Annotated in this window: 49 protein-coding genes, 1 tRNA gene, 1 pseudogene and 1 riboswitch (1 of these 52 cut by a window edge); of the genes and pseudogenes, 26 read left to right on the top strand and 25 right to left on the bottom strand. The window is 62.8% G+C overall.

Annotated elements, in window-relative coordinates:
- Window positions 1–304, bottom strand: partial view of a transporter substrate-binding domain-containing protein gene (locus AC1D0N_RS04355; RefSeq protein WP_477241896.1) — the beginning only. Its footprint begins 539 nt before the window's first position; only the first 304 of its 843 coding nucleotides appear in the window; the start codon lies at window positions 302–304; its stop codon lies off the left edge, out of view.
- 277 nt (window positions 305–581) lie between these two features.
- On the opposite strand from AC1D0N_RS04355, the gene AC1D0N_RS04360 reads away from it, so the two are divergent.
- The 3 genes from AC1D0N_RS04360 (at window position 582) to AC1D0N_RS04370 (ending at window position 2,831) form a co-directional block, all read left to right on the top strand.
- Complete coding sequence (locus AC1D0N_RS04360; protein ID WP_477241729.1) at window positions 582–1,313, top strand: helix-turn-helix transcriptional regulator; 732 nt, start codon at window positions 582–584, stop codon at window positions 1,311–1,313.
- A 97-nt stretch (window positions 1,314–1,410) separates the two neighbouring features.
- Window positions 1,411–2,049, top strand: a complete 639-nt coding sequence (locus AC1D0N_RS04365) for an acyl-homoserine-lactone synthase (RefSeq protein WP_477241731.1) — start codon at window positions 1,411–1,413, stop codon at window positions 2,047–2,049.
- 32 nt (window positions 2,050–2,081) lie between these two features.
- Entirely contained in the window at window positions 2,082–2,831 is a 750-nt protein-coding gene (locus AC1D0N_RS04370; protein WP_477241733.1) for an enoyl-CoA hydratase-related protein, read from the top strand.
- Between the two features lie 142 nt (window positions 2,832–2,973).
- On the opposite strand, the gene ppk2 is transcribed toward AC1D0N_RS04370, so the two are convergent.
- Window positions 2,974–3,876 carry a polyphosphate kinase 2 gene (gene ppk2, locus AC1D0N_RS04375; protein ID WP_477241735.1) on the bottom strand — a complete coding sequence of 301 codons (903 nt, stop codon included), beginning with the start codon at window positions 3,874–3,876 and terminating at the stop codon, window positions 2,974–2,976.
- Window positions 3,877–3,987: 111 nt separating this feature from the next.
- Between ppk2 and AC1D0N_RS04380 the strand changes: the two genes are divergently transcribed.
- From AC1D0N_RS04380 to AC1D0N_RS04390, 3 genes are all read left to right on the top strand, one after another.
- The gene (locus tag AC1D0N_RS04380; RefSeq protein ID WP_477241737.1) at window positions 3,988–5,253 is read left to right on the top strand and encodes an ATP-binding protein; all 1,266 of its coding nucleotides are present in this window, start codon (window positions 3,988–3,990) and stop codon (window positions 5,251–5,253) included.
- A 113-nt stretch (window positions 5,254–5,366) separates the two neighbouring features.
- Window positions 5,367–6,092 (top strand): phosphate signaling complex protein PhoU, encoded by a 726-nt coding sequence (gene phoU / locus AC1D0N_RS04385; protein WP_477241739.1) that lies wholly within the window; start codon window positions 5,367–5,369, stop codon window positions 6,090–6,092.
- Window positions 6,093–6,188: 96 nt separating this feature from the next.
- Complete coding sequence (locus AC1D0N_RS04390) at window positions 6,189–7,196, top strand: magnesium and cobalt transport protein CorA (RefSeq protein ID WP_477241742.1); 1,008 nt, start codon at window positions 6,189–6,191, stop codon at window positions 7,194–7,196.
- Window positions 7,197–7,406: 210 nt separating this feature from the next.
- Here AC1D0N_RS04390 and AC1D0N_RS04395 read toward each other — a convergent pair whose 3' ends face one another.
- A complete protein-coding gene (locus tag AC1D0N_RS04395) occupies window positions 7,407–7,925 on the bottom strand; it encodes a GcrA family cell cycle regulator (protein ID WP_477241744.1) in 519 nt (172 codons plus the stop codon).
- 358 nt (window positions 7,926–8,283) lie between these two features.
- Here AC1D0N_RS04395 and AC1D0N_RS04400 point away from each other — a divergent pair, with 358 nt between their 5' ends.
- The 3 genes from AC1D0N_RS04400 (at window position 8,284) to AC1D0N_RS04410 (ending at window position 11,539) form a co-directional block, all read left to right on the top strand.
- On the top strand, window positions 8,284–9,483 hold the full coding sequence (locus AC1D0N_RS04400) for an acetylornithine transaminase (protein ID WP_477241746.1): 1,200 nt from the start codon (window positions 8,284–8,286) through the stop codon (window positions 9,481–9,483).
- Between the two features lie 17 nt (window positions 9,484–9,500).
- Window positions 9,501–10,412, top strand: a complete 912-nt coding sequence (gene argF, locus AC1D0N_RS04405) for an ornithine carbamoyltransferase (RefSeq protein WP_477241748.1) — start codon at window positions 9,501–9,503, stop codon at window positions 10,410–10,412.
- Between the two features lie 95 nt (window positions 10,413–10,507).
- Entirely contained in the window at window positions 10,508–11,539 is a 1,032-nt protein-coding gene (locus tag AC1D0N_RS04410) for an Hsp33 family molecular chaperone (protein WP_477241750.1), read from the top strand.
- A gap of 192 nt (window positions 11,540–11,731) precedes the next feature.
- Here AC1D0N_RS04410 and apaG read toward each other — a convergent pair whose 3' ends face one another.
- Window positions 11,732–12,124 carry a Co2+/Mg2+ efflux protein ApaG gene (gene apaG / locus AC1D0N_RS04415; protein ID WP_477241752.1) on the bottom strand — a complete coding sequence of 131 codons (393 nt, stop codon included), beginning with the start codon at window positions 12,122–12,124 and terminating at the stop codon, window positions 11,732–11,734.
- Window positions 12,125–12,333: 209 nt separating this feature from the next.
- On the opposite strand from apaG, the gene AC1D0N_RS04420 reads away from it, so the two are divergent.
- Complete coding sequence (locus tag AC1D0N_RS04420; protein ID WP_477241754.1) at window positions 12,334–13,488, top strand: ceramide glucosyltransferase; 1,155 nt, start codon at window positions 12,334–12,336, stop codon at window positions 13,486–13,488.
- A 30-nt stretch (window positions 13,489–13,518) separates the two neighbouring features.
- Here AC1D0N_RS04420 and AC1D0N_RS04425 read toward each other — a convergent pair whose 3' ends face one another.
- Window positions 13,519–14,709 carry an O-succinylhomoserine sulfhydrylase gene (locus AC1D0N_RS04425; RefSeq protein WP_477241756.1) on the bottom strand — a complete coding sequence of 397 codons (1,191 nt, stop codon included), beginning with the start codon at window positions 14,707–14,709 and terminating at the stop codon, window positions 13,519–13,521.
- Between the two features lie 57 nt (window positions 14,710–14,766).
- Window positions 14,767–14,844, bottom strand: a riboswitch (SAM riboswitch).
- A gap of 143 nt (window positions 14,845–14,987) precedes the next feature.
- On the opposite strand from AC1D0N_RS04425, the gene AC1D0N_RS04430 reads away from it, so the two are divergent.
- Window positions 14,988–16,082: a 2'-deoxycytidine 5'-triphosphate deaminase gene (locus AC1D0N_RS04430; protein ID WP_477241758.1), complete on the top strand. Its 1,095-nt coding sequence runs from the start codon at window positions 14,988–14,990 to the stop codon at window positions 16,080–16,082.
- 92 nt (window positions 16,083–16,174) lie between these two features.
- Entirely contained in the window at window positions 16,175–16,948 is a 774-nt protein-coding gene (locus tag AC1D0N_RS04435) for an ABC transporter substrate-binding protein (protein WP_477241760.1), read from the top strand.
- A gap of 172 nt (window positions 16,949–17,120) precedes the next feature.
- Here AC1D0N_RS04435 and araD1 read toward each other — a convergent pair whose 3' ends face one another.
- The 4 genes from araD1 to chvE all read right to left on the bottom strand — a co-directional run bounded on the left by araD1 (window position 17,121) and on the right by chvE (window position 22,326).
- Complete coding sequence (araD1, locus tag AC1D0N_RS04440) at window positions 17,121–18,113, bottom strand: AraD1 family protein (RefSeq protein ID WP_477241762.1); 993 nt, start codon at window positions 18,111–18,113, stop codon at window positions 17,121–17,123.
- A 198-nt stretch (window positions 18,114–18,311) separates the two neighbouring features.
- Window positions 18,312–19,604 (bottom strand): multiple monosaccharide ABC transporter permease, encoded by a 1,293-nt coding sequence (mmsB, locus tag AC1D0N_RS04445; RefSeq protein WP_477241764.1) that lies wholly within the window; start codon window positions 19,602–19,604, stop codon window positions 18,312–18,314.
- A complete protein-coding gene (gene mmsA / locus AC1D0N_RS04450) occupies window positions 19,601–21,133 on the bottom strand; it encodes a multiple monosaccharide ABC transporter ATP-binding protein (protein WP_477241766.1) in 1,533 nt (510 codons plus the stop codon). The genes mmsB and mmsA overlap by 4 nt, the downstream gene beginning before the upstream one ends.
- A gap of 122 nt (window positions 21,134–21,255) precedes the next feature.
- Window positions 21,256–22,326, bottom strand: coding sequence for a multiple monosaccharide ABC transporter substrate-binding protein (gene chvE / locus AC1D0N_RS04455; RefSeq protein ID WP_477241768.1), 1,071 nt, complete (start codon window positions 22,324–22,326; stop codon window positions 21,256–21,258).
- Between the two features lie 315 nt (window positions 22,327–22,641).
- Here chvE and AC1D0N_RS04460 point away from each other — a divergent pair, with 315 nt between their 5' ends.
- A complete protein-coding gene (locus tag AC1D0N_RS04460) occupies window positions 22,642–23,631 on the top strand; it encodes a LysR family transcriptional regulator (protein WP_477241770.1) in 990 nt (329 codons plus the stop codon).
- An 86-nt stretch (window positions 23,632–23,717) separates the two neighbouring features.
- On the opposite strand, the gene AC1D0N_RS04465 is transcribed toward AC1D0N_RS04460, so the two are convergent.
- A complete protein-coding gene (locus AC1D0N_RS04465; RefSeq protein WP_477241772.1) occupies window positions 23,718–24,008 on the bottom strand; it encodes a hypothetical protein in 291 nt (96 codons plus the stop codon).
- Between the two features lie 417 nt (window positions 24,009–24,425).
- Between AC1D0N_RS04465 and AC1D0N_RS04470 the strand changes: the two genes are divergently transcribed.
- Window positions 24,426–24,878 carry a hypothetical protein gene (locus AC1D0N_RS04470; protein WP_477241774.1) on the top strand — a complete coding sequence of 151 codons (453 nt, stop codon included), beginning with the start codon at window positions 24,426–24,428 and terminating at the stop codon, window positions 24,876–24,878.
- A gap of 100 nt (window positions 24,879–24,978) precedes the next feature.
- Here the strand turns inward: AC1D0N_RS04470 and AC1D0N_RS04475 are convergent.
- Together AC1D0N_RS04475 and AC1D0N_RS04480 are read right to left on the bottom strand one after the other, a co-directional pair.
- A tRNA-Gly gene (locus AC1D0N_RS04475) sits at window positions 24,979–25,052 on the bottom strand.
- 102 nt (window positions 25,053–25,154) lie between these two features.
- On the bottom strand, window positions 25,155–26,039 hold the full coding sequence (locus tag AC1D0N_RS04480) for a PDZ domain-containing protein (protein WP_477241776.1): 885 nt from the start codon (window positions 26,037–26,039) through the stop codon (window positions 25,155–25,157).
- A gap of 297 nt (window positions 26,040–26,336) precedes the next feature.
- Here AC1D0N_RS04480 and AC1D0N_RS04485 point away from each other — a divergent pair, with 297 nt between their 5' ends.
- Together AC1D0N_RS04485 and AC1D0N_RS04490 are read left to right on the top strand one after the other, a co-directional pair.
- Entirely contained in the window at window positions 26,337–27,353 is a 1,017-nt protein-coding gene (locus AC1D0N_RS04485) for a hypothetical protein (protein WP_477241778.1), read from the top strand.
- Between the two features lie 169 nt (window positions 27,354–27,522).
- The gene (locus AC1D0N_RS04490; RefSeq protein ID WP_477241780.1) at window positions 27,523–27,786 is read left to right on the top strand and encodes a DUF6460 domain-containing protein; all 264 of its coding nucleotides are present in this window, start codon (window positions 27,523–27,525) and stop codon (window positions 27,784–27,786) included.
- 4 nt (window positions 27,787–27,790) lie between these two features.
- Here the strand turns inward: AC1D0N_RS04490 and AC1D0N_RS04495 are convergent, their stop codons facing one another.
- Complete coding sequence (locus AC1D0N_RS04495) at window positions 27,791–28,693, bottom strand: histone deacetylase family protein (RefSeq protein WP_477241782.1); 903 nt, start codon at window positions 28,691–28,693, stop codon at window positions 27,791–27,793.
- A 131-nt stretch (window positions 28,694–28,824) separates the two neighbouring features.
- Here AC1D0N_RS04495 and AC1D0N_RS04500 point away from each other — a divergent pair, with 131 nt between their 5' ends.
- Window positions 28,825–30,162 (top strand): MATE family efflux transporter, encoded by a 1,338-nt coding sequence (locus tag AC1D0N_RS04500; protein ID WP_477241784.1) that lies wholly within the window; start codon window positions 28,825–28,827, stop codon window positions 30,160–30,162.
- Here AC1D0N_RS04500 and AC1D0N_RS04505 read toward each other — a convergent pair.
- Both AC1D0N_RS04505 and AC1D0N_RS04510 read right to left on the bottom strand, forming a co-directional pair.
- On the bottom strand, window positions 30,159–31,235 hold the full coding sequence (locus tag AC1D0N_RS04505) for a quinone-dependent dihydroorotate dehydrogenase (RefSeq protein ID WP_477241786.1): 1,077 nt from the start codon (window positions 31,233–31,235) through the stop codon (window positions 30,159–30,161). The two genes, AC1D0N_RS04500 and AC1D0N_RS04505, sit on opposite strands and share 4 nt — an antisense overlap.
- Window positions 31,232–31,582 carry a DUF952 domain-containing protein gene (locus AC1D0N_RS04510; RefSeq protein WP_477241788.1) on the bottom strand — a complete coding sequence of 117 codons (351 nt, stop codon included), beginning with the start codon at window positions 31,580–31,582 and terminating at the stop codon, window positions 31,232–31,234. Before AC1D0N_RS04510 ends, AC1D0N_RS04505 begins: the two co-directional genes overlap by 4 nt.
- 110 nt (window positions 31,583–31,692) lie before the next feature.
- Here AC1D0N_RS04510 and AC1D0N_RS04515 point away from each other — a divergent pair, with 110 nt between their 5' ends.
- Both AC1D0N_RS04515 and AC1D0N_RS04520 read left to right on the top strand, forming a co-directional pair.
- Window positions 31,693–32,127 carry a hypothetical protein gene (locus AC1D0N_RS04515; RefSeq protein ID WP_477241790.1) on the top strand — a complete coding sequence of 145 codons (435 nt, stop codon included), beginning with the start codon at window positions 31,693–31,695 and terminating at the stop codon, window positions 32,125–32,127.
- A gap of 150 nt (window positions 32,128–32,277) precedes the next feature.
- Complete coding sequence (locus AC1D0N_RS04520; RefSeq protein WP_477241792.1) at window positions 32,278–32,937, top strand: response regulator transcription factor; 660 nt, start codon at window positions 32,278–32,280, stop codon at window positions 32,935–32,937.
- A gap of 20 nt (window positions 32,938–32,957) precedes the next feature.
- Here AC1D0N_RS04520 and AC1D0N_RS04525 read toward each other — a convergent pair whose 3' ends face one another.
- Window positions 32,958–36,467 carry a PAS domain-containing hybrid sensor histidine kinase/response regulator gene (locus tag AC1D0N_RS04525; protein WP_477241794.1) on the bottom strand — a complete coding sequence of 1,170 codons (3,510 nt, stop codon included), beginning with the start codon at window positions 36,465–36,467 and terminating at the stop codon, window positions 32,958–32,960.
- Between the two features lie 250 nt (window positions 36,468–36,717).
- On the opposite strand from AC1D0N_RS04525, the gene mscL reads away from it, so the two are divergent.
- Both mscL and AC1D0N_RS04535 read left to right on the top strand, forming a co-directional pair.
- Complete coding sequence (gene mscL / locus AC1D0N_RS04530) at window positions 36,718–37,140, top strand: large conductance mechanosensitive channel protein MscL (protein ID WP_477241796.1); 423 nt, start codon at window positions 36,718–36,720, stop codon at window positions 37,138–37,140.
- Between the two features lie 110 nt (window positions 37,141–37,250).
- Complete coding sequence (locus AC1D0N_RS04535; protein WP_477241798.1) at window positions 37,251–38,417, top strand: pyridoxal phosphate-dependent aminotransferase; 1,167 nt, start codon at window positions 37,251–37,253, stop codon at window positions 38,415–38,417.
- Window positions 38,418–38,428: 11 nt separating this feature from the next.
- Here the strand turns inward: AC1D0N_RS04535 and hemA are convergent, their stop codons facing one another.
- A complete protein-coding gene (gene hemA / locus AC1D0N_RS04540; protein WP_477241800.1) occupies window positions 38,429–39,706 on the bottom strand; it encodes a 5-aminolevulinate synthase in 1,278 nt (425 codons plus the stop codon).
- Between the two features lie 279 nt (window positions 39,707–39,985).
- Here hemA and galE point away from each other — a divergent pair, with 279 nt between their 5' ends.
- The 3 genes from galE to AC1D0N_RS04555 all read left to right on the top strand — a co-directional run bounded on the left by galE (window position 39,986) and on the right by AC1D0N_RS04555 (window position 44,539).
- Window positions 39,986–40,981: a UDP-glucose 4-epimerase GalE gene (galE, locus tag AC1D0N_RS04545; protein WP_477241802.1), complete on the top strand. Its 996-nt coding sequence runs from the start codon at window positions 39,986–39,988 to the stop codon at window positions 40,979–40,981.
- Window positions 40,982–41,089: 108 nt separating this feature from the next.
- Entirely contained in the window at window positions 41,090–42,340 is a 1,251-nt protein-coding gene (locus AC1D0N_RS04550) for a D-amino acid dehydrogenase (RefSeq protein WP_477241804.1), read from the top strand.
- 372 nt (window positions 42,341–42,712) lie between these two features.
- Window positions 42,713–44,539 (top strand): alanine racemase, encoded by a 1,827-nt coding sequence (locus AC1D0N_RS04555; RefSeq protein ID WP_477241806.1) that lies wholly within the window; start codon window positions 42,713–42,715, stop codon window positions 44,537–44,539.
- Here AC1D0N_RS04555 and AC1D0N_RS04560 read toward each other — a convergent pair whose 3' ends face one another.
- From AC1D0N_RS04560 to AC1D0N_RS04590, 7 genes are all read right to left on the bottom strand, one after another.
- A complete protein-coding gene (locus tag AC1D0N_RS04560) occupies window positions 44,540–45,910 on the bottom strand; it encodes an FGGY-family carbohydrate kinase (RefSeq protein ID WP_477241808.1) in 1,371 nt (456 codons plus the stop codon).
- The gene (rhaM, locus tag AC1D0N_RS04565) at window positions 45,907–46,224 is read right to left on the bottom strand and encodes an L-rhamnose mutarotase (protein WP_477241810.1); all 318 of its coding nucleotides are present in this window, start codon (window positions 46,222–46,224) and stop codon (window positions 45,907–45,909) included. Before rhaM ends, AC1D0N_RS04560 begins: the two co-directional genes overlap by 4 nt.
- Window positions 46,224–47,225, bottom strand: a complete 1,002-nt coding sequence (locus tag AC1D0N_RS04570; protein WP_477241812.1) for an ABC transporter permease — start codon at window positions 47,223–47,225, stop codon at window positions 46,224–46,226. Before AC1D0N_RS04570 ends, rhaM begins: the two co-directional genes overlap by 1 nt.
- On the bottom strand, window positions 47,222–48,199 hold the full coding sequence (locus tag AC1D0N_RS04575; protein ID WP_477241814.1) for an ABC transporter permease: 978 nt from the start codon (window positions 48,197–48,199) through the stop codon (window positions 47,222–47,224). The genes AC1D0N_RS04570 and AC1D0N_RS04575 overlap by 4 nt, the downstream gene beginning before the upstream one ends.
- Window positions 48,196–49,737 (bottom strand): sugar ABC transporter ATP-binding protein, encoded by a 1,542-nt coding sequence (locus AC1D0N_RS04580; protein ID WP_477241816.1) that lies wholly within the window; start codon window positions 49,735–49,737, stop codon window positions 48,196–48,198. The genes AC1D0N_RS04575 and AC1D0N_RS04580 overlap by 4 nt, the downstream gene beginning before the upstream one ends.
- A gap of 84 nt (window positions 49,738–49,821) precedes the next feature.
- A complete protein-coding gene (gene rhaS, locus AC1D0N_RS04585) occupies window positions 49,822–50,817 on the bottom strand; it encodes a rhamnose ABC transporter substrate-binding protein (RefSeq protein WP_477241818.1) in 996 nt (331 codons plus the stop codon).
- Between the two features lie 55 nt (window positions 50,818–50,872).
- A complete protein-coding gene (locus AC1D0N_RS04590) occupies window positions 50,873–51,676 on the bottom strand; it encodes a DeoR/GlpR family DNA-binding transcription regulator (RefSeq protein WP_477241820.1) in 804 nt (267 codons plus the stop codon).
- Window positions 51,677–51,863: 187 nt separating this feature from the next.
- Here AC1D0N_RS04590 and AC1D0N_RS04595 point away from each other — a divergent pair, with 187 nt between their 5' ends.
- Both AC1D0N_RS04595 and rhaI read left to right on the top strand, forming a co-directional pair.
- Complete coding sequence (locus AC1D0N_RS04595) at window positions 51,864–53,966, top strand: bifunctional rhamnulose-1-phosphate aldolase/short-chain dehydrogenase (RefSeq protein ID WP_477241822.1); 2,103 nt, start codon at window positions 51,864–51,866, stop codon at window positions 53,964–53,966.
- A 150-nt stretch (window positions 53,967–54,116) separates the two neighbouring features.
- Window positions 54,117–55,409, top strand: coding sequence for an L-rhamnose catabolism isomerase (gene rhaI / locus AC1D0N_RS04600; RefSeq protein WP_477241824.1), 1,293 nt, complete (start codon window positions 54,117–54,119; stop codon window positions 55,407–55,409).
- A 30-nt stretch (window positions 55,410–55,439) separates the two neighbouring features.
- Here rhaI and AC1D0N_RS04605 read toward each other — a convergent pair.
- Window positions 55,440–55,677, bottom strand: a pseudogene (locus tag AC1D0N_RS04605) (ISAs1 family transposase); the annotation flags it as partial.

Below are 55,677 nucleotides of genomic sequence, written 5' to 3' on the forward strand. Positions count from 1 at the left end.
CCTCAAGCTCGGCCCACGGCAGTGCCTGGATCTGACATTTATCCGCGATGTCGAGTTCGGCGCAGATGGCTCGCGCCAGGTCGATATGGAAGCCGGACAGCCGGCCGGCGCCGTCGAGAAAGTTGAAGGGCGGAAAATCGGTGGTTGTAAGGAATCGCAGCCGCGGCAGCGCGGAAAGGTCAGGCTTCGGCAGCCGCTCCTTGGCGTCCCAAAGCACCGGCACCTGCGGCTCTGCGGCGCGCGCGATGCCGGCAAGCGATTGCGCCCCGATAAATATAAATATTGATGCCAGGGCGACGGATATCGACGGAAATGTCACGATAAAACTCCACCCGGTTCTGCCTCTTTCTTGGCTTTTGGTACGAAAACGGCGCAGGCACAACGCTTTTTGATTTAAATACGCCGATTTAGGGTTATGCTTTAGTGTATTTGCAAGTAGTTGCATGGCGTCGACTGGAGGGGGCAGTTGTTGGCACCACAAAAGGGGATGCAGCTTTGCAATCCGGGGTTGATGGCGAAGTGCCGTTTGGGCACGTACCATTGGTCCTAATATCGGGAGGCAACATGGGGTTGATGTTGCGATGGGCCATTTCGATCGCACACTGGAATACATAGATCAGCTGCAGCACGCCAACACGGCGGCCGCGGTCTGCGAAACGCTGCTTGGCGTGACCACGAACTACGGCCTCACGGCGTTGATGGCCGGTACGGTTCCGCAGCCAGGTACGCCGCGTGGCCAGCAAAAGGACCATGTGCTGCTCTGCGACTGGCCTGTAGAATGGCTGGAGCGCTATGTGTCGCGCAACTATGTCGATCATGATCCCGTCGTCAGCCACATGAAACAGCTTCAGGCGCCGTTCCAGTGGCGGGAAGCGGCTCAGGGCATTCGCATCGACAAGAGCAGCGGCGAGGTTATGGGCGACGCCAGCGAATTCAAGCTGCGCGACGGTTTGGCCTTCCCTTTGATCACCCTCGACGGCCAGATCGTCATGGTATCGCTCGGCGGCGAGGCCGTCGAATTGTCGGGCGCCGAGTTCGGCCTGGTGTCGCTGGTCTCGACCTATGCCATCGGCCGCGCCATGCAGCTCCACACCATGGCGGGCAAGACTATCGATCACATCGAGTTGACGCCGCGCGAGCGCGAATGCCTGCAATGGGCAGCCGTCGGCAAGTCCGAATGGGAGATTTCACAAATCCTCGGCATCTCGGAACACACCTCCGAGAAACACCTTCTTAACGCTAAAGGCAAACTCGGCGCCGTCAACCGGGTGCAAGCGGTCGCGGAGGCGATAAGGCGGGGCTACATTAGTTAGGTCGGCCGCGCCGACCTAGAAGATCCTGCCTACGTGATCACGTAATTTTCTTGCGAAAGCACGGCCGTATTTTCCTCTTGAACCCAGGAGAAGACGGATGCTTTTTGCCCTTACCACCCAGGAATTGATGGAACGTCCCGACCTTTGGGAGGCGGTTCATCGTCTACGCTACCAGGTCTTCGTCGAGGAAATGGGATGGACCGATCTGAAGCGCCCGGACGGGCTCGAGGTCGACCAGTTCGACCACGACGAAGCGGTGCATCAGATCGTCATCCGCAATGGCGAGCTCGCCGGTTATCAAAGGATGCTGCCGACGACGCGGGCGCACCTGCTGACCGAGGTGCTGACGGATCTTTTTGAAGGAACGCCGCCTTCCGGGCCCAATGTCTACGAGCTGACCCGCTATGCGGTAGCGCCCGGTTTTCGCGATGGCCGGCGCGGCGTATCGACGGTCGGCACCGAGCTGATCGCCGGCTTCGTCGAGTGGGGGCTGAAGCGCAACGTCAATCAGGTGATCATCGAATTCGAGCCGATGTGGGTCCTACGGGCTTTGCAGCTGCATTTCCTGGCAACGCCGCTTGGCTACCAGCGCACCTATGGCAACCAGCAGGTCGTCGCCACCCTGCTCACCTTCAATCAGCACACGCTTGATGTGGTGCGTTCGCGTCGCAATCATTTCGCGCCGGTGCTGGCCAGGGGCTATCCCGACAGGCTCGGCTTGAGGCAGGCGTCGTGACAGTTGATAGTACCGTGAGAGTGGAGAGTGTAATGAGTATCCATCCCCAAACCGAGTTCCGCAACCATACGCTGATCGTCACGGTGTCTTCGGATGACGGCCGCCCGGTGCTGGACAGGCGGGCCTATGAAAGCCTGGCCAGGACCTTCCACGAGGCTGCAGTCGACGACGAGGTGCGCGTCGTGGTGCTGCGCGGCCTGGCTGGCTGCTTCTGCCTTGGCGGCGACTTCTCCGAATTCCTCGATGCCACCAAGCATCAGCTGCTGATCGCCGCCGTAACCGACATGTTCCGCACGCTGGCGACGTTTCCCAAACCGATCCTTGCCTGTGTCGATGGCGATGCCGTCGGTGTCGGCTGCACCATCCTGTTCCACTGCGACATGGTGATCGCGTCGGGCAAGAGCACGTTCCGGGTGCCGTTTGTCGATTTCGGCCTGGTGCCAGACGCGGCGACCAGCATCCTGGCGCCGCAAAAGCTTGGCTACGCCGGCGCTTTCCGGTTTTTTTGCCTGGGCGACACGCTGGGCGTCGACGATGCCAAGGCGCTCGGTCTCGTCGCCGAGATCGTGGTGGATGGCAGCGTCGAGGACGCAGCCCTTGCCAGGGCAAGGCAGCTTGCCAAGAAGCCGGTCGCCGCTCTGTTGCAGACGCGTGGCCTGCTGAGGGGTGACACAGCCGCGCTCTGCGACCGCATCGACCAGGAGATTTCGCTGTTCCAGCAGGCGCTGCAGGACGACACCACGCTGCGGCGGCTGCAGCGGATCGCCCGGCTGGTGGCATAGCCGTCCCGGCGACGGCACGGTTCAATCCAGCACAGAAGCAGCCCTGTCCCGATAGTATCGGGACGGGCCAGACCTAGAGCATGATCCCGAAAAGTGGAATCCGATTTTCGGAAAAGATCATGCTCCAACAAAGAGATAGAGCCTATTTTTTCAGGAACGACGTTCCTTCGCCGACGATCTTCTTGTCTTCCTTGCCGATGACATCGAGATCGCGGCCGTCATAAGGCAGTGACAACAGGATGCGGCGCATGACGGCCAGCCGCGCGCGCCGTTTGTCGTTGGCCCGCACGATGATCCAGGGCGCGAATTCCTTGTGCGTGCGTTCGACCATGAGATCGCGCGCATTGGTGTAGTCGTCCCATTTGGTGATGCCGGCAACGTCGATCGGCGAGAACTTCCAGTTCTTCAAGGGGCTCCAGCGGCGGTCGTGAAACCGTTCGAGCTGGGTTTCCCGTCCGATGTTCAGCCAGAATTTGAAGAAATGGATGCCCTCGTTGGAGATCATCCGCTCAAAATGCGGCGTCTCGTCGAGGAATGTCTCGTGCTGCTCCGGTGTGCAGAAGCCCATCACCGGCTCGACGCCGCCGCGATTGTACCAGGAGCGGTCGAAGGTGACGAACTCGCCCGCCGTCGGGAAATGGTCGACATAGCGCTGGTAATACCACTGTCCGACTTCGGTCGGCGTCGGCTTGGTCAGCGCCACATTGCGCGCGGTTCGAGGGTTCATGTACTGGCGCAGCACGAAGATGGTGCCGCCCTTGCCGGCGGCATCGCGTCCCTCGAATAGCGCCACCACCCGCTTGCCGGTCGATTGCAGCCAGGCCTGCGCCTTGACCAGCTCGATCTGCAGGAGCTCAAGCGTCTTGTCATACTCCTCGCTTTTCATCTTCTTGTCGTAGGGGAAGCCGCCGGCGGTCAGCTTGTGATCCTCGACCCAGTCCGGAAGCTCCGGATTCTCGATATCGAACTCGCGCTCCTTGCCGTCGATCGTGATCTTCAGCGGACCCGCTGCGGGTGCAGCGGCCGTTTCCTTGGTATTTTTCATCGAGACGAACCTTTTCAGCTTCCGGACTCATGCTATGGGGAGCCTCTAGGCCGGTCCAGCGGAAGTTTCCAGCCGGCCGACTGAGTGCAAGGGCACGGGGCGCAGGCGCGAATGGCCGACTTGGGCGCAGAGCAGAAAGGCACGGCGCAAGCCGTCGCTATCAGGCTGTGGAACAGCCGCTGGCTGCTTGCCGCAGGGATCGTCGCGGTCCTGGCCGTCTACGGTTTCGCCGGCATGTCCGGCTATGTCGTCCTGCTGGCATGTGCCGTGCTGCTTGCCGCTGCGATGCTGCCAACCGAGGCCTCGCGCCAGTCCGCCGAGAGCGCCGCCGCAATCGAGGCGATCGGGTTGCAGCGGCTTTCCGGCGAGTATCTCGCCGCCGCCGTTGCCGATCCGTTGATCATTTTCGACCGCACCGCCACCATCGTCCACGCCAATGCCGCCGCCTTTGCCGCCTTTGGCGGCATCGCGCCGGGCATGTCGCTGTCGCTGAAGTTCCGCGCCCCCGAAATGCAGGCCTTGCTCGACGGCGTCCTGTCGGGGAACGTCGCCTCCGATGTCGTCGACTACACCGAAAAGCTGCCGGTGGAACGGACCTATCGGGTGAGCGCGTCTTCGGTCGGCCACGCCACCGATCTCTATGTGCTGGTGTTCAAGGACCAGAGCGAGGCCCGCCGGATCGACCGCATGCGCGCCGACTTCATCGCCAATGCCAGCCATGAACTGCGCACGCCGCTGGCCTCGATCTCGGGTTTCATCGAGACGCTGCGCGGGCCGGCCCGCAACGACCCGGCGGCGCGCGAGCAGTTCCTGCAGATCATGCAGAGCCAGACCGGCCGCATGGCGCGCCTGATCGACGATTTGTTGTCGCTGTCGCGGCTGGAAATGAAGCCCTATCTGGCGCCGGGAACCGAGGTCGATCTGCGCCAGACCATCGACAGCGTCATCGATTCGCTTGGGCCTCTCGCCCGGGAGAATGGCATCGTCATCGAGCGGGCGTTTGCCGAAGGGCCGCTGGACGTGCCCGGCGACCGGGACGAGCTGTTTCAGGTCTTCGAAAACCTGCTGGAAAACGCCTGCAAATACGGACAATCGGGCGGGCGCGTCACAGTGTCGATCGCGCGCACCGATACCGGTTCCGAACCTGGCATCGATGTCACCATCACGGATTTTGGTCCCGGCATTCCCGAGGAACACATTCCACGCATCACCGAGCGCTTCTATCGTGTCGATGTCGAGAACAGCCGGACCCAGAAGGGCACCGGCCTGGGCCTGTCCATCGTCAAGCACATCCTGACACGCCACAACGCCAGGCTTTCGATCAAGTCGGAAGTCGGTAAGGGCGCGGCGTTCACCGTTCATTTGCCGGCTCGCTGACGCGATACTATGTACTAACGGTTCATTTCTTTTTTCTGTCATCCGGCTAGCGTATCAGCGGAGGATTCGAGGAAGCGACTCAAGGCCACAGATCCCGGAAAGGCATTTCGTCCATGCAGTCCGTGCATATCGTCAGCGCCTACGACGAAGAGCTGAAATACCTGTCGAAGCGCATCGCTGCGATGGGCGGGCATGCCGAACGCATGGTCGAACAGGCGATCTCGGCCCTGGTCAATGCCGATCCCGGCCTCGCCCAGAAAGTCATCCGCGACGACATCGTGCTCGATGAAGGGCAGCGCGAGATCGATGACAAGGCCATCGTCATCATCGCCAAGCGCCAGCCGATGGCAACCGACCTGCGCGAGATCGTCGGCGCGATCCGTATCTCGGCCGACCTCGAACGGGTCGGCGATCTCGGCAAGAATGTCGCCAAGCGGGTGGTCGCCGTTATCGACGGGCGCCAGCCGACCAGCCTGTTCCGCGGCCTCGAGGCGCTGGCCGACCTTGCTTTGACGCAGCTCAAGGAAGTGCTCGACGTCTATGCGTCGCGCTCGGTGGAAAAGATCGGCTTCGTGCGCGACCGTGACGACCAGATCGATGCCATGTACACCTCGCTGTTTCGCGAATTGCTGACCTACATGATGGAAGACCCGCGCAACATCACGCCGTGCACGCATCTCCTGTTTTGCGCCAAGAACATCGAGCGGATCGGCGACCATGCCACCAACATCGCCGAGACGATCTACTACATCGTCACTGGCGACCAGATGCCGGCAGAGCGGCCGAAAGGCGACAAGACCGACAAGATCGGTGCTCCCGCAACGCTACCGGGGAAGTGAACGGTCGCCACTCGAACGCTTCATCCTATTGCGCTAAACTATCCGGACGTTAAGCTTGTCGTTCTCTGGTGAAGGCCATGCTTTCAGGAGGCCGCGATGGAATATGTTCGAGAGTTTGCTCCAGCACCGCCAACGGCGGGCATCATCGCTTCCAGCGTCTATCAGGCAGGCCGGCGTGTCGCCGACATTCCCATCGAGGAAGCCGGCGAATGGGCCAAGAAGTCCGGCCACGTCGTCTGGATCGGCCTGCTCGAACCCGACCGCAACCTGTTGCTGCGCGTCCAGGCGCAATTTCATCTGCATGAACTGGCGATCGAGGATGCCGAGCATCCGCACCAGCGGCCGAAGATCGAGCAATATGGCGACGCCTTGTTCATCGTTGCCCGCACCGCCCAGCTGATCGACGGCCGCGTCACCTTCGGTGAGACGCACCTGTTCGTCGGCTCAGGCTATATCGTCAGCGTCAGGCACGGTCCGTCGACCTCCTATGCCGCCGTTCGCCAGCATTGGGAGAGCTGCCCGCATTCGCTGGCCAAGGGCGAGGATTTCGTCCTCTACGCCATTCTCGATTTCATCGTCGACAATTACATGCCCGTGCTCGAGCAGATCGAGGACGAGGTCGAGGTGATCGAGGACAGGGTTCTGCTGAAGCCGATGACCGGTCCCGACATTGAGCGGCTCTATATGCTGCGCCGCGATCTGTTGCGCCTGCGCAATGCGGCATTGCCGCTGGTGGAAGTCTGCCGCCGCTTGACCAGCGCCGACCTGCCGCAGATCCACACCGCCATGCACCCGCTGTTTCGCGACGTCACCGACCACATCCGCACCGTTCAGGAGAAGATCGACAGTTTGCGGGAGGTGCTGGCCTTCGCCTTCGAGGCCAGCCTGCTGGTCGGCCAAAGCCAGGAAACGGCGATCTCCAAGAAGCTCGCTTCATGGGCCGCCATCCTGGCGGTGCCGACCGCGTTCGCCGGCATTTACGGCATGAATTTCAACGATATGCCGGAGCTGAAGATGGAATACGGCTACCCGGTGGTGTTGGCGACAATCGCCCTGATCTGCTCGTTCCTGTACTGGCGGTTTCGCAAGAACGGCTGGCTGTGAAAGAAAGCGAGTAGGGAATGGGGAGTAGCGAATAGGAAAAAACGGAGTTGCCTTGTCGCGGAGGCTCAATCCATTTCTATTCGCTATTCGCTATTCGCTATTCGCTATTCGCTATTCGCTATTCGCTATTCGCTATTCGCTATTCGCTATTCGCTATTCGCTATTCGCTCTTCGCTATTCGCTATTCGCTATTCGCTATTCGCTATTCGCTCAGCGGCTCCGCCGCCGTTCCGAAGCCGGCTGGAACGCCACCCGCGCATGGTACTTGCAATAGGGGCCGGTTTCGGCGGCATCGTTGCCGCAGAAGTGGAAATCCTCCGAAAGCGGATCGCCATTCGGCCATTTGCAGGTGCGCTCGGTCAGTTCGACGAGCTGCAGATGCCGCGAGATCGGCAGGACGACGTTCTCGACCGGGCGGATGTAGTGGCGCGCCACCGGTTCGGCATCGAACTGCGTCTGCAGCGCGTTTGCGCCGATCGAGGTGGTGACATGGCGCTGGGCACTTGCAGCGCGCGAAACCGATTTCTGGACGGTCGATCCCTGCACCGCCTTCTTCTGGCGCGCCGGCGTTGCGGTCGAGCGTCCGCGGCCCGACAGCTTCAGCCGGTGCACCTTGCCGATGACCGCGTTACGGCTGACCCCACCAAGCTGTGCGGCAATCTGGCTGGCGCTCAGACCCTCCGACCACAATTTCCTGAGAAGTTCGACCCGCTCGTCAGTCCAGTTCATGAGACCGCGCTCCTGCTAAGCGTGCGGCAATCGGAATCCATTCCCGACCCGGCAACCTTTGCCGGGGCAGACACCACATATATTAGGTGATTAGGTCCGCCGCACGAAATCTAGTTATTTCCCGACTACAATTACCTCATGTGTTGACTCGGTGACAAGAGTCCCAAGGGCAACACGAATCGGTTTTTTAGGTTTTCCCCAACTTGCCCGGTCGCTTATGAGCCGGCATCTCGTCGGGGGGCTTGCCGCGCGCCTTTGCACGACGTTTTCGTTGACTTCATGGCCGAAAAACACGATAAGCCGCAAAGGCCGCCGCTTGGGCGGCTTTTTTGATTTTCCGGTTCCGGAGACGCATATAATGAGCGGTTCGGCGCTTTTCGAGACCTTTGCTCGCGCACCCCTGGCTTTCGACCATGGGGAAGGCACATGGCTGGTCACTGACAAGGGCGAGCGATATCTCGATTTTGCCGGCGGTATCGCCGTGAATTCGCTCGGCCACAGCCATCCGCACCTGGTCGCCGCGCTCACCGAGCAAGCAGCCAAGCTCTGGCATGTCTCCAACCTCTACGAGATTCCGGCGCAGAGTCGGCTTGGCGAGCGACTGGCCGACGCCACTTTCGCCGACAAGGTGTTCTTCACCAATTCCGGCGCCGAGGCGCTGGAATGCGCCATCAAGACGGCGCGGCGCTATCAATTCGTCAACGGCCATCCCGAGCGCTTTCGCGTCATTACCTTCGAAGGCGCCTTCCATGGCCGCACCCTGGCGACCATCGCCGCCGGCGGCCAGTATAAATATCTGGAAGGCTTTGGGCCCAAGGTCGAAGGTTTCGACCAGGTCGGCTTCGACGACATCGACGCCGCCGAAAAGGCAATCACGCCGGAGACCGCCGCGATCCTGATCGAGCCGGTGCAGGGCGAGGGCGGTATCCGCCCGGTGCCGACGCAGTCGCTGAAGCGGCTGCGGCAGCTGTGCGAGCAGCACGGCCTGCTCTTGATCTTCGACGAGGTTCAGTGCGGCATCGGCCGCACCGGAAAGCTGTTCGCCCATGAATGGGCGGGCGTCACTCCCGACCTGATGGCGATTGCCAAGGGCATTGGCGGCGGCTTCCCGATGGGCGCTTGCCTTGCGACTAACGAGGCCGCGGTCGGCATGACCGCTGGCGTGCACGGAACCACCTTCGGCGGCAATCCGCTGGCCATGGCGGTCGGCAACGCCGTGCTCGACGTGGTGCTGGAAGACGGCTTCCTCGAGGACGTCCAGCGCAAGGCGCTGCTGATGAAGCAGGGGCTGGCGAGTGTCGCCGACGAATTCCCCGATGTCATCGAAGGCATCAGGGGCACCGGGCTGATGCTCGGCCTCAAATGCGCGATGCCCAACACCAAGGTCAACATGGCCTTGCGCGACCAGCATCTGCTGGCGGTGCCCGCCGGCGACAACGTCATTCGCCTGCTGCCGCCGCTTACCGTCACCGACGCCGAGATCCACGAGGCGCTCGACCGCATCCGCGCCGGTGCCCGGGGCCTGGCCGACGCCATCGCCGCGGCTGCCGCGAAGTAATCCCGGAACCATTCCTGATGTCACTTCGCCATTTCACCGATCTTTCCGCCGTTTCCGAAGGCGATCTGCGCTTCATGCTGGACGACGCGGTGCTGCGAAAGGCCAGGCTCAAGGCCGGCGAGCGGACAAAGCCGCTCGAAGGCAAGGTGCTGGCGATGATCTTCGACAAGCCGTCGACGCGCACGCGTGTGTCGTTTGACGTCGGCATGCGCCAGCTTGGCGGCGAGACCATCATGCTGACCGGCACCGAGATGCAACTAGGCCGCTCCGAAACCATCGCCGACACCGCCAAGGTGCTGTCGCGCTATGTCGATGCGATCATGATCCGCACCACCTCGCATGAGCGGCTGCTTGAATTGACCGAGAACGCAACGATCCCCGTCATCAACGGGCTGACCGACGACACCCACCCTTGCCAGCTGATGGCCGACATCATGACCTTCGAGGAGCATCGTGGTCCGGTGGCCGGCAAGACCATCGCCTGGACCGGCGACGGCAACAATGTGCTGCATTCGCTGCTCGAGGCCTCGGCGCGGTTCCAGTTCAACCTCAATGTCGCCGTGCCCGAGGGCAGCGAGCCGGCGCAGAAACATATCGACTGGTCGAAGGCGCATGGCGGCAAGCTGAGCTTCACCCGCTCGCCCGAGGAAGCCGTGCATGAGGCCGATTGCATCGTCACCGACTGCTGGGTGTCGATGGGTCAGGAACATCGCGCCCGCGGTCACAATGTGTTCTCGCCCTATCAGGTCAATGCAGCCCTGATGGCGAAGGCCAAGCCGGACGCCCTGTTCATGCACTGCTTGCCGGCGCATCGCGGCGAGGAGGTGACCGACGAGGTCATCGACGGACCGCATTCGGTGGTCTTCGACGAGGCCGAGAACCGGCTTCACGCCCAGAAGGCCGTGCTCGCCTGGTGCTTGGGCGCTTGATGTGTCTGGGCGCTTGATCTGGGGCGGCGCGATGCCTATCTGCGCCGCATCACGCAAATCAAGCGCGTTTGGACGCATGCACCCCAGGGGGCGGCATGGCCGCGCCCTGGAGCTTTGTCATGTTGGAAACGCATCAAGTGACTGAACATCACCCCAAACTCGGCGAATTCGGCTATGCCGGCGACGATCACGTCGTGCCCTTCGAGGTCGGCCCGCTCGACGTGCGCGGCCGCACGGTCCAGCTCGGGCCGATGCTCGACGCCATCCTCAGCCGCCACGACTATCCCGAGCCGGTCGCCCGGCTGCTGGCGGAAGCCTGTGTGCTGACGGTGTTGCTTGGCACCTCGCTCAAGTTCGAGGGCAAGTTTATCCTGCAGACCCGCACCGACGGGCCGGTCGACATGCTGGTCGCGGATTTCTCCACGCCATCGGCCTTGCGGGCCTATGCGCGCTTCGATGCCGACCGGCTGGAAGCCTTGATCGCTACCGGCGAAACGTCGCAGCAGACGTTGCTCGGCAGCGGCGTTTTGGCGCTGACCATCGACCAGGGCGCCCACACGCAGCGCTACCAGGGCATCGTCCAGCTCGACGGCGAAACGCTGGAAGATGCGGCACGCACCTATTTCCGCCAGTCGGAGCAGATCCCGACCGATCTCAGGCTGTCGGTGGCCAAGCTGCTGACGCCAGGTCCTCGTGGCGCCCGTGAGCAGTGGCGCGCCGGTGGCATCCTGGCGCAGTTCCTGCCGCAATCGCCCGAACGCATGCGCGTGCCTGACATTTCGGGCGGCGACGGCGATCCGCGCGACGTGACGCATGAACCGGCCGACAATTCCTGGCAGGAACTGGTGGCGCTGCTCGGCACCATCGAGCCGACCGAACTGATCGACCCGACGATCGGCGCCGAGCGGCTGCTCTACCGGCTGTTCCATGAGCACGGCGTGCGCGTCTTCGGCGGCGTTCCAGTCGCCGACCAGTGCTCATGCTCCAGGGACAAGATCCGCGGCATCCTCGAGGGCTTTTCGGCGCAGGAGATCAAGGACAGCACCGAGGACGGTGGCATCCACGTCGCCTGCGAGTTCTGCTCGAAGCAGTATGACTTCGATCCGGCGGAGTTTGCGGCTCAGTAACCTCTCTTCCTTCTCCCCGTTCTACGGGGAGAAGGTGCCCGAAGGGCGGATGAGGGGCAGCGCGACCGTCGGCAAATGGCAGCGGCAATACACTCAGACGCGCTTGTACATGGAAGATAATCTCAGGGACCGGCGCCGCCCCTCATTGCCCTGCCGGGCATTTCTCCCCGTATAGAGACGGGGAGAAAGACGCTAGTTCACCGTCCGCCGTGTCCCTGGCAGATCCAGCGAAAACGCCGGGATGGCGATGTCGAACGTCTCGCCCCGCTTGTTGCGCATGGTGTAGTGGCCGACCATGATGCCGGACGGCGTCGAGAGCGGGCAGCCGGACGTGTATTGATAGCTGTCGCCGGGGTTGAGTTCGGGCTGGTCGCCGACAACGCCGGCACCGCGCACTTCCTCGACCCGGCCGGTGCCGTCGGTGATGTGCCAATAGCGCGACAAAAGCTGCACGAAATCGTCCGACTGGTTGTCGATGGTTATCTGATAGCCCCAGACATAGCGGTTCTCGGAGGGATCCGAGCGATCCTCCAGATAGAACGGCCTGACCTGCACTTCGATGTTGCGCGTAACGGCGCGGTACATGGGCTACTCCAAGGCAATGTGAGCGGAACTGTCGGCGCTCTCCCCGGCCCGGTCAACGACCTCAAGCGCAGGTGCCGACAAACAATGTCATTTAAGTGACACATGACAATGATGGTGTGTCCGGACTGTGCCGGGCGACTCAAGCGCTCTGTCGAACCGTTCAAAAATGGCTATTTGCGGCCGGCTTTTCCCGGAGTGACCAGATCTCGATGGAACTGACAGTCATAGCCGCAGCCCTGCTTTCGATAGCCCTGCTTCTTTCAAATCTCGCCGGCATCCTGCTCGCTTCATTCATGCTGAGACGGCGGCGCTCCATCGCGCCGCCCGCCGGCAAGGCGCCGGGGGTGTCGATCGTGGTCCCGGCGCGTGGCGTCGAGCCATTTACCGAGGAGACCCTGGCACGCGCCTTCTCGCTCGACTGGCCGCGCTATGAGCTGCTCTTCTGCGTCGCCCACGCCGACGATCCGGTGGTCAAGATGATAAACAGGGCGATTGCCCGGGTTCCCGAGATACCGGCCCGGCTGCTGTTTGGCGATGACCGCATCAGCGGCAATCCGAAGCTCAACAATTGCGTCAAGGGTTGGGAAGCGGCCCGCCACCAATGGGTCATCCTTGCAGATTCCAACGTGCTGATGCCCATGGACTATGTCCAGCATCTGCTGGCGGCATGGCGCGACGACACCGGCCTCGTCTGCTCGACGCCGATCGGCTCGCGGCCGGCCGGGTTCTGGGCGGAGGTCGAATGCGCGTTCCTCAACACGCTGCAGGCGCGCTGGCAATATACCGGCGACGCGCTTGGCCTCGGCTTTGCCCAGGGCAAGAGCATGCTGTGGAACAAGCCGATGCTCGATGCCAATGGCGGCATCCGCGCACTGGCCGCCGAGATCGCCGAGGACGCCGCCGCGACCAAGCTGGTCAATGGGCTCGGGCTGCGCGTCAATCTTGTCGCCTCGCCCTTCGAGCAGCCGCTTGGCCAACGTAGTTTCGACGAAATCTGGTCGCGCCAGGCGCGTTGGGCGCGCTTGCGCCGCGTCACCTTCCCGCAGTTCTTCGCGCCCGAGATATTCACTGGCGTGGCGGTGCCACTGGTGCTGGCGCTGTTGGCGGCGGCGGGCGCCGGCTTCAGCCTGCCGGCAACCGCGCTCGCCGTGCTCGCACTCGCCTACCTGCCGGAATGCGCCCTGGCCTGGGGCAAGGGCTGGTACCTGTCGCCGCGCATGATCCCGGCGCTGATGGCGCGCGACGTGATGCTGCCCGCCCTCTGGGTGCGCGGCTGGCTCGGCGGCGCCGTCGACTGGCGCGGCAACGCGATGACCATCGGCACCAAGGCAGCCGAACTGGAAGAGACGCCGTCGGGCGCCTGAGCGCCCGCGCCTTGTCGTATCGGGCGAAGCCTATTTTGCCGACTTCAGCGCCTGCTCGATATCTGCGAGCAGATCGTCCGCATCCTCGAGGCCGACGGAGAGCCTCAGCGTTCCCGGCCCGATGCCGAGTTCGGCGCGCGCCTCGTCGCTCAGATTCTTGTGAGTCGTCGTCGCCGGATGGGTGATCAGGCTCTTGGCATCGCCGAGATTGTTGGAGATCAGCACGATGTCGAGCGCGTTCTGCAAGGCGAAGGCCGCCTGCTTGCCGCCCTTGACGTCGAGGCAGATCAGCGTCGAGCCACCCGACATCTGCTTCTTGACGACCGCCGCCTGCGGGTGGTCGGCGCGGCCCGGATAGATGACGCGGGCGATTTCCGGCCGCCCGGCCAGGAAATCGGCGATCTTGCCGGCGCTTTCGGTCTGCTGGCGCACGCGCAGTGGCAGCGTCTCCAGGCCCTTCAGCAGCGTCCAGGCGTTGAACGGCGACAGGCTGGGGCCGGTGTGGCGGAAATAGTCGTGCAGGTTCTCGTCGATCCACTTCTTGTCCGACAGGATGACGCCGCCGAGACAGCGTCCCTGGCCGTCAATATGCTTGGTCGCCGAATAGACGACGATGTGGGCGCCGAGCTGCAAAGGCTTCTGCTGCAAGGGGGTGGCAAAGACGTTGTCGACGATCAGCCGCGCGCCGATCGAATTGGCGAGCGCAGCAACTGCGGCGATGTCGATCACTTCCAGTGTCGGGTTGGTCGGGCTTTCCAGGAAGAACAGTTTTGTGTTCGGCCTCACCGCCTTTTCCCAATTGGCGATGTCGGTGCCGTCGACCAGCGTTGCCTCGATGCCGTATTTCGGCGCCAGCGTCTCGATCACCCAGCGGCAGGAACCGAACAGCGCGCGCGCCGCCACGATGTGGTCGCCGGCCTTGGCGCTGCACAGAAGGGCTGCGGTCACCGCCGCCATGCCGGACGCGGTGGCGCGCGCGTCTTCCGCGCCTTCAAGCGCGCACATGCGCTTTTCGAACATGTCGACGGTCGGATTGGCGTAGCGCGAATAGATGAAACCCGGCTCTTCGCCCTTGAAGCGCGCTTCGGCTGCCTGCGCCGTCTCATAGACATAGCCCTGGGTGAGGTACATCGCCTCCGACGTTTCGCCGAATTGGGAACGCAAGGTCCCTGCATGCACGAGTGCTGTCTGAGGCTTCCAGTTACGCTTCTTGGTGCTCATCGCTTTTGTTCCAGACACAAAAAAACCGGCCGCGAAAGTCGCAACCGGTCCATACGGCCTTGCGGCCCGACGGTCCTTTAGCGACTTGTTTAACGTGGCTGCAAGCCGACCGGCCAAATCACCACGGGATAACGACCCTTTAGACCTGCACCGCGCTTGCGTCAATTCCCGGCTTGATTAAGAGGTTTGTACCAAGCAGGTTCCGCAAAAGTGTTACACGGTTTTGCGGCAAGAACCTGCGACAAAAAAAGAGTCGCGGCCTTCAAGCGGAGCCAGCTTTGCGGCAGACCGGCATTCTTCCCGATCAGGATATTTCCGCGTTGTTCCAGTCGGGCGCGCTGAAGTCGCCGCGTGCGCTCGATGCCGACCAGATCCAGCCGGCCAGCCTCGATCTCAGGCTCGGCGCCAAAGCGTGGCGGGTGCGCGCTTCCTTTTTGCCCGGGCCGGGCCACAAGGTCGCCGAAAAGCTCGATCGGCTGAAACTGCACGAAATCGATCTCGCCGAAGGCGCGGTGCTTGAAACCGGCTGCGTCTACATCGTGCCGCTGCTCGAAGGCCTGGCGCTGCCTGCCGACATTTCCGCATCGGCCAACCCGAAGAGTTCGACCGGACGGCTCGACATCTTCACCCGGGTGATGACCGATCGCGGCCACGAGTTCGACAAGATCGCCGCCGGCTATGACGGTCCGCTCTACCTGGAGGTCAGCCCGCGCACCTTCCCGATCGTCGTGCGCACCGGCTCGCGGCTGTCGCAGATCCGCTTCCGCACCGGCAATGCGCTCCTGTCGGAGGCTGAGCTGAGCGAACTGCACCGCGCCGAGATGCTGGTGGCCACCGAGCCGCCCAACATTTCCGGCGGCGGCATCGCGCTGTCGATCGATCTCGACGGCGACAAGGATGGGCTGGTCGGCTATCGCGGCAAGCATCACACAGGCCTTGTCGATGTCGACAAGCGTGCCGCCCAGGATGTCGTCGACTTCTGGGAGCCGCTCTATAAGCGCGGCGCTGGCGAACTGGTGCTCGATCCCGACGAGTTCTACATACTGGTGTCGCGCGAGGCGGTGCATGTGCCGCCGCTCTACGCCGCCGAGATGACGCCCTTCGATCCGCTGGTCGGCGAATTCCGCGTTCACTATGCCGGCTTCTTCGATCCGGGTTTTGGCCATTCGGCATCAGGCGGCACCGGCAGCCGGGCGGTGCTCGAAGTGCGCAGCCACGAAGTGCCGTTTATCCTCGACCATGGCCAGATCGTCGGGCGGCTGGTCTACGAGCACATGCTGAAGCGGCCGCAGGCGCTCTACGGCACCGATCTCGGCTCCAACTACCAGGCGCAAGGCCTGAAGCTGTCCAAGCATTTCCGCGCCGCGCGCTGATCTTCCTTGTCACCGTGAGACCTTGCCTGACCCGGCGCGCCATGCTTGGCTGTGCCGACCGTCATGATGACTTAACTGCAAGGGGAACAAGAATGCGGATTTCGAGATGGATCCTATCGGCGGCAAGCGCCGCCATGTTGGTCATTGCTGCCGGCTCCTTTTCGGCACAGGCCGCGGAGAAACTGAAGATCGGCACCGAGGGTGCCTATCCGCCGTTCAACACCATCACGCCGGACGGCAAGGTCGTCGGCTTCGACATCGACATCGCCGATGCGCTTTGCGCGCAGATGAAGGTCGAGTGCGAGATCGTCACGCAGGACTGGGACGGCATCATTCCTGCCCTCCAGGCCAAGAAGTTCGACGCCATCATCGCCTCGATGAGCATCACCGAGGAACGCAAGAAACAGGTCGCCTTCACCAACAAATATTACACCACGCCGCTTGCCATGGTGGCCCTGAAGGACAGCGAGCTCACCTCGACTGAAGCGGCGGCACTTGCCGGCAAGACGGTGGGCGCCCAAGCGTCGACCACCCAGGCCGATTATGCCCAGGACGTCTATGGCAAGGCCGGCGCCGAGGCCAAGCTCTATCCGACCCAGGAAGAAGCGATCACCGATCTGACCAACGGCCGCCTCGATGCCGTCATCTCGGACAAGTTCGTGCTGGTCGACTGGATGAAGAAGGCGAGCAACGGCTGCTGCAAGATGATCGGCGACATCAAGGGCACCGAGACGCAGGCCGGCATCGCGGTTCGCCTGGAAGACACAGAGCTTCGCGACAAGCTCAACGCCGCCATCGACGCCATCGTCGCCGACGGCACCTACAAGAAGATCCAGGCCAAGTATTTCGACTTCGATATTTATTGAGGTTGAACTGCCATCTCCCCCCTTGAGGGGGAGATGGCCGGCAGGCCAGAGGGGGTCGCTGCGCGTAGAACGCCAGCGCCGTCTGGTGCCGCGGAAGACGTCGGCGCTCCACGCGCGACGACCCCCTCTGTCGCCTTTGGCGACATCTCCCCCTCAAGGGGGGAGATCAGGCTCACAGCGACTTCACCGCCACCTTCACCGGCTGCTCGATCTCGAGCGGATTGCGCAGCGGCAGGCCGAAATCCTTGGCTTCGATTTCGAACGTGTCGCCGGCCTCGGTCCTGATACCGTCGGCAAACGAAAGCGTCGCCGTGCCGAACATGTGCACATGCACGTCGCCCGGCTGGCGGAAGGCCGAATATTTGAAATGGTGATGTTCGAGATTGGCGATGGTGTGCGACATGTTCGCCTCGCCCGACAGGAACGGCTTTTCCCAAAGCACCTTGCCGTCGCGAACGATGCGCGAGGCGCCTCGGATGTCGGACGGCAGGTCGCCGATCAGGATCTCCGGTCCGAACGAGGCGTTGCGCAGCTTGGAATGCGCCAGGAACAGATAGTTCACCCGCTCGGTGACGTGGTCGGAAAACTCGTTCGACAGCGTGAAGCCGACGCGGAACGGCGCGCCGTCGTCGCCGATGACATAGATGCCGGCGACTTCCGGCTCCTCGCCAGCGTCCTGCGCGAAAGCCGGCGACATGAGTGGCGCACCCGGCGCCACCGCCATGGTGCCGTTGCCCTTGTAGAACCATTCCGGCTGCACGCCGGTCTGGCCTTTCGCCGGCTTGCCGCCTTCCAGCCCCATGCGGAACATCTTCATCGAATCGGTGAGCTGCTCCTCGCCGTCGGTGCTGAGCTTCTTGTGCATGGAATCGCGTGTGGCGGCGGAGCCGAGATGCGTCAGCCCGGTGCCGGTGAGATGCAGATGCGCGGGATCGGGATGATTGATCGGCGACAGCAGTCGCCCCTTCTTGTAGGCGGCGTCGAGATCGACGGTCTCGCCGAAGCCCTTGCGCTCGATCAGGGCAACGAGCCCGGTGCCGGTGCGGGCGGCTTCCGTCGCCAGCGAATAGACGCTGCGGGCGCCATTGATGATCCGGGTCTTGCCGCCATTGCGGGCGACGACGCGGATCGTCTCGGCGTCGTCGAGGATCTGGGAGATCAGCATGATGTACCCTCTCTCAATTGCTTGGCTCGGTTGCCGCTTTGACAAACCTTACCCAGCGCGGCGCGGACCTGTCCGTGCCACGGGTTAAAACTCTTCGTCCGGATTGCGCTCGCGAACCTGGTCCTTCACCGGACTTCTTTGCACTGCCCGGCAGCGCCGCGATGTGACCCGTATGCCGTCCTGGTTTCCGTTCCCGGTCTAACCTTTGTTCTTGTTGTAGACGTCGAAGACCACGGCGCCGAGCAGCACCAGGCCTTTGACCACCTGCTGCCAGTCGACATTGACGCCCATGATCGACATGCCGTTGTTCATCACGCCCATGATGAAGCCGCCGACCACCGCGCCGATCACCTGGCCGACGCCGCCCATGGCCGAGGCGCCGCCGATGAACACCGCGGCGATGACGTCGAGCTCGCTGCCGAGGCCCGCCGCCGGCACGGCCTGTCCGAGCCGCGCTGCAATGATCAGGCCGCCAAGCGCCGACAGAACGCCCATGTTGACGAACACCATCAGGGTCAGCCGCTCGGTCTTGATGCCCGACAGTTGCGCCGCCTTGGCATTGCCGCCCATGGCGTAGATGCGGCGGCCGATGGTCATGCGTTTGGTGACGAAGACGAACAGCGCGATCAGCGCGCCCATCACCATGAGTACGATCGGCAGGCCCCTGTAGCTGGCGAACTGGTAGACCAGGAACAGCGCCAGCGCGCTGGTCACCAGGGTCTTGATGACAAACAGCGTAAAGGGCTCGGCTTCATAGCCATGCGCTTCGCGGGTACGCCGTGCCTTGAGCCCGAAATAGGCGTAGGCGAGCACGGCGACGATGCCGATCAGGATCGTCGTCATGTGCAGGGTCATGCCGCTGCCCAGAATGGTCTTGCCGGCGGCGTTCACCGTCGGCGGGATCAGCGTCAAGGGGCCGATCACATCTGGAATGAAGCCGGAGCTGAGCGCCTTGAAGCCGTCTGGAAGCGGCCCCACCGAAGACCCGCCACCCAGCAGCGCCTGGCAGATGCCGCGAAAGATCAGCATTCCCGCCAGCGTGACGATGAAACTCGGTATTCGGTGATAGGCAATCCAATAGCCTTGGGCCGCGCCGATGCCGCCGCCGATGATGAGGCAGATGATCGACACCACCAGCGGGTTGCTGAAGGGTCCGAGAGGCCAGATCACCATCATCATCGCCGCCAGCGCACCGATAAAACCGGCAACGGAGCCGACGCTGAGGTCGATATGGCCGGAGACGATGACCAAGAGCATGCCCAGCGCCATCACGATGATGAACGAGTTCTGCTGCACCAGATTGCTCAGGTTCACCGGTTTGAAGAGTGTGCCGGAGGTGGTGAACTGGAAGAACACCATGATGGCGATCAGCGCCAGGATCAGGCCGTAGTCGCGCAGATTGGTGATCAGCGCCGAGACGGCAACGCGCGGCCCCGGTTGTACATCTTCGGCGACGCCGCTTTTCGGCGCGGGAGCGCTTTCTGTGGTCATGATGGCTTTCCTTCTCCCCGAACGATGGCGCGCATGATCTTTTCCTGGCTGGCGTCGCTCGCCGCCATTTCTCCAACCATGCGCCCTTCATTCATGACGTAGATGCGGTCCGTGATGCCGAGCAGTTCAGGCATCTCCGACGAGATGACGATGATCGCCTTACCCTCGGAGGCGAGGCGGGCGATGATGGTGTAGATTTCGTACTTGGCCCCGACGTCGATGCCGCGCGTCGGCTCGTCGAGGATCAGCACTTCCGGATTGGCGAACAGCCACTTCGACAGCACCACCTTCTGTTGATTGCCGCCCGACAGATTGCCGGTCATTTGATAGACGCTGGACGAGCGGATGTTGGTCTTGGCCTTGTAGTCGTTGGCGACGGCCAGTTCGCGCAAATCGTCGATCACCGCGTGGCGCGACACGCCGCCAAGGTTGGCCAGCGTGATGTTGTGCTTGATGTGGTCGATCAGGTTGAGACCGTAGGTCTTGCGGTCCTCGGTAACGTAGGCAATGCCATGGGCCACCGCCTTGCTGACCGAGGAGACATCGATCGGCTTGCCGTTGAGGAGCACCTCACCGGTGATACGGCGGCCATAGGAGCGGCCGAACAGGCTCATCGCGAATTCTGTACGTCCCGCGCCCATCAGCCCGGCGATACCCACCACCTCGCCCTTGCGGACGTTGAGATCGATGCCCTTGATCACCTGCCGCTCGGCATGGATCGGATGATAGACCGACCAGTTCTTCACCTGCAGCACGACCTCGCCGATCTTCGGCTCGCGCGGCGGATAACGGTCATCGAGCGAGCGCCCGACCATCGAGGTGATGATGCGGTCTTCGGAGATGTCTTTCTTGGCAAGCGTCTCGATGGTCCGCCCGTCGCGGATGACCGTAACCTTGTCGGCGACCCGGTTCACTTCGTTGAGCTTGTGCGAGATCAGGATCGAGGTCATGCCTTGCCGCTTGAACTCGAGCAGCAGATCGAGCAGCGCCTGGCTGTCCTTTTCGGACAGGCTCGCCGTCGGCTCGTCGAGGATCAGCAGCTTGACTTCCTTGCTGAGCGCCTTGGCGATCTCGACAAGCTGCTGCTTGCCGACGCCGATATTGGTGATCAGCGTCTTGGGGTCCTCCTTGAGGCCCACCTTCTTCAGCAAGGCGCTGGTGCGCGTCTCGTTGGCATTCCAGTCGATGACGCCGAATTTGGCGTGTTCGTTGCCAAGGAAAATGTTTTCGGCGATCGACAGCATCGGCACCAGCGCAAGTTCCTGGTGGATGATGACGATACCCTTGTGTTCGCTATCGTGAATGCCTTTGAAATGGCATTCCTCGCCGCGATAGACGATCGCGCCGTCATAGGTGCCGGACGCATAGACGCCCGACAGCACCTTCATCAGCGTCGATTTGCCGGCGCCGTTCTCGCCGACCACGGCATGGATCTCGCCCTCCTCGACGCTGAGGTTGACGTTCGACAGCGCCTTCACGCCGGGGAACGTCTTGGTGATGTCGCGCATCTCCAAAATCGTCGAGGCCATCAGGAATACCGCTCCTCCCAGGTCCGGACCAATGCCGGCGGGCTAGTATGCGAATTTTGGATTCGCCGCGCTAGCAAAAAGGGGCCCCGCTGTACGCGGGACCCCAGGCTTTGTAACCGAAATTACTTCAGGTCTTCGGCCTTGATGTAGCCGGAGTCGACAACCAGCGCCTGGTAGTTCGACTTGTCGACATCATGCGGCGTCAAAAGGATAGAAGGAACGACCTTGACGTCGTTGTTGTAGGTCTTTTCATCGAGACCGTCCGGCTTGCCGCCCGAGAGCACCTTGTCGACGAGTTCGACAGTGGCCTTGGCCAGTTCGCGGGTGTCCTTGAACACGGTCGAGTACTGCTCGCCCGAGATGATCAGCTTGACCGAGGCGGTCTCGGCGTCCTGGCCGGTCACGATCGGCCAGGGCTGGGCGTCCGTGCCATAGCCGACAGCGCGCAGCGAGGCGGTGATGCCGCGGGAGAGGCCGTCATAGGGCGACAGAACGCCATCGACGCGGCTGCCGTCCGAATAGTTGGCCGACAGGAGGTTGTCCATGCGCGCCTGGGCGGTGGCGGCGAGCCAACGCAGCGTGCCGACCTTATCCATGCCGGTCTGGCCGGACTTGATCTTGATCGAGCCGTCATCGATCAGCGGCTGCAGGACGGAGATCGCGCCATTGTAGAAGAAGAAGGCGTTGTTGTCGTCCGGCGAGCCGCCGAACAGTTCGACGTTCCACGGCTTGGTGTTCGGGAAACGCTCCTTGAGGCCCTTGACCAGCGAGTTGGCCTGGATGACGCCGACGCCGAAATTGTCGAAGGTGGTGTAGTAGTCGACATTGGCGGTCTTCTTGATCAGGCGGTCATAGGCGACGACGACGACACCGGCGTCAGCGGCCTTCTGCAGCGCATCCGACAGGGTGGTGCCGTCGATCGAGGCGATGATCAGCGCCTTCGGGCCTTTGGTGATTTCGTTTTCCAGCTGGCTGAGCTGGTTGGGGATGTCGTCCTGCGCGTACTGCAGGTCGACGGTGTAGCCGAGAGCCTCGAGCTGAGACTTGACGGCGTCGCCGTCGTTGATCCAGCGCTGCGAGGTCTTGGTCGGCATCAGCACGCCGATAAGACCCTTGTCGGCTGCGTGCGCCGAGTAGGTCATGGCAGCAATGCCAAGGGCCGCGACGGCGGCCAGTGTCTTGATGATTTTCACTTAACTCTCCCTGGTTGATGGACGCGGCACCCCGGGGCTTCGCGGGCCGCGCAGTCGAGCGGAAGCGCAAACGCGCCACCGCCGGCATGTCGATCTCTGGTATTCCTCCCAATCGTCCCGAGACGCTGATTTCAATCGATACGATTTTGCTCGTCACCGACCGTCAAGTCTCAGGACGCGCCCAAAGTGTGTCCCTTTGCCATAACTGTCAAATGCGATCTTTGACAGTTGCTATATCGAAACTGATATATATTAGACGCAGTTGAAGGCATGGCCGGGCTGCCGGCCGGTTACGGGCGGAGAGCAGGGGAAATCATGGCGGCGCTACGCAATTCCGCAGGAATCTCAAGTGGTTATGACGAGTTGCCGGGCGATGGCGAAACCCTTTTGCGCAGCGGCCTCAGCCTGCGCCACATGCGCATGATCGTGGCGCTCGACGACCACGGCCGCGTGAGCGCGGCGGCCCAGGTGATGAACATCTCGCAGCCGGCGGCGTCACGCATGATCGCCGAGATGGAAGCCGTGCTCGACGTCAAGCTGTGCGAGAGGCTGCCCCGCGGCATCACGCTGACCCCTTACGGCAAGGCGCTGGCCAGACGCGCCCGCTCGATCCTGCTCGAGATGCGCGAGGCCGACCGCGAGATCTCCGAGCTCAAGGCGGGCAAGGGAGGCGCGGTGTTCCTGGGCGCCGTGACCGCGCCGGCGATCGAGCTGGCGGTGCCGGCGATCCGCGAAATCCGCCGCATCTATCCGCGCATCGAGATAACCATGCAGGTCGAGACCTCCAATGTACTGGCGCGCGAACTGATCTCCACGCGCCATGATTTCATCATCGCCCGCATTCCCGACGATCTCAATCCGCGGCTGTTCGAGTCGCGCGTCATCGGCGTCGAAAAAGCCTGCCTGATCGTGCGCCGCGGCCACCCGCTGAGCAAGGGCAAGGCGGTGCGGCTGGAGGACACCGCCGCCTATGACTGGGTGTTTCAGTCGGGCGGCTCGCCGCTGCGCCAAGCGATGGAAAGCAATTTCTTGAACCGCAACATCGCGCTGCCGGACCGCATCCTCAACACCAGCTCGCTGCTGCTCACTTTGGTCATGGTCGCCCAGTCCGACGCCATCGCGCCGGTCTCGATCCAGGTGGCGAAATTCATCCAGAGCCCGGATGGGCTGGCCGGCGCCATCGATGTCGTCCAGACCGAGTTCGACATCGAGGTCAGGCCCTACAGCCTGATCACGGTAAAGAACCGCGTGCTGTCGCCGGCGGCCAAGATGCTGCACGACTTCATTCTGCGGGAAGTGGGGTGATTGGAACGAGAATCGAAATCGCGCGTTCAATCCAACCGGCATTCCCGCTGGAGCCTGTTTGAGCCGGGGAGCGAGATTGCCGGTGGTCAAAAACCAGGGAGGTTTCGATGGAACGTCGCTTGTTTCTCACCGGAATGCTTGGCGTTGCGGGGATGATCACGCTTGCTGCCGTAGCCAGGCCTGGCAAGGCGATTGCCGGTATTCCGGACGGCAACGGAATTCTCGATGAACTCGACAAACCGGATCCAGCGGTTTTCGAGGGAGATGATCAGGCCGAAGTGGATCTGGTCTCCCATCGCCGGCATCACCACCATTATCATCGGAGGCACGGCTGGAGAAGGGTCTGCCGCCGCTATTGGCGCCACGGCCGGCGTCACGTCCGCTGCTGGCGCAGGCGCGTCTGGTTGAGCGTCTGGCTCTGAGAGCGCAATTGGAGCACCGGCCACTACAAGGTGGCCGGTGCTCCAGATATTAGACATGCAGGCTGAACCGTTCGTTGCTGTCCCTGACGTCAGCGTCGCCAGATGGCAAGTACGACATTGCGATTCTACGAGCAATTCAGCCGATGGGTACCTCTCGAGCCGATGGGTACCTCTCGATGAGAGCTTCATCAATTCCTCATCGGGCCATTGCCTACGAAAATGATTTTCCCACGCGCTCAAATGCCGCGATTGCGTCGGTTGCAGAGACCGCTCTCGACATATATTGGCGCTGGCTACAATTCAAAGGCAGCCTGTTGTTAACCATCTCGATGTTAGCGTGGATGTCATGTGACGAGCGCGAGGTTAACAGCAATGCCCACCAATCTGCCGCCTGCATGGGTTGGATGGACGGTGGCCATGGCGATTGGGTTCTTCGCCGTCCTGACGATGCTGCCCGCCAACGCCGAGACGGTGCGCGGCAATCCCGGTGGCCAGATCGTGACCTTCGCTTTGCACGTCGCCAAACTGCGCGCCGCCGACGAGCCGGTGCAATTTGACGGGGCGTGCGACAGCGCCTGCACGCTCTATCTGTCCCTGCCTGCCGAGCAGCTTTGCATTACCTCGCGCGCATCCTTCGGCTTCCATCTGCCGTTCGGCGTCGGCGCTCGGAAGAACGCCGTCGCCGCCAACTACCTGCTCTCGCAATACCCCGATTGGGTGCGGCAGTGGATCGAGGAGCACGGCGGCCTGTCGCACAGCATAATGCGGATGGGAGCCGACGAGGTGGCGATGCACCTTCCCGTATGCGCCGGGGCGCAGGCATAACCAGGGTCGCGATGCGCTGTTCGCGCTGGATCGGGTCGCCGACCAATGTGCGACCTGCGGCAGGGCGGTCGCCGGAAAACTCCATCTAAGTCATTGATTTTGGAGCGGGTAGAGGGAATCGAACCCTCGCGTTCAGCTTGGGAAGCTGACAAGCTACCATTACATCATACCCGCGTCGGCCCTCGTTACCATGATGGCTGGGCTTCGGGCAATCGCAAAGCGGCCAGCACCGCGGGCCAGATTGTCCGCCGATACGGTTCTCAACAGACTGGCGGCTTAGTTGTCGTCGCCGCCACTGTCGCCGCCGTCGTCGCTGCCGCCATCATCGCTGCCGCCGTCGTCACCACTGTCCGAATCGTCGCCACCGGAATTGTCGTCGGCGCCGTCATCACCAGCATCGGAAGGGTCTTCCGCGGCGGGAGCGTCATTGTCATCGGCTCCCGCGGCGTCCGGCTGGTCACTCGGCTCCGTCGCCGAGTCGCTCGCGCCGTCGGTCGTCGCGTCCGCGTTGGCGTCCGAACTCTCATCGGTTGCCTCGCTCTTGGCCTCGGCGGTGAATTCTTCGGAAGATGCGGTTTCCTCGATGGTCGTCTCGGATGATTCGTAGCTTGCCGTCATTTCCTGGCTGTATTCGCCGTAGAACTCGGAATAGCTGAAGGCGGTGGCCACCGACCAGCTTGTCCATGTCGCAACGGTGACGACATTGATGACGGTTTCGTAGGTGCTGAGCGTGATGGTGCCGGTGGAGTTGTAGGCCTTGCCGTCACGATAGGAATCGAAGCGGAAGTCGGATTTGCCTGCTTTTGCCCAGTAGTAGACCACCGTATCGACGTCGATCGGCTTGTGGATCTTGTGGCCATGGACCTTGGTGATCACGTCGCCCGGCTCGATGCCCTGCTTTTCGCCGGTGCCGCCAGGCTTGACCGACAGGACGAGAACACCGTTGGCGTGTGGCTCGAGTTTGAACTCTTTGCGCACGGTGTCGTTGATCGGCAGCAGAACCGCTTCGATCGCCCTGGAAACATAGGGATCGGGCAGTTTGACATCGCCCTTCAGCGCATAGGCGCTGGTCGAATAGGAGACGGGAATTGCAGCAAGATGCAGCGCCCAGGCCAGACTGAAAACTGCCTTGGAAAATTTTCCGCCACGTCGCTGAAGCATGCACTGTTCCTTCGAATAATTAAGACTGCGCTTATGTAATTTCAGCAAGCTCTACCATAGGAAAGCCTCGCTGGAGCCGGGTGTTTTGGCCTGTCCCGGACTATCTTTGATTGCTGGCTTGCACGCAAAAATCACCTCTCACTCAAGCGCTGAACCGGCAGCTCGATCCGCACGCGGGCGCCGGGCCATCAATCGCAAAATATGCTGATTGCCCCGTCATGCCGGAGTGCGATCGTCGAGCAGCATCCCCCGTGCGGGGGATGCGCCGCATATGTGACGCCTCTACAGCGAACTGAGATGCGCTTCGATCGTTCCCGTTGGGGCGCCGGCACGCGCGACCTGAAATCCGCCGCCACGGCCTTTTGGCCAGGGGGCGGAGACTGGGACGCGCGGCCGGCAAGGCGCGCCGGAAGTCGTCAACGACGCGAAAACGTCGGGTTCAAACAAAGGCGTCGAAGTAGATGCCGTCACCGAGGGGATTTCATGCTTCGTCCATCCATTCTTGCTGCTTCACTGGTCGTGACCTCTGCCGCTTTCGCTGCTGATGCGATACTGCCGATCGCCACCGAGCCAGTCGCGCCGCACATCTCCGGATATGGGGAACTGTATCTCGGCGGCCTGCAGCTTTCATTTTTCGGAGACGACAACAGCTTCCGGGCCGGCGGTGGCGCCGGGCGCGTCAACATTCCCTTCGCCGACAAATGGAATGTCCAGATCGACGGCACTTACGACCGCCTCTGGGACGATGGCGACTACGTCGACGGGCTCGGCGGGGCCGTTCATGCCTATTACCGCGATCCGCAGCGTTTCGCAGCTGGTTTGTTCGCGACCTATAAGCGCTACGGCAACAACTTCTCGGATGCTGTCAGCGACTATACGGTCGGGCCGGAGGCGCAGGTCTGTTTCGGCAATCTGACGCTCTATGGCCAGGCCTACTATGGCAAATTCGATCTGGATTTCGACCATCCGACCGAGTGGGGAACGCGAGCTGTCGTGCGCTATTTCGTACAGCCGAACCTGCGGTTCGACGGTGAAATCGCCTTCAACAGCTTCGACGCAGGGTTTGCGAATTTCGACACGGTCAGCGTTGCAGCCCAGGCCATGTACCGTTTCGAGGGCACGCCGTGGTCGCTGTTTGGCCGCTATCAATTTGATCGGACTGCGATCCAGTCCGAAGACCTCACCACCAACAAGTACATGATCGGCTTGCGCGCCAGCTTCGGCACCGGAACGCTGTTCGACGAAGATCGCAACGGAGCGACGATGGACACCTATAGGTCCAACTTCATCGCGCCCATCGGCGGAGCGAGCTAGGTTGCGTTGGCGCAGCTCGAACCGTAGCGGTTAGCTTCACGACCCTTTCCCTGACGTCCATCGGGTGTCTGTTGCACCGCCCCCCGGGCGCCCGGCTTGCTGCGAGCCAGCTAAGTCAGTATTTCTGGATCGGTGCCCGAATCCGGGCACCCCAATCTGGAGACTGGCCTTGTCCGCATTGACGCGCTTTCTCGGCGACTCGCCGCTCAGGGTGATCCTGAAGCTGCTGGTGGTGTCATTCCTCGTCGGCCTGGTCATGAACGCCTTCGGCTGGTCGCCGATGGACGTGTTCTACGGCATCCGGAAATTCTTCATCGATCTCTGGAACCTGGGCTTTCATGCCATCGACCGGTTCCTCGGCTATATTCTGCTTGGGGCTGCGATCGTTGTGCCGGCCTTCATCCTGCTGAGGATTGCCAGCTACCGGAAGTGAACCGTCAGGCGTAGCCCGAAGCCACCTCGAACAGGATGGCGTGGCGCGCCGCAAGGGCCGCCACGTCCGTCGAATAGCCGCCGCCGATGACGCCGCAGACCGGAATGCCGAGCCCGCGAAAGTGGTGGATCACCATCTCGTCGCGAGCCCGCAGACCGTCATCGGACAGCGACAGCCGGCCAAGCCGGTCCTCGGCATGGACGTCGACCCCGGCATTGTAGAAAACCAGGTCCCAGCGCGCCTTGGCGCCGAGGTCCGGCAGGATGCCGCTCAGCCGCTCGAGATAGGCCGCATCGCCGGTACCGTCGGGTAGCGCGACGTCGAGGTCGGAAGCGATCTTGCGCGCCGGGTAATTGCGGTCGCCATGCATGGAAAAGGCGAAGGCGCGCGGCTCATCCCTCAGAATATCAGCCGTCCCGTCGCCCTGATGCACGTCGAGATCGACGATCAGGATTTTTCGCGCGGCACCCTCGGCGAGTAGCACCAATGAGGCGACGGCGACGTCGTTGAAGGTGCAGAAGCCCGCACCTTGCGCGCGCCGCGCATGGTGGCTGCCGCCGGCGCTGTTGCAGGCAATGCCATTGAGCAACGCCAGCCGCGCCGCCAGCACCGTGCCGCCGGTGGCGAGCTGCGCGCGCAGCGAAACACGCGAGCCGATGGGAAAGCCGATCTCGCGCTCGATCTTTTCGGGCACTGTGCAGGAGATCACCTGGTCGACATAATCGGCGGCATGGGCAAGTTTCAGCCATGATGCCGGCGCCGGCTCGGGCATGTTGAGCGCGTCGGCCCCGGCCAGCCCGCGCGCAGCCAAGGCCTGCATCAGCAGCGGATATTTGCTCATCGGAAAGCGATGATTGACGGCAAAGCCGGCGTCATAGTCGGGATGATGGACGATCTGCAGAGCCATGGATCGGGTTACGGCCGGTGCGCCAGAGGCGGGTTTCGGTTGACCATCAGGGAATGGATGGTTGCGCAGCGGGAGGAAACTGGGGCACATCGGCGGCTCGATCAAGCCGCAATCAGCAAGGCAGCAATCCTTTGGACAAGGGCGCATCCCCAGCCGGCGCCAGATATTTTGTCGTCACCAATCGCTCGGTGCTGGCCATCGCGGTGCCGATGACGCTGGCCTATCTGACGACGCCGCTGCTTGGCCTCGTCGACACGGCAGTGGTCGGCCAGTTCGGCGACGCGGCGCTGCTCGGCGGGCTGGCGGCCGGCTCGCTTGTTTTCGATGTCGTCTTCACCACCTTCAACTTCCTGCGCTCCGGCACCACCGGCCTGGTCGCCCAGGCTTTCGGGCGCGGCGACGAGTTGGAGGAACAGGCGGTGTTCTGGCGCGCCGTGCTGATCGCGGTCGTCGCCGGTGTCGTGCTGGCAGCCCTTGCGCCTCTGTTCGCCATCGCCGGCCAAAATTTCATGGGCGCTGAAGCGCGTGTCAGCGAGGCGATGGCCGTCTATATCAGGATCAGGCTGCTCGCCGCACCCTTCTCGCTGATCAATTACGCCATCCTTGGCTATGTGCTGGGGCGCGGCGAGGGCGGGCTTGGGCTGATGCTGCAGCTGGTGCTCAACGGCATCAACATCGCGCTCTGCTTCCTGCTTGGGCTGAAACTCGGCTGGGGCGTTGCCGGCGTCGCCTGGGCGACCGTCACCGGCGAGTTCCTGGCCATGCTGCTTGGGCTGGCGATCGTAATCAGGCGGTTCTGGAAGGCGCCCCGGCTGCCGCGCCATCGCGTGCTCGACATGCCGGCATTCCTGCACATGCTGTTGCTCAACCGCGACATCATGATCCGCTCGTTTTCGCTGCTCGCCGCTTTCGCGCTGTTCACCCGCCAGGGCGCGCAGTTCGGCACGGTGACGCTGGCCGCCAACGCCGTGCTGATGAACTTCTTCCTCGTTGCCGGCTATTTCCTCGACGGTTTCGCCACCGCTGCCGAACAGCTCGCCGGACGTGCCGTTGGCGCGCGCGCGGCCGCGCCCTTCCGGCAAGCGGTGCGGCTGACCCTGTTCTGGGGCTTTGGCCTGGCTGGCGCTGCGACGCTCGTCCTGCTGTTCGGCGGCGCCGATCTGGTCGCCGTGATCACGACGTCGCAAGACGTTCGCGCGGTGGCCGACACCTATCTGCCCTGGGCGGCGTTCACCGCGCTCAGCGGCGTGCTGGCGTTCCAGATGGACGGCGTCTTCATCGGCGCCACCTGGTCAAGCGACATGCGCAATATGATGCTTTTGTCGTTCCTCGCCTTCAGCGCCGCATTGCTGACGCTGGCGCCCGCCTTCGGCAATAACGGCCTGTGGGCGTCGCTGCACGTCTTCCTGCTGGTGCGCGGCTTCAGCCTGCTGGCGATTCTGCGGCTCAGGGTGCGCACGGCGTTCTAAAGCGACTTGGTCGCCCAGTGCCCGAGCCTGATATCGCGCAACGCGCTGATCGACGAAAGCCGTTCCTTGTCGGCGAAACGGACCATGCCTTCCAGAATGCGACCCGGCAGCGCCGGCCCGGCATAGATCATGCCGGTGTAGAGCTGCACAAGGTCGGCGCCGGCGCGGATTTTCTCCAGCGCCGTCTCAGCGGAATCGACGCCGCCGACGCCGATGATGGCGCGGTTCGGACCAAGCAGTTTGCGCATCCTGGCCAGCACGATGGTCGAGCGCTCGAACAGCGGCTTTCCTGAGAGCCCGCCGGTTTCGCTGGTCACAGCACCGCTGCGCAGACCCGATCGCGCAATGGTGGTGTTGGAGACGATGACGCCGTCTATCTGTTTCTCGGTGATTTCGGCAGCGATGTCCTCCAGTTCGGCCTCGACCAGATCCGGCGCGATCTTGAGGAAGATCGGCGGCTTGACTGATGCTGCCGCACGCGCGGCGATGACCCGGGACAGAAGGTCGCCAAGCTGTTCGCGCGCCTGCATGGTGCGCAGGCCCGGCGTGTTGGGCGAGGAAATGTTGACGGTGAGATAGCTGGCATATCTGGCAAACCGGGCGACACCGCGCTCGTAGTCGCCTATCCGGTCGGCGCTGTCCTTGTTGGCGCCGATGTTGACGCCAACGATGCCGCTTCGGCCCTTGCGGGCGGCAAGGCGTTTTTCGGCGGCTTCGTGGCCCTCATTGTTGAAGCCCAGCCGGTTGATCACGGCGTCGTCCTGGGTCAGCCGGAAAATGCGCGGCTTCGGGTTGCCCGCCTGCGGCAGCGGTGTGATCGTGCCGACCTCGGCGAAGCCGAAGCCGAGGCCAAGCAGCGCGTCCGGCACCTCGGCATTCTTGTCGTAGCCGGCCGCCATGCCAAGCGGGTTCGGAAAATCGAGACCGCAGACCGTCACCTTCAGCCTGATATCGCGCACGGGGCGTCCGGCCACCGGCAGTCCGCACCGCAGCGCCGCGATCGACAGGCCATGCGCGGTTTCCGGGTCAAAATTGAAAAGCAGTTTCTGGCCGAGCCGGTCAAGCACGCTCATTCGGCCTCCAGTGCCGGGAACTGGTGGGCGCCGTCGGCGCCAAGCGGCAGGGGTCGAACCCACAGCACGGCCTTGAGGTCGAGCGGAGCATAGAGATGCGGGAACAGCGCGCCACCGCGCGAGACTTCGTATCTCAACGCATCGCCGAGGCTGGTTCCGTCGATGGCGACCAGCAGCAGCCCGGTCTGGCCGGCAAAGTGCTTTGCCGCCGTCTCCTTGACCTGCCCGGCGGTGGAGAAATGGATGAAGCCGTCGGCGACATCGATCGGTGCACCGGTGAAGCGGCCGTTTGTTTCGGCCACGCGCCACAGCGCTTCAGGGGCTATCTTGTAGATAAACTGAGACATGGTTGCGCTATAGTCCGAACCAATCAGGCGGGGAAGGGTACTCCTGAACTCTTCCCCATTTCCGGCGCAAACATGCGCTATATTGCGTTCACTTGCCCATGGAGGACAACATGCGTCTGCAGCACGTCTTGATCCCCGCAGCACTGGTCTCGCTGGTTGCGGCATCAGCCTTTTCCGAGGAAACCGATCGTTACCGGCTGGAAAAGTCGGCCAACGGCTATGTCCGCATGGACACGCAGACCGGGGCCATGTCGATTTGCGAGGAACGCACCGGCCAGCTTGTCTGCAAGATGGCGGCCGACGAACGCGCCGCCTTCCAGGACGAGGTCGACCGCCTGCAGAGCTCGATGAAGGCCATGGACGAGCGCGTCACCAAACTCGAAAATTCGCTGTCGGCCCGCCTCGAATCGAAACTGCCCAGCGAAGAGGATTTCGACAAGACGATGAGCTATATGGAGCGCTTCCTGCGCGGCTTCATGGGCATCGTCAAGGATATGGAGAAGGACAATGGCGACGGCGCCCAGCTCAGTCCGCAAAAGACCTGAGCGCCGCCAGACAAAATCGCCGAATGGCGATTTGTTCGGGAAAAATCCGTGCACGGGCTTTGCCGCTTGAAAACAGCTGGTAACACCGCATAATCGTTCGACTGATCCCGCAAAAGCAGAAAACCATCAATGGGATTCGGGGAGGGATATTTGCCGTCGGGCTACACTTTCGTCATCGCCGACGACCATCCGCTTTTTCGCGGCGCCTTGAGAGAGGCGCTTGCCGGCATCGGCAACGTTGCCTCCATTCATGAGGCTGGCGATTTCGAGAGCGCCAAGGCGCTGGTCGTGGCCAATGAGGATGTCGATCTGGTGCTGCTCGATTTGTCGATGCCTGGCGCCAGCGGCCTCTCCGGCCTGATCTCGTTGCGCGGCGTCCATCCGGCAGTGCCGCTGGTGGTGATTTCCGCGCATGACGACCCGGTGACCATTCGGCGTGCGCTCGACCTTGGCGCCTCCGGCTTCATCTCCAAATCGGCCAGCATGGAGGAAATCCGCGGCGCCGTGCAGTCGGTGCTCGCCGGCGATATCGCCGCCCCCATCGGCATCGATCTCGGCGTCGAGCGCGACCCCGAGATTTCCGACCTGATCAAGCGGCTGCAGGCGCTGACGCCGCAGCAGACGCGGGTGCTCGGCATGCTGGCGGAAGGCCTGCTCAACAAGCAGATCGCCTATGAACTCAGCGTCTCCGAGGCGACGATCAAGGCGCATGTCTCGGCGATCTTGCAGAAGCTGGGCGTCGACAGCCGCACCCAGGCGGTGATCCTTTTGTCCAAGATCGGCAGCGACCCGCTGCAAGCGACCAGCTGACAGCGGCTTCTGCGGTCAATCTACTCCGCCGCCGACGCCAGCGGCCTGACTCTGGCCATCATCGAGCGCAGCACAGCCGGTTTCAGCGGCTTGTTGATCACCGGCACGTCGAGCCTTTCGGCGGCGGTGCGCACTTCGTTTGAGCGGTCGGCGGTGACCAACACCGCTGGCATGCCCTCGCCATAGACGGTGCGCAGCTTTCTGATCACGCTGAGCCCGGTCTCGCCGTCCAGATGATAGTCGGCCAGCACGATGTCTGGACGGCGGATGTCCGCTGCTTCGAAATCCTTCGATCCGGAAACCGTGTCGACGCTGCAGCCCCAGCCTTCGAGCAGAAGCCGCATGCCGTCGAGAATGCGGGCGTCATTGTCGATGCACAGCACCTGCAGGCCGGCAAGCGAAGCGGTGGCGCGGGAAGGCGCCCTGGTTTCGGCCTCGCGTTGCGGCGCCTGCACCGCCACCACGGGCAGCAGGACGGAAAACCGCGTGCCTTTTCCGAGGTTCGAAAAGATGCGGATTTCAAGCCGCAGCACCCGGGCGATGCGGTCGACGATGGAGAGGCCGAGGCCGAGGCCTTCGGCCTCGCGGGCGCCCTCGTCGAGGCGGGTGAATTCGTGAAACACCGTGTTCAGCTTGTCGCCGGCAATGCCGATGCCGGTGTCGATCACCTGGATTTCGGCGAGCTCGCCGCGCCGCCGCACGCCGACCAGGATGCGGCCGTGGCGGGTGTATTTGATGGCGTTGGAAACCAGGTTCTGGATCAGGCGGCGCAAGAGATTGCGGTCGGTCATGACGCTGAGCGACGACGGCATGATGGTCAGTTCGAGCTTCTTTTCGGCGGCAAGCGGCTGGAAGTCGTTGCCGATCTGGCTGAGCAGTCCGTCCAGGCGGAAGGCGCTGTCGTCAGGTTTCATGGCGCCGGCGTCGAGGCGGGAAATGTCCAGCACCGCGCCCAGAATGGTCTCGACCGATTCCAGCGAGGATTCGATATTGACCGCCGCCTTGCCCGCCGGCCCCTTGCCGGCCTTTTCGATCAGCGACGAGCAATAGAGCCGGGCGGCGTTCAACGGCTGCAGGATGTCGTGGCCGGCGGCGGCGAGAAAGCGCGTCTTGCCGAGATTGGCCTCCTCGGCCAGCATTTGCGCCTGCGCCAGTTCCTCATTGACGCGGGTCAGCTCCTCGTTGACCCTAGTCAGCTCGATGGTGCGGGTCTTGACGCGCTGCTCCAGCGATTCATTGGCGCGCTTCAGCGCCAGATCCTGTTCGACGCGCCCGGAAATGTCGGCATAGGTGGCAACCATGCCGCCGTCGGGCATCGGGTTGGAGCGCAACTCCAGGATACGGCCGCTGGTCTTCAATTCCATCTGCCACGGGCTGACGAAACTGGTCAGGCGGTTGAGCATCGCCACCCGCTGTTCCGCCGGAATGTCGCCGCGCTCGGCAAGATGGTGCAGGATGCGGTCGAGCGAGACGCCGACCTGGCCCATCTCGTCGGGCAGGTCGAACAACGCCCGGTATTGGCGGTTCCAGCAGATCAGCCGGAAATCCCGGTCGAAGACGGTAATGCCTTGTTCCATCTGGTCGAGCGCGATCTGCAACAGGTCGCGATTGTGCTGCAGCGCCTCGGTGGCGTCGTCGAGCAGGCGGAAGGCATCCTTGGATTCGCGGTCGTTGCGCCGAAACAGCAAGGACAGGATCAGCCGCGCCGAAGACGAGCCGACGGCACTGGCCAGCAACTGTTCGGAGAAGCGGATGACGTCCATGCTGGCCTGCTCGTTGCCATACAGCGACGTGCTGCTGCTCTTTTCGAACGACTGAAACGAGCGTTCGGTGCGTTCGACGCCGAGATAGCGTGAGATCGTGTCCTTGAGGTCGTTGACGGTGATGGCGGTGCGGAAGCGGCGCAGGCTTGGCATCGGGCCAGACTCGCGCGGCACGAAGATCGACGCCTGGATGCGTTCCAGCGGCACAGAAGCACGTGACAACGAGCCGAACACGAAGAACACGGTGTTGATCGACAGGCTCCACAACACGCCATGATTCAGCGGTTCGGCGACGGTGCCGAACAGCGCCTGCGGCCGCAGCGCCTCGAAGCCGAAGAGCCCCTGCACGATGATGTCGGCATCGGGTGCGACGAGCGAAGGCAAAAGCAGCGTGTAGCCCCAGACGGCGATGCCGGCGACCATGCCAAGTGCAGCACCCCTGCCATTGGCGCCGCGCCAGATCAGCCCGCCGATCAATGCCGGCGCGAACTGCGCGATTGCCGCGAAGGACATCAGGCCGATGGAGGACAGTCGCGCGCTGTTGGTGCTCTGGCGGTAGTAGAGGAAGGCAATGAACAGCAGGATGAAGATCGCCCCGCGCCGCACATTGAGGATCAGCGTCGACCAGTCCTCGCTTTCGGAGGTCGTGGTCTTGAGCAGGCGGCGCACGAACAGCGGGATGACGAGGTCGTTGGAGATCATGATCGACAGCGCAACGCTTTCGACGATCACCATGGCGGTTGCCGCCGACAGGCCACCGATGAAGGCCGCCATGGCCAGCACGTCGTGGCCGCTGAACAAGGGCAGCGACAGCACGTAGAGGTCGCTGCTGGTCCTGGTGCCGACCAGTGACAGGCCGGCGAGCGCGATCGGCAGCACGAACAGGTTGATCGCCACCAGGTAGAGCGGAAACACCCATGTCGCGGTGCGCAATTCGGCCTCGCCGCGGTTCTCGACGATGGTGACGTAGAACTGGCGCGGCAGCATGATGATGGCAAAGCCGCTGAGGCCGGTCAGCACCAGCCAGGTGGCGAGCGAGGTCGAGTAGCCCATCGCTTGCTGCACTTGCGGGTTCTGGGCGAGTTTGTCGAACATGTCGCCCGGCCCGCCATAGACCAGGAAGGTGACCATCAGGCCGATCGCCAGGAAGGCGGCGAGCTTGACCACCGTTTCGACCGCCACCGCCAGCACCAGCCCGTCCTGGTGCTCGGTGGCGTCGGCGTGGCGGGTGCCGAACAGCACCGCAAACAGCGCCAAAAGCATGGCGACGACCAGCGAGATGTCGCTGACGAACGGATCGAAGGAGGGTGGCGAGCCGGTATAGTGCTCGACCATCAGGCTGACCGAGCCGGAGATCGCCTTCAGCTGCAGCGCGATATAGGGCACCGCGCCGATAGTCGCAATCAGCGTGGCGATCGCCGAGACGGTGAAGCTCTTGCCATAGCGCGCGCCGAGGAAGTCGGCGATCGAGGTGATCTTCTCGGTCTTGGCCAGCTTGACGATGCGCTGCAGCAGCGGAAAACCGAACACGAACACCAGCACCGGACCGATATAGATGCCGAGGAATTCGAGGCCGCGCTCGGAGGAAAGACCGACCGAACCGAAGAAGGTCCACGAGGTGCAGTAGATGGCGAGGCTGAGCGCATAGATGAACGGGCGGGCGCGGCCAGGCCCCGTTGTCGTCGAACGCCGGTCGCCCAGGCTGGCGATGACGAACAGCAGCGTCACATAGGCGACCGCAATGATGACGATGAACCAGCCTTGCACGCCCCGGAAATCCTCCCTTGCCGGTTTTCCATCCGGCCAGCCCTGGACGCAATCACAGCTTGGGGATCAAGTCCATCACGGCTTTCGGCGCATGCCGGCTGCGGTGTTTGGCGACGGCGACCGTGAAAACCGCTGATCTGTCCGCCTTTTGCGTCTGTTTCAACCGCAGGTTTTTGTTATGGTGCCGGCGGGTCGGTGCCGAAAGGTGCGGTTGGGACGGCTGCGCGGCCCGTCATGACAGGAGGGTCAAATGCTGAAAGAATTCCAGGAATTCATTTCCAAGGGCAATGTGATGGACTTGGCCGTCGGCGTCATCATCGGCGCGGCCTTTGGCAAGATCGTCGATTCCCTTGTCAACGACATCATCATGCCGATCATCGGAGCAATTCTCGGCGGGCTGGACTTCAACAACTATTTCTTTGGGCTCTCCTCAGCCGTCAACGCGACCTCGCTAGCCGAGGCCAAGAAGCAAGGCGCGGTCTTTGCCTATGGCAGCTTCGTCACCGTGGCGCTGAACTTCGTCATCCTCGCCTTCATCATCTTCCTGATGGTCAAGGCCGTGAACAATCTGCGCAGGAGGCTGGAGCGCGAAAAGCCTGCTGCCCCGGCAGCTCCGCCGCCCGCCGACATCGCACTGCTCACCGAAATTCGCGATCTCCTCGCCAGGAAATAGCCCAAGGCAGATTTCTGGACCAAAACCCCGGTCGTTCGCGGCCGGGGTTTTCTGTTTTCGCATCTGATAAAACGCGCTAGCACTCGCCCGACACCAAAACGGACCTTTCCATGACCCTGATCGATAGCTTGCGCGCCGAGGCTCGGGCCGCGCCCGAAAGCGGCATTGTCGCCGTCGTCAACCACGGCCGCCTGCGCGAGGGACTGATCCCGCTCTGGGCTGGCGAGGGCGACCTGCCGACGCCTGCCTTCATCAGCGACGCCGCTGCCCGCGGACTGTCCGCCGGCGAGACCTTCTACACCTGGCAGAAGGGCATTCCGGAACTCCGGCAGGCGCTCGCCCGCTACTATGTCAGGCATTTCGGCAAGAGCTTTGCCGAGGAAGAGTTCATCGTCACCGCATCCGGCATGCACGCCATCCAGCTGGCGCTCGACGCGGTCGCCGGCCATGGCGACGAGGTCGTCTATCTGTCGCCGGCCTGGCCGAATTTCGCCGCCGCCGCTGGTGTAGCGGGCGCCGTGCCGGTTGCGGTCACGCTCGACCAGTCCGGCAATGGCTGGTCCTGCGACGTCGACAAAATAGCGGCGGCGATCACGCCGAGGACCAAGGCGCTGTTCGTCAACACGCCGTCCAACCCGACCGGCTGGACCGCCGATCACCAGACGCTGCAGGCGATCCTCGATCTCGCCCGCGAAAAGGGCCTGTGGCTCATTGCCGACGAGATCTATTCGCATTTCCACTACGGTCATGGCCGTGCGCCGTCCTTCCTCGACATCGCAACGGCGGAAGACCGCATCCTGTTCGTCAACTCTTTTTCCAAGAATTGGGCGATGACCGGCTGGCGCATCGGCTGGATCAAGACCCATCCGGCCTTGCAGCAGGTGTTCGAGAACCTCATCCAGTATTCGACCTCGGGTGTAGCCCAGTTCATGCAGCGCGGCGCCGTCGCCGCGCTGGACGGGGGCGATGCTTTCATCGTCGAACAGGTCGAGCGGGCCAGGGCAGCACGCGACCTGGTCTGCGACATTCTTGGCGCCACCGGCATGGCGCGGTTCACTGTGCCGCAAGGCGCGTTCTATCTGTTCTTCACGGTCGACGGCATCACCGATTCCCGAACTGCCGCCTTCGACATCGTTGACAATGCCAATGTCGGCCTGGCGCCCGGCACCGCCTTCGGCCCGGGCGGCGAGGCCTTCCTCAGGCTATGCTTCCACCGCCGCCTCGACCAGCTCGAGGAAGCCGCGCACCGGTTGGCAAAGTGGATGAAGACTGTTTGAACAGGCGGCCTTCAGCCGCCTGATTTGGGCACCAGCAGCGGAATGATGCGGTCGCTCTTGGCGACCGAGGGACGGCCTGCCGAACCATAGGGGATGCCGAGCGCGTCCCAGGTCTCGACCAGTGCGTCCTGCAGCGAGGCGATCAGCGCATCGGTGTGGAACGGCGTCGGTGTGATGCGCAGCCGCTCGGTGCCGCGCGGCACGGTCGGGTAGTTGATCGGCTGAATGTAGATGCCGTGCACGCCGAGCAGGCGGTCGCTGGCCATCTTGCAGAGCTCGGGATCGCCGACCAGCAGCGGCACGATATGCGTCGGCGACTCCAGCACCGGCAGGCCGGCGGCAGCAAGAACCTGCTTTGTCAGCGTCGCCTGGCGCAGTTGCGCGTCGCGCTCGACCTGCGAACGCTTCAGRTGGCGGATGGAGGTRGTGGCWGCAGCGGCRACGGCCGGCGGCAGCGCCGTGGTGAAGATGAAGCCCGGCGCATARGAGCGCACCGCGTCGATCACCGCACTGGTGCCGGTGATGTAACCGCCGAGCGTACCGAACGCCTTGGCCAGCGTGCCCTCGATGATGTCGATGCGGTCGGCCAGGCCCTCGCGCTCGGTGATGCCGCCGCCGCGCGGTCCRTACATGCCGACGGCGTGAACCTCGTCGATATAGGTCATRGCGTTGTAGCGCTCGGCCAGCTCGACGATCTGCYKKATCGGCGCGATGTCGCCATCCATCGAATAGACGCTTTCGAAGACGATCAGCTTGGCGCGCTCGCGACCGGCCGCCTGCAGCAGGCTTTCGAGATGRGCGACGTCRTTGTGGCGGAAGATCTTCTTCTCGGCGCCCGAGCGCCGCACGCCTTCGATCATCGAMGCGTGGTTCAGCTCGTCCGAGATRATCAGGCAGTTGGGCAAAAGCCGCGCAATGGTCGAGATCGASGCYTCGTTGGAGACGAAGCCGGAGGTGAAGACGAGGGCGGCTTCCTTGTCGTGCAGGTCGGCCAGTTCCAGCTCGAGCTCGACCAGCGGGTTGCTGGTGCCGGAAATGTTGCGGGTGCCGCCGGCGCCCGATCCCATCTTGCCGGCTGCGTTCTGGAACGCGGCGATGACGTCGGGATGCTGGCCCATGCCGAGATAGTCGTTGGAGCACCAGACGGTGATTTCCTCGGCGCGGCCGTTGGAACGCCAGATGGCACGGGGAAATTTGCCGACGATGCGCTCGAGGTCGGCGAAGACGCGGTAGCGACGCTCTGCATGGAGCTGGTCGATCGCTTCCTCGAAGAACCGCTGATAATTCATGTCGACTTTCCAATTTTGCGCGGGATCATAATCATTGCCCCATTCGGCGTCCACCGGACCTTTTTGGTCAAAATGCCACGCCCCAAGCCTGTTCCTAACGATCCCAGATCGTGGCCTATTCCCTTGATGTGGATCAATTTTGTTTCCGTACGATGCCACAGGCCGGTGAGACTGTTACAGATTTAACATTCGGGCGTTTCTAATGGCCTTGCCACAGGCTTTCCAGTAAGGCGGTCGTTGAGACAGTTTCCGATAAATCATGAGTAAAAGAGGACGCGGATGACGGTTTTGGTAACGGGCGGCGCCGGCTATATCGGCAGCCATATGGTCTGGGAATTGCTGGATGCGGGTGAGAGCGTCGTCGTTCTCGACCGGCTTTCGACCGGTTTTGAGTGGGCAGTGGCGCCCGAGGCCAAGCTCGTCGTCGGCGATGTCGCCGACAAGGAGCTGGTTGGCGGGGTCATCCGCGACAACAAGGTCGACGCTATCATCCATTTCGCCGGCTCGATCGTTGTTCCCGAATCGGTCTCCGACCCGCTTGGCTATTACGAGAACAACACCTCAAAGACGCGCACGCTGATCGAGACCGCGGTGCGCGAAGGCGTGCCCCATTTCATCTTTTCCTCGACCGCCGCCGTCTATGGCGCCGCGGGGCTGGAGCCGGTGCGCGAGGATGCCCGCCTGGCACCCGAATCGCCCTACGGCCTGTCCAAGCTGATGAGCGAATGGATGCTGCGCGATGCCGCCATCGCCCACGGCCTGCGCTATACCGCGCTGCGCTATTTCAACGTTGCCGGCGCCGATCCGAAGGGCCGCACCGGCCAGTCGACGCCGGGCGCCACGCATCTGATCAAGGTCGCCTGCGAGACCGCGCTCGGCAAGCGCCCCTTTATGCAGGTGTTCGGCACCGACTATTCGACGCCGGACGGCACCTGCATGCGCGACTATATCCATGTCAGCGACCTGGCGGCGGCACATCGCCTTGCCCTGCAGCGGCTGCGTGACGGTGGCACCAGCCTGGTCGCCAATTGCGGCTACAGCCATGGCTATTCGGTGCTAGAGGTGATCGACAGCGTGCGCCGCGCCTTCGGCCATGATTTCGAGGTGAAGATGGGCGATCGCCGCCCCGGCGACGCCGCCGCCGTGGTCGCCAATTCGGAGCTGGCGCGCGGCGAACTCGGTTGGACCCCGCAGCGTGACGACCTCGACCTGATCGTTGCCGACGCGCTGGCATGGGAACGCATCCTGACCAGCAAGAATTCCGCGCGGGGCTGAGGACAGTTCTTCATCCAAGGGCTCGTCGGCTGGGCGCTTAAGCGCTATTGAAGGGCTTCGCGGCGAAGCGTGGAGGCGCTTCGGCCGAGCTTGATCCTGGGGGGCCGCATGAAGATATTGGTGCTTGGAGCCGGCGTTGTCGGTACCGCAGCCGCCTACTATCTGGCCGCTGACGGCCACGAGGTGACGGTGATCGAGCGCCACCCGGCGGCGGCGCGCGGCACCAGCCAGTCGAATGCCGGCCTGGTCTCGCCCGGCGACGCCACCGCCTGGGCCTCGCCCGCGGCGCTGAAGACTTTTTTGCGCGCGCTCTGGAATCATGATCTCGGCATCAAGGTGCGGCTGCGCTTCGATCCGTATTTCATCGCCTGGAGCCTGCGTTTCCTGCGCCAGTGCACGAAAGAGCGCCTGCGCGCCAACAGCCGGGTCAAGTTGCGCCTGGCGCTCTATTCCCGCGACTGCATCAATGCCATCTCGTCCGACGCCGGCATCCACTATGACGAGCGCAAGAAGGGCATTCTCTATTTCTTCCGTTCGCAGCACAGTCTCGACACCGGCACCGACAATTATCGCTTTCTTGCCGAACACGGCCTGCCGATCGAGATCGTCGGCCGCGACCGGCTGATCGAGATCGAACCCGGTCTTGCCGGTGTGAAAGACAAGATCGCCGGTGGCGTCTATTCGCCGATCGACCAGACCGGCGATTCCAGCCAGTTCACTGAAAATCTCGCCGCTTACGCCGCCGAAAAGCTCGACGTGAGATTTCTCTACGACACCACGGTTGAGGGCCTCGACATAGAGGGCGACCGGGTACGCGCGGTGATCACCTCGGCCGGACCGATAGCGGGCGACGCGGTGGTGATCGCGATGGGGCCGGAGAGCGGTCTGCTCGGCCGCCGCTATGGCATCGACCTGCCCGTCTACCCCGTCAAGGGTTACACCGCGACCATTCCCTTGGAGGACGAGAGCAAGGGGCCGACCATGGGCGGCGCCGACGAGGACCAGCTGATCGGCTATTCCAGGCTCGGCAACCGGCTGCGGCTCGCCTCGACGGCGGAGTTCACCGGCTTCGACCGCACCCACAAACCAGGTGATTTCGCCACCATGTTCAGGACCGGCAAGGATCTTTTCCCCGGTGCCTTCGACGAGAAGAAGGCCGTTCTCTGGGCGGGCCTGCGGCCGATGATGCCGAACTCGGTGCCGGTCATCGGCCAGGCGCGCTACAAAAACCTCTACCTCGACACCGGCCACGGCCATGTCGGCTGGACCATGGCTTGCGGCTCGGGAAAATTCCTCGCCGATCTGGTCGCCGGCCGCAAACCGGAGATCGACCCGCAAGGGCTGGTCTACGCCAGCTAAACTGGGGTCAATCATCGTGACGGCACAATGTCCACCCATCCGATATCCACTCAGCGAGCCAACCGCGTTCAAGCTCGTTGACCTGCGTGAGATTGCTTTGTCTGGAAGTAAGGTGGTTGAGCCCTACGACCTCGAAATCCCTGCAATCTTCTGGGTGATCATGTGCGCCACAAGTTAGTTGCCATTCGCCGTCGAAATGATGAACGACCAAAGCCACGGGCCTCTCGGAGCGAAAGACGTGTCCACAGACAATGGCTCTTGCTTCTGGCATGTGAGCAACCAACGGCGGTATGGGTATCATTGCCGGTCAACTGAACGACTCGGCCGGGAGATACACCTGCTTGGCGTCGTGTACAAATTCTGAGTAGAAAAATGTCGGGACCGCAAGTCGCCATCGACCTTGGCCGCATCGAGCGCAATGCGCGCACCATCGTCGACCGCTGCGCGCTGTCGGGTATCAAGGTTTTCGGCGTTACCAAGGGCACTTGCGGCATGCCGCAGGTGGCGCGCGCCATGCTGCGCGGCGGCGTTGCCGGCATCGCCGAATCGCGCTTCGAAAACATCCGCCGGCTGCGCGACAGCGGCATCAATGCCCCGATCATGCTGCTGCGCAGCCCGCCAATGGCGCGCATCGAGGAGATGGTGCGCACCGTCGACATCAGCCTGCAATCCGAACTCGCCACCATCCGCGAACTGTCGCGTATCGCCGAGCGCATGGGCCGCGTCCACGACATCATGCTGATGATCGATCTCGGCGACCTCAGGGAAGGCATCTGGCCGAACGATCTCATCCCGACGGTCGAGCAGATCCTGACGCTCAAGGGCGTGCGCATCGCCGGCATCGGCACCAATCTCGGCTGTTTCGGCGCCATCATACCGACCGAGGAAAATCTCGGGCAGCTCGTCGCTCATGCCTACAAGACCGAGCGTCTCGCCGGCGCAAGGCTCGACTTGGTTTCCGGCGGCGCGTCGTCGTCGCTGACGCTGCTGCTCGAAGGCAAATTGCCCGCCGGGATCAACAATTTGCGCGTCGGCGAAGCGATCCTGCAAGGCGGCGTCGAGACCTTCCGCGACACGCCCTGGGCCGAGCTCGAACCCGATGCCTGTCGCCTGACCTGCGACATCATCGAGGTCAAGCTGAAGCCGTCGCGGCCGATCGGCCAATCCGGCTATGACGCGTTCGGCAACCAGCCGGTGTTTCCCGACGAGGGCGACCGGTTGCGCGCCATTGCCAATATCGGCCGCGAGGATGTGCTGATCGAAGGGCTGACGCCGATTGCCAAGGGCGTGCGGGTGCTCGGCGCCTCCAGCGACCATCTGCTGCTCGATGTGAACGACGCCAACCCGCCGCCCGCCGTCGGCGACAGCGTCGCCTTCCGCATGAGCTATGGCGCCATGCTGCTGGCGATGACCTCGGAATATGTCGAAAAGGCCCCGATGCACGATGTCGAGGATTTTTCAGGCCGCAAGATGGTGCAGATCACGGCCGAACCGGCTGCCGTCGGCATCCTGGCCCGCGAAGCGACCGGCGCGCGGCTGGAGGCGATGAATTTCGATGTCGTCGAACTGGCCGATGTCGAGCGGCCGCCCTCCGGGCTGATCCGGCTGACCGCCGGCGCTGACCGCCGCACCGCCCACAAGGCGCTGACGACGACCGCGCGGGCCACCCACTCGTTTGGTCTGATCTGGATCGATTCCATCGCCGCTTTGATGCCCGAAGACGAGGATGGCATCGACCTGGCAGAGGCCTCGGTGCTGGCGCGCACGCTCGGCCTCGATCACAAGCCCGGCGCGCTGCAGCCGCAGCTGTCGCCGGAAAACGTCGTCATCGTCGGCTTGCGCCATGCCGATCCGGCCGAGGCGCGGGTGCTGAAGGATTCGCGCGTATCGGCCTTCACCATGACCGATATCGACGCCATGGGCATGCGCGACCTGATGCATGAAGCGATCCGCATCGCCACCTCAGGTACGCAAGGCTTCCATGTCAGCTATTCGCCTGAGGTCACCGAATTCGCCGGCTGGCCGGCCGGCTCCGGCGGCCTCACCGTGCGCGAAACTCATCAGGCCATGGAGGCGATCGCGCTCTCCGGCGGATTGTTGTCCATGGATGTTTCGGGGCTGACCGCGGATCTTGAACCTCGGATTGGCACCGATGTGGTCAACTTCGTCATGTCGGCCTTCGGCAAGCGGATCTTGTAGTCAACCACGAGCGTCGACTGTCGCACGCCATGCGCGTGCGTAGCTCGCCCAGGCCGAATCGGCCGGCGGTTCGGTTCTTTGGCCTTTGCCTTGGGGCGTTGCCTGATCCGACGCCAGCAGCGCGGCGCCGATGCTGGTGCCGGTGGCGGCCTCGGACGCAATGACCGCGCGCCCCGTTGCCGCCGCCAGCATGCTGACGAAAAGCCGGTTGCGGGCGAAGGGGCCTTCGACAATGGTCGGCCCGTCGCCTCCGATCAGGTCGAGGCAGGTCGACGTCATCAGCGCCAGATAGAACGAGATCGCGGCAAAACGCTGGCCAGAGGTGATGCCGTCGGCGTCGAGCCATGCGGCGGCGTGATGCGGAAATGGCCCGGAGCCTTGCTGGGTCGAGGGCAGCAGCAATGTCTTTCGCGCCAGCACGGCGGCGACATCGTCTTCGCTCCAATCTTCCGATTGGCCTTGCGTCAGCACCGAAAACTCGCGTCCGCCCATGAAGCGCGCCGACGGCACCGGATCGCCAAGCGCGTTGACATTGACCAGCGTGTCGCGCGCCGGGTCGAGCGTGACATTGCTACCGCCAACCGCCATCGACACCACCCAGGTGCCGGTCGACACCACGGAGAAAGGCGGCGGATCGGACAGGAGATGCGGCAGCAGCGACGCGTTGGAATCGTGCAGGCCTAAGAATACCGGCGTCTGCGGATCAAGACCGGTTTGCGCGGCGAGCGCCGGCAGGATGGGGCCGAGCCGGTCCTTGGCCGGTCGCACCGGCGCCATCAGCCGGCGCCAGTCCATTGTGTCGACCAGCGAAGAGAAATCGGCTTTCCACGGATTCCACAGATCGGTGTGGCAGCCGAGCGAGGTCACCTCGTTGGCGGCGACGCCGGTCAGGCGTAGCGCCCAGTACTGCGGGTACATCAGCATCGCAGCGGCGTTGGCAAATTCGGCGGGAAAACGCTTCTGCTGCCAGAAAAACTGCGCACCGAGATTGAGGCCGAGCGGCAGGCGCGGCGTGCCAGTCTGGTTAAAGGGTGGTCGGACAGCGTCATAGTCCGCCGCAAGGCTGTCCGGGCCATCGAATTCATAGTCGAGGACCGGAAGCGCCAGTGCGCCGGATGCGTCGACCAGCACGCCCGTCGCGCCATGCGTGGTGATCGATATTGCGTCGATGCGCTGCTCGCGATTGATTTCGGCAAGGCTGTCGAGAATGAAGCTCCACAACCGTTCGACATCATGGTGCGGGTAGGGGCCGTTCGTGGCGGGCGCGTTCGCCATTCGGCGCAGCGCGATCTCGCTCAATGTGGTGAGATCGACCAACGCCACCTTGGCATTGGTCTTGCCGATATCGATGACGGCGCTGATATCAGTCATTCCATATGGAACACGGTTTCCAGCGGCACCGCCACCGGCTCGTTGTCCGGCTTGGTCTCCATGATGTCGGCCATGTGAGCCCACCAGCGCTGCATCACCGGATGCGTCGGCAAATCGTCCATGCCGTGGCCGTCGCGTCGCCACAGCACGCTGAACAAGATGCTAGTCTCTTCGTCGAGATGGATCGAATAGTCGGAAATTCCGGCCTGTTTGAGCAGCGCGACCAGCGATGGCCAGATCTCGTCATGGCGCTTTTTGTATTCGGCCTTCATGCCCGGCTTGAGCTGCATCTTGAACGCGTATTTCTCGGCCATCAGGCGAAGCGCTCCCGCCGCAGCCGCCGCCAGACGATGGGCAGAGCGATGACAATGATCAGGAGCAGGCCGATGAAGATCGACATGACGATGCCGGGCACGTTGAGCAGGCCAAGGCCGAAGGTCACCAGCCCCATGATGAAGGCGGCCAGCACTACGCCGAGAATGCTGCCGGCGCCGCCCAAAATGCTGACGCCGCCGAGCACCACCATGGTGATGACTTCGAGTTCGTAGCCTTGTGCGATCGATGGCCGCGTCGAGCCGAGCCGCGAGGTGATCAGCACCGAGGCGATGCCCGCCATCAGACCGGTCAGGCAAAACAGGATGAATTTGATGCGGCCGACGCGCACGCCGGAAAACTGCGCCGCGACCGGGTTGTTGCCGATGGCAAAGACACGGCGGCCGAAACTCGTTCGGTGCAGCAGGAACCAGTAGACGACCGCCGCAATGAGGAAGAGCACCATTTCGAACGACACCACCCACCAGACATAGCCCTGGCCGAAGAAGGCAAAGCTGTCTGGATAGCCCTTGTAGGCCTGGTCGCCGAGGATGATGAAGGCGATGCCGCGAAACAGGCTCATCGTGCCGATGGTGACGACGATGGAGGGCAAGCCGAGCCGGGTCACCAGCAGGCCGTTGAAGGCGCCGCAGCCAAGCCCGACGACAATGCCGATCGCCACCAGCACCGGCGTGCCGGCGCCGGCCTGCACGGCCATGCCCATCATGGTCGAGGCCAGTGCGATGATGGCGGCCACCGACAGGTCGATCTCGCCCGAAATGATCAGCAGCGCCATGGCAAAGGCGATCAGGCCCTTCTCGGTGAAATTGAAGGTGAGATCCGACAGCGAATACGGGTCGAGGAAATAGGGCGAGGCGAAGCTGTTGATGGCAAAGATCGCCACAGCGACCACGACCAGCAGCGCCTCCCAGGAAAAGACAGCCGAAGTGAGCGGCTTGTCGAGCCGGTTGGGAATGTGGCGCGGGGCAGAGATGTCGGTCATGCCGCTTCCGCCTTTCTGAGAATGATGCGGCCTTGCCGGCGCTCGCCGCGCGCGTTGAGCACCACGGCCAGGATGATAGCGCTGCCCGAAATCGCCATCTGCCAGAAGGGCGAGATGTTGATCACCGGCAGAGCGTTGGAGATGATGCCGAGGAACAGCGCACCCAGCACCGCGCCGCCGACCGAGCCGATGCCGCCGGCAATCGAGATGCCGCCGATGACGCAGGCGGCGATGATGTTGAGCTCATAGCCATTGGCGACTTCGACCGACGCAATGACGTAGCGCGAGATCCAGAGATAGCCTGAGAGACCACCGATCATGCCGGAGAGGCAGAAGACGATGAATTTGGTCCGGCCGACATCGATGCCGGCATAGACCGACGCGGTCGGGTTGACGCCGATGGCATAGATCGAGCGGCCAAGTGCCGTGCGTGTCATCAGCAGGAAGAACAAAGCGATGACCAGAATGGCGATCCACGACAGCACCGGAATGCCGAGGAAGGCGGCGCGCTGGAAGCCGATGAACTCAGGGCTCATCTTGTCGGCATTGACCCAGGCACCGCCCGAAATGACGAAGGTGGCGCCGCGATAGATGGTCAGCGTGCCCAGTGTCACCACGATCGAGGGGATGTTCAGCCGCCAAACCAAAAGCCCGTTGATGGCGCCGAGCCCCAGGCCGACGAGAAGGGCGATGACGATCAGCAGCGGGATCGGAATGGCCGGATGCGCAGCGTTCAGCATCGCCACCACCATGCCGGTGAAGCACAGGTTCGAGGCCATCGACAGGTCGATCGAGCGGGTCAGGATAATTGCCATCTGACCGAGCGCCAGGATCATCAGGATCGAAGTGTCGTTGAACACCTGGCGCAAATTGGCGGGATCGGCAAAGGCCGGAAAGCGCGTCGAGATCAGCCCGATCAGCACGATGATTGCCGCGAGCAGCCAGACTTCGCGGTATTTGAGAAGAGTTTTCATGCCGCGATCCCCGCTGCTGTCCTGACCAGCGTCTCAGCGTCAAGCTCCTTGTTGTCGTAGACCGCAGCGATGCGACCCTCGCGCATGACCACGACCCGATCGGACATGCCGAGGATTTCCGGCAGTTCGGACGACACCATGATCACCGAGAGGCCCTGCGCGACCAGCTCGGCCATGAAGCCGTGCACGGCGGCCTTGGAGCCGATGTCGATGCCTTTGGTAGGCTCGTCCAAGATGATCACCTTGGGTGCCGTCGCCAGCCATTTGGCAATCACGATCTTCTGCTGGTTGCCGCCCGACAGCGTGCCGACATCCTGGCTGAGCGAGGAGGCGCGCAGGTCGAGCCGCTCGGTATAGGAGCGGGCCAGATCGAACTCCTCCGCCAGCCGCAGCAGGCCGGATTTGGAGGTGCGCTTGAGCGAGGGCAGAGAGACATTCTGGAAGATCGGCAGGCCGATCACCACGCCCTGCTTGCCGCGCTCCTCCGGCACGTAGACGATGCCGGCATCGATCGAATCCGCTGCCGATTTCGGCGCGATTGTTTCGCCTTCCAGCGTGATCGTCCCGGCCGAGGTGCGGGTGATGCCTGAAATCGCCTGCATCACCTCGCTGCGCCCGGCGCCGACGAGGCCGTAGAAGCCGAGGATTTCGCCCTTGTGCAGTTCGAAGCCGATGTCGTCGAATTCCGTGGGATGCGACAGGCCGGCGACCGAGAGCACCGGCGCGCCGATCTCGGCCTTGCGCTGCGGAAAGATGTGGTCGACCGAGCGGCCGACCATCATGCGCACGATCTGGCTCTGGCCGGCATCCTTGATCAGGCCTTCGCCGACCATCTCGCCGTCGCGGAACACCGTATAGCGGTCGGCGATGCGGTAGATCTCATCGAATTTGTGGCTGATGAACAGGATCGCCTTGCCTTCGCTCTTGAGGAATTCGATCAGCAAAAAGAGTTCCTCGATCTCCTTCATCGATAGCGCCGCGGTCGGCTCGTCCATGATGACGATCTGCGCATCGATCGACATCGCGCGGGCAACGGCAACCAGATGCTTGTTGGCGATGCCGAGATCCTTCAGCCGCGCGTCGGCGTCGATATGGCCGGCACGCATGGTGTCGAGCACTTCCTTGGCGTTCTTGCGCATGGTGCGCCAGTCGATGGTGCCGAAGCGCGTGCGCGGCGCGTGGCCGAGAAAGATGTTTTCGGCGACGCTGAGGTCGTCGAACAGCACCGTTTCCTGGTGGATGGCGGTGATGCCGTGCCCGAAAGCCGCGTGCGCGCTGGACAGAGTGACAGCCTCGCCGTCGATGCTGATGGTGCCCGCGTCAGGCTGGTAAATGCCGGTCATGATCTTGACCAGCGTCGACTTGCCGGCGCCGTTTTCGCCGATCAGCGCGGTCACCTCACCGGCATAAAGCGACAGGCTGACATCGTGCAGGGCGCGCACGCCGGGAAAACTCTTCGAGATGCCGGACAGCGTCAGCCGCGGGCCAGAAGGCAAAGGCTGCTCCTTTGCCAAATCGTGTTGGGCTGTCGTGTCCATATCCGTATCAAGCCCTGAAACTAGGTCCGTTTAAAGCGGCGGCGGGATCTGGTCCCGCCGCGCCAGGTCGAAGGCTGCCCGAGATCAATAGATCTTGGAGAACTTTTCGATGTTGGTCTTGTCGAACTGGAAGGGCGGAGCCATCGCAGCCGAGTTGGTGTCGTCGAGCGTCACCTTGCCGACGCGGCCGATCGACAGCGTGGCGCCTGGCTTGGCCTCTTCCTTCTTCACCGCCAGATCATGGGCGAGGTAGACGGCGGAGTAGCCGAGGTCGATCGGGTTCCACAGCGCGACCGCCTGGCTGGAACCGTTGTCGATGAACTTCTTGAACTCCGACGGCAGCGCCAGGCCAGTGACGTTGACCTTGCCGATCAGGCCTGCGTCGGTCACCACCTGGGCGGCCGCAACGACGCCGACCGTGGTCGGTGCGATGATCGCCTTGAGGTTCGGATAGGACTTCAACAGGCCCTTGGCTTCGTCGGTGCTCTTGGCCGAGTCGTCATCGCCATAGACGGTGGCGACGAGTTTGATCTTGGGGAACTTCTCCGGCAGGATTTTCTTGGCCGCATCGATCCAGGCGTTCTGGTTGGTCGCGGTCGACGAAGCCGACAGGATGGCCACTTCGCCGCCTTCCGGCAGATAGTCGGCGGCAAGCTTGATGATGGTCTCGCCGATCAGGCCGGTGTCGGACGGGTTGAGGTGGAGCTGCCGGCCAGCCGGAGCAACGCCCGAATCCCACGAGATGACGGTGATGCCGCGTTCCATCGCCTTCTTCAGCGCCGGCACCAGAGCGTCGGCGTCATTGGCCGAAATGGCGATGGCGTTGACCTTCTGTGCGATCAGCGCGTTGACCACTTCGATCTGCGCTTCGGCGGTCGCCTTGGTCGGGCCGGTGTAGATGATGTCGACATCGCCGAGTTCCTTGGCCGCCTCTTCGGCGCCCTTGTTGGCGGCGTCGAAGAAGCCGTTGCCGAGCGACTTCACCACCAATGCGATCTTGACGTTCTCGGCATAGGCGGCGTTCACGAACATGGCGGCAGAAAATGCCGCCGTAACCATCAGTTTCCTAAGAAAGCTCATCGAATATCCTCCCTTGAGCGTTGCATTCCATCGCCGCTGCTGGCGTGAGCCTGTCTCAGGCCTGCAGTGAAGATTCTTCCTTGGCCGACTTGCGGGCGACGATCAGCGTCACACCTGCGGTCTCTAACATCTTGGCTTCCCGGTCCTCGATGCCGTCATCGGTGATGACAGTGGCGATGCGCGACAGGCCGCACAGGATCAGGCTGGAGCGTTTGCGGAATTTCGTGGAGTCGACCAGCACCACCAGCTCGTCGGCCTGGTCGATCAGTTTCTGCTCGGCCTGGATCAGCAGCGGGTCGCCTTCCATCAGGCCGAGCGGCCCGAGCCCTTGCGCGCCCATGAACATGCGGCGCGCATAGAAATTGCGCGTCACGTCGTTGTCGAAGGGCGACAGGATGATGTTCTGCTCGCGGTAAATGGTGCCGCCCGACAGCATGACGGTGTTCTTGGAATGCTTGAGCAGGTGCTCGGCGATCGGGAAGGAATTGGTGAAGATCGGCATGCGGCGGCCGGTCAGGAAATGCACCATCTGGAAGGTGGTGGTGCCGCCATTGATGATGATCGGCTCGCCATCCTTGCACAATTCCACCGCTTCCCGGGCGATTGCCCGCTTCTGCGAGGCGTTGAGCGTCTCGTTGACGGAAAAGGGCCGGCCGGCAAGGCCGATGAATTGCGGCGGCGAGATCGCCTCGGCGCCGCCACGCACGCGGCGCAGCCTTTTTTGCACATGCAAAGCCGCGATGTCGCGCCGGATCGTCGCTTCGGACGAGTCCGTCAGGTCGACCATCTCCTGCACCGTCACCACAGGTTTTTCCTGGACGGCGGACAGAATGATCCTGTGGCGCTCTTTCTCGTGCATGGTTCCTCCCTGCCTGACCATCTAGGCACCCAAAACGCGCAGTGTCAATCATTTCCGATCATATAATTTCATTGTGCAGTGCAATATGATCGTTCTTGATCGTTTGTGATTGACAAACCGGGTGCTTCCATGGACATTCAGCCAAAATCGACGGCACAGTCTGCGCGTCTTACGGGAGGATATTTCAATGCTCGACAAGCGCTCCGGCACGCGCCTCGCAAACCTGTGGGACGAGGCAAAAGCCCAGGCGATGAGTGAGCCGGAGCGTCTCGTCTATCGCTCGAATGTGCTCGGCTCCGACAAGCGCGTCACCAATTATGGGGGCGGCAACACCTCCTCCAAGATCTGGCAGACCGATCCGCTTACCGGGCAGAGCGTGGAAGTGTTGTGGGTGAAGGGTTCGGGTGGCGACAGCGCGTCGATCAAGATCGACGGCTTTGCCACGCTCTATATGGACAAATTGCGTGCGCTGAAGGGTCTCTATCGCGGCGTCGAGCATGAGGACGAGATGGTCGGCTTCTTGCCGCACTGCACCTTTAACCTCAATCCACGCGCCGCCTCGATCGACACGCCGCTGCATGCTTTCGTGCCGAAGCCCTATGTCGACCATATGCATCCCGACGCCATCATCGCCATCGCCGCTGCCAAGGATTCCAAGGCGCTGACCAAGGAGATCTTCGGCGACGCCATCGGCTGGCTGCCATGGAAGCGCCCGGGCTTCGAGCTTGGCCTGTGGCTGGAAAAATTCTGTCTCGACCATCCCGCCGCCAAGGGCGTCATTCTCGAAAGCCACGGTCTGTTCAGCTGGGGCGACACCCCCAAGGAATGCTACGAAACGACAATCTCGGTGATCAACCAGGCGATCGAGTGGTTCGAGCGCCGCTCCGACGGCGTGGCCATCTTCGGCGGCGAAGTGGTCAAATCGCTCGATGCGCCGGCGCGCCGCGCTGTCGCCGCAAAACTGATGCCGAGGATCCGTGGCTTGATCTCGGAAAAGAGCCACAAGCTCGGCCATTTCGACGATTCCGCCGCCGTGCTTGAATTCGTCAACTCCAAGGAGTTGCGCCCGCTGGCGGCACTTGGCACGTCCTGCCCCGATCATTTCCTGCGCACCAAGATCCGGCCGCTGGTCATCGAGTTCGATCCCGCCAAGCCGGATGTCGATGCCGTCATCGCCCGTCTTGCCGACGATGTTGCCACCTATCGCGCCGGCTATCAGGCCTACTACGACAGCTGCAAGCATGTGGATTCGCCCGCCATCCGCGATCCCAATGCCGTGGTCTATCTGATGCCCGGCGTCGGCATGTTCACCTTCGCCGGCGACAAGGCGACCGCGCGCATTTCCGCCGAGTTCTACGTCAACGCCATCAATGTCATGCGCGGCGCCTCGACCGTCTCGTCCTATGTCGGCCTGCCCGCACAGGAAGCCTTCAACATCGAGTACTGGCTGCTCGAGGATCTTAAGCTGCAGCGCATGCCGAAGCCGAAGTCGCTTGCCGGCCAGATCGCGGTGGTCACCGGCGGCGCCGGCGGCATCGGTCGGGCAACGGCCAGCCGGCTGCTGCGCGAAGGCGCCTGCGTCGTGCTGGCCGACATCGACGAGACGGCACTTGCCAGCGCCAATGATGAGTTGGCGAAGGCCTATGGCAAGGATTTCGTCCGGCCAGTGCTGATCAACGTCACGTCAGAGGATCAGGTCGTCTCCGGCTTTGCTGAAACATCGGTCGAATTCGGCGGCATCGACATCCTGGTGTCGAACGCTGGCCTGGCGTCCTCGGCGCCGATCGAGGAAACCACGCTGGCGCTGTGGAACAAGAACATGGACATCCTGTCGACCGGCTATTTCCTGGTCTCGCGGGAAGCGTTCCGGCTGTTCCGCGTGCAAAAAATCGGCGGCAACGTCGTCTTCGTCGCCTCCAAGAACGGGCTCGCCGCATCGCCCAACGCCGCCGCCTATTGCACCGCCAAGGCGGCCGAGATTCATCTGGCGCGCTGCCTGGCGCTGGAAGGCGCGGAAGCGCAGATCCGGGTCAATGTCGTCAATCCGGACGCCGTGCTGCGTGGCTCAAAAATCTGGAGCGGCGAGTGGAAGGAACAGCGCGCTGCCGCCTACAAGATGTCGACCGACGATCTCGAGGAACACTACCGTTCGCGCTCGATGCTGAAGCGTTCGGTGTTCCCCGAGGACATCGCCGAGGCGATCTATTTCTTCGCCTCCGACATGTCGGCCAAGTCGACCGGCAACATCATCAATGTCGACGCGGGCAACGCACAGAGCTTTACGCGATAGTCGCTCGTCCTTCTCCCCGTCTCTATACGGGGAGTTGAGGAGTGGTCCGCGTAGCGGACGAAAAACCAATTGCTTGGCTTTTCGAACGACGAAAGCCGGCAGGCGGATGAGGGGCAGCGCTGCCCGAACGCATTTTGGGAGGAATAATACTTGTCCGAATCCATCATATCCGCCGACCTCGTCGACAAGGACAACACCGCGCGCAAGGCCAACCTCGAACGCGACTACGCCTCGCTCGGTGAGCGTCTCGACCGGCGCGGCATCGCCATCGACGCCATCCGCGACAAGGTCGAAAAATTCGCCGTGGCGATCCCGTCCTGGGGCGTCGGCACTGGCGGCACCCGCTTTGCCCGCTTTCCCGGTGCCGGCGAGCCGCGCGATATTTTTGACAAGATCGAGGATTGCGCCGTCATCCGGCAATTGACGCAAGCAACCCCCACCGTCTCGCTGCACATTCCGTGGGACAAGGCCGATCCGAACCGGCTGAAGCAGGCGGCCTCTCGCTTCGGCCTCGGTTTTGATGCCATGAACTCCAACACCTTCTCCGACGCAAGGGACCAGAAGCTTTCCTACAAGTTCGGCTCGCTCTCGCATGCCGATGCCGGCACGCGCCGGCAAGCTGTCGAGCACAATCTCGAATGCATCGAGATCGGCAAGACGCTCGGATCCAAGGCGCTGACGGTGTGGATCGGCGACGGCTCGAATTTCCCCGGCCAGGTCAATTTCGCGAGAGCGTTCGAGCGCTATCTCGATGCCATGAAGGAGATTTACGCCGGGCTGCCGGATGACTGGAAGCTGTTCACCGAGCACAAGATGTACGAGCCGGCCTTCTATTCGACCGTCGTGCAGGATTGGGGCACCAACTACATGATCTCAAAGGAGCTGGGCGACAAGGCGTTCTGCCTGGTCGACCTTGGCCATCATGCGCCCAACGTCAACATCGAGATGATCGTGTCGAGGCTGATCCAGTTCAGGAAACTAGGCGGCTTCCATTTCAACGATTCGAAATACGGTGATGACGATCTCGACGCCGGCTCGATCGATCCCTACCGGCTGTTCCTCGTCTTCAACGAACTGGTCGATGCCGAGCTGTCCGGCGCCGAGGGTTTCGACCCGGCCCATATGCTCGACCAGAGCCACAACGTCACCGACCCGATCGAGAGCCTTATGCTGTCGGCGGTCGAGGTGCAGCGCGCTTATGCGCAGGCGCTGCTGGTCGACCGCAAGGCGCTGGAAGGGTTTCAGGACGCCAATGACGCGCTGATGGCGACGCAGACGCTGAAAGTGGCCTACCGCACCGATGTCGAGCCGATCCTGGCCATGGCGCGGTTGAAGACCGGCGGCGCCATCGATCCGGTTGCCGCCTATCGGGCCGCGGGCTATCGGGCCAAGGTTGCGGCAGAGAGGCCAGCGGTGGCCGGCGGCAGCGGCGGCATCGTTTGAGGTTGGCTAATCTCCCCCACGAGGGCAGGGCTATCGCATATGAGTTAGAGCGTTGATTAGGTAGCCGTCATTCCATGCGCATTTCTTGATGCGATGGCTGATGGGGACTTTGTCTGTGTCGGCGAGTTGGAGGATGTTTTTGGCGAGGCGGTTGAGGAGTGCGGTGTTGGCGGGGGCGTTGTCCTTGCGGGCTCGGCTGAGGTCCTCATCCAGATGAACGTCGAGCATCCAGTGCAGGCCATTCTCGATCTGCCAATGAGCCCTGGTG

It is taken from the genome of Mesorhizobium sp. P2_E10, assembly GCF_056404235.1.

Bases quoted from the DNA above. Each gene is read 5' to 3' on its own strand.
- AC1D0N_RS04360 (WP_477241729.1), top strand. From the start codon at position 582: ATGGGCCATTTCGATCGCACACTGGAATACATAGATCAGCTGCAGCAC.
- AC1D0N_RS04365 (WP_477241731.1), top strand. From the start codon at position 1,411: ATGCTTTTTGCCCTTACCACCCAGGAATTGATGGAACGTCCCGACCTT.
- AC1D0N_RS04370 (WP_477241733.1), top strand. From the start codon at position 2,082: ATGAGTATCCATCCCCAAACCGAGTTCCGCAACCATACGCTGATCGTC.
- ppk2 (WP_477241735.1), bottom strand. From the start codon at position 3,876: ATGAAAAATACCAAGGAAACGGCCGCTGCACCCGCAGCGGGTCCGCTG.
- AC1D0N_RS04380 (WP_477241737.1), top strand. From the start codon at position 3,988: ATGGCCGACTTGGGCGCAGAGCAGAAAGGCACGGCGCAAGCCGTCGCT.
- phoU (WP_477241739.1), top strand. From the start codon at position 5,367: ATGCAGTCCGTGCATATCGTCAGCGCCTACGACGAAGAGCTGAAATAC.
- AC1D0N_RS04390 (WP_477241742.1), top strand. From the start codon at position 6,189: ATGGAATATGTTCGAGAGTTTGCTCCAGCACCGCCAACGGCGGGCATC.
- AC1D0N_RS04395 (WP_477241744.1), bottom strand. From the start codon at position 7,925: ATGAACTGGACTGACGAGCGGGTCGAACTTCTCAGGAAATTGTGGTCG.
- AC1D0N_RS04400 (WP_477241746.1), top strand. From the start codon at position 8,284: ATGAGCGGTTCGGCGCTTTTCGAGACCTTTGCTCGCGCACCCCTGGCT.
- argF (WP_477241748.1), top strand. From the start codon at position 9,501: ATGTCACTTCGCCATTTCACCGATCTTTCCGCCGTTTCCGAAGGCGAT.
- AC1D0N_RS04410 (WP_477241750.1), top strand. From the start codon at position 10,508: ATGGCCGCGCCCTGGAGCTTTGTCATGTTGGAAACGCATCAAGTGACT.
- apaG (WP_477241752.1), bottom strand. From the start codon at position 12,124: ATGTACCGCGCCGTTACGCGCAACATCGAAGTGCAGGTCAGGCCGTTC.
- AC1D0N_RS04420 (WP_477241754.1), top strand. From the start codon at position 12,334: ATGGAACTGACAGTCATAGCCGCAGCCCTGCTTTCGATAGCCCTGCTT.
- AC1D0N_RS04425 (WP_477241756.1), bottom strand. From the start codon at position 14,709: ATGAGCACCAAGAAGCGTAACTGGAAGCCTCAGACAGCACTCGTGCAT.
- AC1D0N_RS04435 (WP_477241760.1), top strand. From the start codon at position 16,175: ATGCGGATTTCGAGATGGATCCTATCGGCGGCAAGCGCCGCCATGTTG.
- araD1 (WP_477241762.1), bottom strand. From the start codon at position 18,113: ATGCTGATCTCCCAGATCCTCGACGACGCCGAGACGATCCGCGTCGTC.
- mmsB (WP_477241764.1), bottom strand. From the start codon at position 19,604: ATGACCACAGAAAGCGCTCCCGCGCCGAAAAGCGGCGTCGCCGAAGAT.
- mmsA (WP_477241766.1), bottom strand. From the start codon at position 21,133: ATGGCCTCGACGATTTTGGAGATGCGCGACATCACCAAGACGTTCCCC.
- AC1D0N_RS04460 (WP_477241770.1), top strand. From the start codon at position 22,642: ATGGCGGCGCTACGCAATTCCGCAGGAATCTCAAGTGGTTATGACGAG.
- AC1D0N_RS04470 (WP_477241774.1), top strand. From the start codon at position 24,426: ATGCCCACCAATCTGCCGCCTGCATGGGTTGGATGGACGGTGGCCATG.
- AC1D0N_RS04480 (WP_477241776.1), bottom strand. From the start codon at position 26,039: ATGCTTCAGCGACGTGGCGGAAAATTTTCCAAGGCAGTTTTCAGTCTG.
- AC1D0N_RS04485 (WP_477241778.1), top strand. From the start codon at position 26,337: ATGCGCTTCGATCGTTCCCGTTGGGGCGCCGGCACGCGCGACCTGAAA.
- AC1D0N_RS04495 (WP_477241782.1), bottom strand. From the start codon at position 28,693: ATGGCTCTGCAGATCGTCCATCATCCCGACTATGACGCCGGCTTTGCC.
- AC1D0N_RS04505 (WP_477241786.1), bottom strand. From the start codon at position 31,235: ATGAGCGTGCTTGACCGGCTCGGCCAGAAACTGCTTTTCAATTTTGAC.
- AC1D0N_RS04510 (WP_477241788.1), bottom strand. From the start codon at position 31,582: ATGTCTCAGTTTATCTACAAGATAGCCCCTGAAGCGCTGTGGCGCGTG.
- AC1D0N_RS04515 (WP_477241790.1), top strand. From the start codon at position 31,693: ATGCGTCTGCAGCACGTCTTGATCCCCGCAGCACTGGTCTCGCTGGTT.
- mscL (WP_477241796.1), top strand. From the start codon at position 36,718: ATGCTGAAAGAATTCCAGGAATTCATTTCCAAGGGCAATGTGATGGAC.
- AC1D0N_RS04535 (WP_477241798.1), top strand. From the start codon at position 37,251: ATGACCCTGATCGATAGCTTGCGCGCCGAGGCTCGGGCCGCGCCCGAA.
- galE (WP_477241802.1), top strand. From the start codon at position 39,986: ATGACGGTTTTGGTAACGGGCGGCGCCGGCTATATCGGCAGCCATATG.
- AC1D0N_RS04550 (WP_477241804.1), top strand. From the start codon at position 41,090: ATGAAGATATTGGTGCTTGGAGCCGGCGTTGTCGGTACCGCAGCCGCC.
- AC1D0N_RS04555 (WP_477241806.1), top strand. From the start codon at position 42,713: ATGTCGGGACCGCAAGTCGCCATCGACCTTGGCCGCATCGAGCGCAAT.
- AC1D0N_RS04560 (WP_477241808.1), bottom strand. From the start codon at position 45,910: ATGACTGATATCAGCGCCGTCATCGATATCGGCAAGACCAATGCCAAG.
- rhaM (WP_477241810.1), bottom strand. From the start codon at position 46,224: ATGGCCGAGAAATACGCGTTCAAGATGCAGCTCAAGCCGGGCATGAAG.
- AC1D0N_RS04570 (WP_477241812.1), bottom strand. From the start codon at position 47,225: ATGACCGACATCTCTGCCCCGCGCCACATTCCCAACCGGCTCGACAAG.
- AC1D0N_RS04575 (WP_477241814.1), bottom strand. From the start codon at position 48,199: ATGAAAACTCTTCTCAAATACCGCGAAGTCTGGCTGCTCGCGGCAATC.
- AC1D0N_RS04580 (WP_477241816.1), bottom strand. From the start codon at position 49,737: ATGGACACGACAGCCCAACACGATTTGGCAAAGGAGCAGCCTTTGCCT.
- rhaS (WP_477241818.1), bottom strand. From the start codon at position 50,817: ATGAGCTTTCTTAGGAAACTGATGGTTACGGCGGCATTTTCTGCCGCC.
- AC1D0N_RS04590 (WP_477241820.1), bottom strand. From the start codon at position 51,676: ATGCACGAGAAAGAGCGCCACAGGATCATTCTGTCCGCCGTCCAGGAA.
- AC1D0N_RS04595 (WP_477241822.1), top strand. From the start codon at position 51,864: ATGCTCGACAAGCGCTCCGGCACGCGCCTCGCAAACCTGTGGGACGAG.